Genomic DNA, 43,318 nt, shown 5'->3' with positions numbered 1-43,318 from the left:
CGGCCGTCAGTATGCCCGCCGACGCGCCGACCAGCCCGAGCGCCACCAGCCCATCGTCAGGCATCTACATAACGAACCTGGGCTGCCGTACTAGACGAGGCGTCAATCCAAAAGATCACCGTGTACTCGTCGCTACGGTCACTTGCCCAGGCGGCCGACAGGCTTGTTTTGCCGATTCCTGAAGGACCATGCAGTACGCATGTCGGGACCTGCGGGGTGGGGTTAGGTATAGTCAGCACGTCGGCGATTCGATCCAGTAGCTCTGGCCGGTCGACATCCGTCAGTCGCGGATGAGCGCCAACATTGATCGACCAATTACGGCCAGACACTGCCGCAGCAAGGGCCGCATTGTCCATCGCGAGCGCGGCGCGGATAGCGTCGAATGAAATCACTGGGACGCGTGCAGCGGCGGCTGTTGACAGGATGTCCCACAGAAGGTGGCTCAGCAGCAGTCCAGCTGCATCCCACCCCGCTTGGCCGGTGCGGTATCGATGGCGCAGGCGCCGAACTTCCTCGCGCATCTGCTGACGGATTGTAGAGGCAGGGCGTCCGTCGACGATGATTCGGCATCGACGGAGCCTGCCCCAGCCGCCTTCGTCGAGCTTCCCGAGGCGGGCTGTTACTCCTGCGGCGCGACCGGCGAAGACACCCAGCGATTCTTTGAACTGCTCGTCCGTGATGCCGTGGTCGTCCAACACCGCACACAAGCCCCCGAACGCGCCGGTCGCTGGCCTGGTCGCCAACAGCAGATAAGAGGAAGCCGGACCCGTGGTGAGACGCAGAAGCACGTTAATCGCATCCGAGGCCGTAAGCTGCGTGGCGGCACTCGTCTTCACCTGCGCTCTGACAAGACACTCCGACTCACGGTAGATGGCGAAGTCAACCGCCTCCGCGTCCTCGTCCGGCGTGGCAGCTGGCGGGCTTTCAACATAGATGCCCGTTGCCGACGATCCTGGGTCGGCAATGGCTTCGAACGCATACTCAAGCGTGCGCAGGAACTGGTATTCGAAGCCTCGTATCGCATCCTGCCCACCCAACGTCACTCCTCTCATCGACTTTGAACAATCTACCTAGCCGGAGGCCACATCAACTTGGTTGGTGAGGGTTCAGGTCGGCTGATTCGTCAGTTCGCCGCCCCGCTGGTGGCGAGGTGGACACGGCATCCGACCAACTCGTGCGCCCGATCGGTACGAGTCTCTGGACCTGCACGGCGGGTCGCGATGGGCGCGCCACAGGATGGTCGTCGGAGTCGCCGAGGGTAGGGAGTCGGTGCAGCGATTCGAGGGCATCGTTCCCGACCTTCGCCCGTGGACCAGGAATGCACCGATCATGACACCGGCGCCGGGCCCGCATGCACAAGGACTCGGCGCCGAGGGCGAGGAGTGTCAGGTCAGGCGGAAGACCTGCGCCGCGGAGGTGTTGCAGTCCCAGATGCGCAGGGCGGTGCCGTTGGCGGTGGCGCCGTTCGGGGAGTCCAGGCAGCGGCCCGACGCCGGGTTGCGCAGGGTGCCGTTCGGCTGCGGTGCCCACTGTTGGGCGCCGCCGCCGTTGCAGTCCCACAGCTGGACGGCCGCGCCGTTGGTGGTGGAGCCGCCGGTGACGTCGAGGCAGCGGCCCAGGGTCCGCAGTGCGCCGCCGGTGAGGGTCCAGTGCTGGTCGGCGGCGGACGGCAGGCAGTCCCACAGCTGGACGCGGGCGCCGTTGACGCCGATGTCGTCGCCGGAGACGTCGACGCATTTGCCGCCGGGGCCGGTGATCGTGCCCGTGGTCAGGCGGAACTGCTGGGCGGCGGCGGTGTTGCAGTCCCAGATGCGCAGGCGGGTGCCGTTGGCGGTGGCGCCGTTCGGGGAGTCCAGGCAGCGGCCCGACGCCGGGTTGCGCAGGGTGCCGTTCGGCTGCGGTGCCCACTGCTGGGCGCCGCCGCCGTTGCAGTCCCACAGCTGCACGAGCGCGCCGTTCGCGGTGGAGCCGCCGGTGACGTCGAGGCAGCGGCCCAGGGTCCGCAGTGCGCCGCCGGTGAGGGTCCAGTGCTGGTCGGCGGCGGACGCCAGGCAGTCCCACAGTTGCACGGCGGCGCCGTTGCCGCCGGAGTCGTCGCCCGTGACGTCGACGCATTTGCCGCCCGGCCCGGTGAGGAGGCCGCCTGCGGCCGGGGCGGGGCGGGCGTCGACGCCGGTGGAGGTCATCGTGACGCGCTGGATGGAGCCGTCGCCGTTGAAGTACATGCGGTCCAGGGCGGTGTACCGCTTGCTGTAGTCGGCGTTCTGGTAGCGGTGGTAGATCATGTACCAGTCGTCGGTGCCCGGGTACTGCAGCATGCCGTTGTGGCCGGGGCCGTTGTTGGTGCCGCTCGCCGAGAGGATCTGCCCGCCGTAGGTCCACGGTCCGAGCGGGCCGGGTCCGGTGGAGTACTGCACGTTGTAGGTGTTGTCGGCGTACGAGCCGTTGGAGTACTGCAGGTAGTAGCGCCCGGCGCGCTTGAACACGAACGGCGCCTCGGTGAAGTTCTGCGGGCGCTGCACGGTGACGGCGCCCGCGACGGAGGTCATGTCGGCGCCGAGCCGGAAGACGCCCATGTTGCCGCCGCCGGCGGAGCCGCCGAAGTACAGGTACGCCTGGCCGTCGTCGTCGACGAAGACCATCGGGTCGATGGCCTCGATGCCGTTGAAGATCTTGCCCTGGACGAGGGGTGAGCCCTTGTCGCGGCAGGGGCCGACGGGTGAGTCGCAGACGGCGACGGCGACGGACGTGGCGATCGCGGTGTAGAAGTAGTACTTGCCGTTGCGGTACACCATGTCCGGTGCCCAGGTGCGGGTGTCGGTGGACGCCCAGCTGACGGTGGCGCGGTCCAGGACGACGCCGGCGTCGACCCAGTTGGTGAGGTCGGTGGAGCGCCACGCGTGGAAGTAGCGGCCGGGTGCGTCGGTCGTGCCGCCGCTCGCGGTCGTGTACACGTAGTAGGCGCCGTTGAACAGCTCGATCGACGGGTCCGGGTGGTCCCCGGGCAGGATCGGGTTTCCTGAGGTGGCGGCGGCCGCGGGCACGGGGGTCAGCACCATCCCGGCCAGCAGCGCCAGCAGGGCGAGGGCTCGTCTCATGGCATCTCCAAGTGCGGAAAGACACGACACATGGCGGTGTGTCGATGCACGATTATGCGCAGCCGCGGCGGCTTCTGAAAGATCTTGTTGGAAAATGTTCGGCTTGACGCGCGGTACACCGGCAGCTTAAATAACCGATAGGTTAGATAACCAAGTGGTGAGGTAACTGATGGTCACGGATCAGCTCAGCACGACCTTCGCGGCGCTCGCCGACCCGACACGGCGGGCGATCCTCGCCCGGCTCACCCGCGGCGAGGCGACCGTGAAGGAGCTGTCCGCCCCGTTCGCGATGAGCGGCCCGGCGATCTCCAAGCACCTGCGGGTCCTGGAGCAGGCCGGTCTGATCAGCCGCGGCCGCGAGGCACAGTGGCGCCCCTGCCGGTTGGAGGCCGCACCCATGCGCGAGGTGACGGAGTTCGCCGAGGAGTACCGGCGGTTCTGGGACGAGAACTACGCACGACTCGACCGCTATCTGCAGACCCTGCAATCGAAGGAAGCCAACGATGATCGCGACGAATGAGCCCGGCGTCACCGCGTTCGAGCTGCCCAGCGACACCGAGATCCAGATCCGGCGGACCGTCGCCGCGCCCCGCGCCCTGGTCTTCGACTGCCACACGAAGCCCGAGCACCTGCCGCACTGGATGACGGGCCCGCCCGGCTGGACGATGCCGGTCTGCGAGATCGACCTGCGGCCCGGCGGCGCGTACCGCTACGTGCTGCGCGGCGAGGGCGACGCGGAGATGACGCTCACCGGCACGTTCCAGGAGGTCCAGCGGCCGCTGCGGCTCGTCGCCACCGAGTCGTGGGGGCCGGACTGGCCCGAGACCGTCAACACGCTGACCTTCACCGCCCTCGGCAGCCACACGACGATCACCACGCTGGTGCGGTACCCGTCGCAGGAGGCCCGCGACGCCGCCCTGCAGTCCGGGATGCGTGAGGGACTCGAGGCCGGCTTCGCCAGCCTGGAGGCGTACGCGGCGGGCCTGCCCCTGCCGCCGGTCCCGGACATGCGCCTCGAGCTGGTCCCGGTGCCCGTCGCCGACGTCGACCGGGCGATCGCGTTCTACGTCGACCTGCTCGGCTTCGGCCTCGACCACGACATCCAGCCGGGCAACGGCTCCCGCGTCACCCAGCTGACGCCGCCCGGGTCGGCGTGCTCGGTCGTGCTGTACCAGGACCTGCCGGGCCTGGACCTGCCCGCCGGCACGCTGCGCGGCCTGCACCTGGTCGTCGCCGACATCCACAGGGCGCGGGAGCTGCTGCTGGCCCGCGGGGTCGAGCTCGGCGGCGTCGACGACATGGGCGGCATCCTGTACTGCGCGTTCGCCGACCCCGACGGCAACACCTGGCTGCTGCAGCAGATCACGAGAATCTGACGCGAAGGCGGCAGGTCACGAGGAACCGGCGCCGGCCGGTACCGTCGGCGCATGCGGCGACTGGAGCAGCTCCTGCACGCCATGACGGGCGTGCGGGACTGCGCCGACCCGGTCGTCGAGGAGATCGAGGAGCTGATCGGCGAAGACCCGGCAGGCTGCCGGCAGGTGATCCTCGCGCACCGCGGGGACGAGCCGACCCGGCTGTGGGCGCTCGGTCTGGCCGGTCACCCCGACGACTTCGACACCCTGGTGGCGGCGCTGAGCGACCCGGACCTGCGGCACACGGCACTCGAGGCGCTCGGCGCCCAGCCCGACGCCGCCCGGGTCGACGCCGTGGCCCGCGGCCTGCTCGCCGACCCCGACCCGGTCATCCGGTCGAGGTCGGCGGGCATCGTCGCGTTCCTCGCCCGGGCCGGCGCCGGCGCGGCGCTGCTGCCGCTGACCGGCGACCCCGACGACGACGTCCGCGCGGATCTCGGCTGGCGGCTCGGCGGGCTGCCCGGCCCGGACGCACGGTCCGCGCTGGGGATCCTCCTGGCCGACCCGTCCCCGCGCGTGCGCGCCTGGGCCGCCCGCGGCCGCGACCGGCGCGAGCGGCGAGACCCGGACCGCTGACGGCGCCTAGAGGCGCGGGGCGTCGTCGGTGGGCTCGTCTGCGAGGGCGGCCGGGCCGATGATCAGCGGGTCGGGGTTGCGGACCAGGTCGACGTCCTTGCCGTCGTAGTCGAAGCGGCTCAGCACGTGCCGCATCGCCTCGATGCGGGCGCGTTTCTTGTCGTTGGACTTGACCACGGTCCAGGGGGCGTCGGCGGTGTCGGTGTAGAAGAACATCGCCTCCTTCGCCTCCGTGTACTCGTCCCATTTGTCCAGCGACGCGAGGTCCATCGGGGAGAGCTTCCACTGCCGGACCGGGTCGACCTGCCGGATCAGGAACCGGGTCTTCTGCTCGTTGCGGGACACCGAGAACCAGAACTTGACGAGGTGGATCCCGGACCGCACGAGCATCCGCTCCAGCTCCGGCGCCTCCCGCATGAACTCCAGGTATTCGGCGCGGCTGCAGAAGCCCATGACCCGTTCGACGCCGGCCCGGTTGTACCAGGACCGGTCGAACAGCACGAACTCCCCCGCCGCCGGCAGATGGCCGACGTACCGCTGGAAATACCACTGCGTCGACTCGCGTTCGCTGGGCTTCTCCAGCGCGACGACCCTGGCACCGCGCGGGTTGAGGTGCTCCATGAAGCGTTTGATGGTGCCGCCCTTGCCCGCGGCGTCGCGGCCCTCGAAGAGGATCACCAGACGCTCGCCGCGGGCCTTCAGCGTGTACTGCAGCTTCAGCAGCTCGATCTGCAGGAGGCGCTTGGTGCGGTCGTACTCGTCGCGGGTCATCCGCTCGTCGTAGGGATAGTCCTCCCGCCAGGTGTCGATCGGCTGCCCGTCCTTGCGCAGCAGCACGGGATCGTCGTCATCGTCGTCCTCGACCACGTAGTCGTCGAGCGAGAGGCCAGCCATCCCACTGATGTACCCTCTCGCCCGCCGTTTCACCACCACCGGCGTTTGAACACCGCGTTACCGATCTCCCCGGATCACTGGTAGCCGCGGATCTCCTTGAACGCGGCCGGGAGCGCGCCGGTGGCGCGGGCGTCGAAGGTGCGGCCGCCGGTGAGGGTCGCGACCTCGGTCATCTCGCCGGTGTTGCTCTCCCCGAACAGGACGGTGAAGACGGGCACCTTCGGCAGCTGCGGGACCTTCGCCCGGAACGCGGCGAGGTCGGCGCCGACGGTGCGTTCCCCGTCGGTGAGCAGCACGATCGACGTGACCCGGTCCGGGGAGGCTCCGGCGAGCCCGTACGCGGCGAGCAGCGCGTCGTAGATGGCGGTGTCGCCCTCGGCCTTCAGGTTCGTGACGTGGCCGCGGATCTGTGCGAGGACGGGGTCGAACCCGGCCTCGGGCAGTTCGAACGTGGTCGCGGCGCCTGGTCTGGTACTGAACGGCAGCAGCACCACCTGTTCGCGGCCGTTGAACCGGGTGAACTGCCCGGACAGGCTGGTGTCGGCGCCGGTGAGCCCGGTCAGGGCGGTCTTGAGCCCGGCGAGCCGGTCGCCCTTCATCGACCCGGACAGGTCCAGCACGTAGATGGTGCGGGCGGGGCGGCGCAGCGAGTCGCCGAACGCGCCGATGAGGGCGTCGGCGGCGTCGAGCTTGCCGGGGAACGGCAGCTCCGGCAGGTTCCCGGACCTCGGCCCGAACTCGGGTGCGAGGGTCAGCGCCGGGTCCGGCACCGCGGGGCGCCGCCACGTCTTCGCCATGATCTGCCGCTGGACCGACGGCCGGCGCAGGTAGTCGGCGACCGCCGCGTAGTTGGTCCGGGCCTGCTGCGACGCGGACGTCAGCAGGGTCAGCGGGTAGTCGGCGGTGACGACCCCGTCGGCGGGGTAGATCACGACCATGGGTTCGGTGAGCTTCCCGGACGCGTTCAGCGACAGGATCACCGACTCGTAGTTGACGAGGCCGTCGACGGGCCGGCCGTCGGCGGCGGCGCGCAGGTAGGCGTCCATGAGCCAGCCGGAGGAGCCGGCGGTGAGGCTCTGCCCGGCGAAGAACGCCCGCAGCCGCGGGGTGATCGGGCCGATCTGGTCGGCGGTGAGGGCGGCGCCGGTCCCGGCGATCGCCGCGGCGACCCCGACGAGGGCGGCGAAGCCCGAGTTGGACGCGGCGGGGTTGGTCATGCCGTAGGTGAAGCGGCGTTCGCCGGCGGCGACCGCGATCTCGCTCCACGTTGGCCGGGTCTCGAGCCAGCCGAGCTGCTGCGCGACGGACCGGCGCAGGCCGAGGACGACGGGCGACGTGGCGACCTTGGTCGCGGTGCCCGTCTGCGTGGCGGCGTCGGGGTGCAGCTGCAGGTAGCGGTTGCTGGCGAACCAGGTCGCGTCGTACTGCTTCGCGGCGCCGCCCTTGACGACGGACTCGATGCCGTCGAGGGTGCCGGTGGCGGTGAGCACGACCTTGACCCCGGTCGCGGCGGCCGCGTCGTCGAGGATCGGCTGCAGGTCGGCGAGCTCACTGCCGGCCAGGACCCGCAGCGTGCCGTCGCCCTTCAGGAACGGCGCCTCCCCCTTGGCCGCCTGCGGTGCCTCGGTACAGGCGGAGAGCAGGACGATCAGGGCGAGCGCTCCACACAGCTTTCTCATGCGAGTCTCTCTTCCAGCGCGGCGAGCAGCGCGTGCAGGGTGGGTTCGTCCGGGGACGGGATCGTGTCGGCGGCGCCGAGGGTGACCGCGCCGGGCTCGGCGGCGGTCCGGAAGCCGTGCGCGGCGGCGAGGCGCTGCAGCTGCGGGTCCGTGGCGAGGAGTTTCGCGAGGTCGGCGCCGGCGGTGGTGAACGGCACGACGGTGTGTTCGCTGACGACCGTCGGCTGCGGGTACAGCAGCACGTGGTCGCCGCCCTTCCCGCGGTCCAGGAACTGGGCCTCGTAGACCAGGACCAGGGGCGCGAAGTCCTTGCCGCGGCGCAGCCAGCTCTCGAACGGTTCCTCGGTGGTGGTGTCGACGGCGCCCTGGTCGGCGAAGACCTTGGTGACGGCGCCGAGGTCGCCGCCGGTGACCTGGTCCAGGACGTAGGCGAACAGCGCCGCGGAGTTGGAGTCGGCGGGGCGGGTCGTGGCGACGAGGACCGCCTGCCTGACGTTGAAGGTGGCGTTGCCGGGGATCTGGTCCCAGCGTTGCCCGCGCTGGTTCGCCGCGACGAACGCCTTCAGGTCCAGGGTCCAGTGCCCGCCGGCGGTGACGCGGCGGGCCAGGCCGGCGCTCTGCAGCAGGTCGACGATCGGGCCGGTGCCCGCCACGGCGAGGGGCGAGCGGAACACGGCCACCGGGGCGCCCGCAGCGGGGCGCCGCCGGGCGATCTCGGCGGCGGCGGGCGCGCTGCCGGGGAACGCGAAGTCGTAGCCGTCCAGCGGCAGGTCGGCCATGCGGCGGGACCCGGCGGGGTCCAGGCGCAGCCGGTACCCGTGCCCGGCGAGGGCGGCCCTGACGTCGGGGTCGGCGAAGAACTGCGCTTTCTCCGACCCGATCACGCCGGTCAGCTCGTGGGTGGCGGTGCGGCGGGCCAGGAGGTGCCCGACGGAGGCGCCGGCGACGACGAGCAGCACCACGAGGACGATCAGCCATCCGGTCCTTCTCACGCCTGAGATTGTCGCCGGTACGCGCAACTCCTGGCCGTCTATTCCCTGTTCAGACGCTGTTCACTTGGTCCACTGTGGATGATCGTTCGGCGGATGTTCACGCCACCGGTCCCGGCCGGACTCCATCGATGGTTATCGTGCTCCGCATGCGCTGGAAGCCATCGATCACCGTCACGCTCGTAGCGTGCGCCGCCGCACTGCTCGCCCCGTCCGCCGCCCAGGCCGCCGGGCCCACCGACGCCCTGAAGCTGTCCCGCACCACCGCCGTCGGCGTGCACAACACCTACGACAAGGCGAAGTTCGCCTACCTCGCCGACGCCCTCGACACCGGCGTCAACCTCATCGAGTTCGACATCTGGGCCGACAGCGCCACCCGGCGCTGGCGGGTCAACCACGAGCTGTTCGGCACCAGCAACAACTGCACCGCCGCGACCACCGCCGCCCAGCTGCGCACCGGCGCCCGCGACCAGCAGTTCGGCGTCTGCCTCGACGACATCCGCATCTGGAGCGACGCCCACCCCGGCCACCCCCCGCTGCACCTGAAGATCGAGCTCAAGGCCGGTTTCGACAGCCGGTACGGGCTCGGCCCCGCCGACTTCGACACCCTCGTCGCGGGCAAGCTCGGCGGCAAGGTCTTCAAACCCGCCGACCTCAAGGGCTCCCACGCCACCCTCGACGCGGCCGCGAAGGCCGACAACTGGCCGACCCGCGCCGCCCTCGCCGGCAAGGTCCTGCTCGAGATCATCCCCGGCACGTTCGAACGCGGCAACCCGTTCGACAACCTCGACACCGACGTCGAATACGGCCGCCACCTGCGCGACCTCAACGCCGCCGGGAACCTCGCCCGGGCCCAGTCGTTCCCTTCGGTGCTCGACGCCGCCGCCGGCGACCCGCGCACCCGCTACAGCGAGACGAACATCCGGCCCTGGTTCGTCGTCTTCGACGGCAGCGCCGCCACCTACCTCAACGGGTCCATCGACACCACCTGGTACAACACCAACCACTACCTGCTCGTCATGACCGACGCGTCGGCCGTCCCGCCGCCGATCGACCCCACCTCCCCCACCAATGCGCAGGCCCTCGCCCGGATCAACCTGCTCGCGAGCCGCGGCGCCACCGTCGTGTCCGCCGACTGGAACCCCGGCACCGGCGTCCTCGGCACCGTCGTGCCGCGCGGCTGACCGCCACCCCGCCGAGCGCCGCCTGAGCCGTTCAGCCCGTGTACCTGGCTGAACGGCTCAGGGTCACGGCCGGACGGCCGAGCGGGAACCGAATCATCCTTGCTCAATGGCATACTTTCCGCGTTCACGACCGCGTGAACCCCCTCTGACCTCGCGGATGGTTGCCAAAACGATGGGCAAGCACAAGGCCGGCACCCGCCTCATCGGCGCCGTGCTGCGCGGACTCGTCCTGCTCCTCGGCATCGGTCTCGTCGGCGGCGCCGGCTGGTACGTCGTGGCCAACAACGCCGCCAAGGGCGCCGAGGGCGGCTGCGAGACGACCCTGCACGTCGTCACCGCATCCTCGTTCGCCACCGTCGTCTCCGCCGCCGGCCGCACCCTGCGCGGCGGCGGCAACTGCGTCCTCGTCGACACCACCAGCGCCGACGGCCGGTCCGCCGGCGGGCAGCTCAGCCAGAGCCGCGCCGACCTGTGGATCCCCGACGACGCCGCCTGGGACGTCATCGCCCCGCCGCAGCTCCTGGCGAAGAAGGACACCCTCAACGCCTACGCGACCCTCGCGACCAGCCCCATCTACATGGTCACCGACCCCGCGACCGGCGACCGGATCAACGCCGGCGGCGGCAGCTGGCTCGCCCTCGCCGGGCTGCTCAACACCAAGAACTCCGGGGTCCGCATGGTCGTGCGCAACCCCGCCATGTCCGGCGACGGCATGGTCGCCGCCGGCGCCGTCGGCGAGGCCGTGTGGCTGGACAAGGGCATGGACGCCTCCTCGCTCGTGCTCACCAACGTCCTAGGCGTCACCCGCACCGTCAACCACGACCTCGCCGCCATCCCCGAGACGGCCGGCGAGGTCGGGCTCATCCCCGAGTACGCGCTGCTGGCCACCCTGCGCCTGGCGAAGTCCGACCGGCGGTACATCGTCGGCACCGACCACACCGCGACCCTGCGCTACACGTGGCTGCCGTCCGCGGCCGCCGCCGCCGACCCGAAGAAGGCCGCCGCGCTGCGCCGCCTCTACGCCGCGTTCACCAGCGCCGAAGGCAGCCGCGCCATCGCCGAGGCCGGCCTGCGCGGCCCCGACAACCTCCGGCCGATCTTCGACGGCGCCAACGTGCTGCCCGAGCCGACCGCGAAACCCTTCGAGGTCCTCCAGCCGCACCACGTGCAGCACATCTTCGCCACCTGGGACCCCGAGGACCGGCGCAGCAACCTGCTCATCATCGTCGACCTCGCCGCCAACGGCGCCGCCGGCACCCCCACCGGCGGCGCCTCACCACCGCCCGGCAAGGCCCAGATCCCGCCCCTGGACGTGCTGCGCAACGGCTGCGTCGTCCTCGCCGGGCTCATGCCCGTCGGGTCCCGGCTCGGCCTGTGGGAGGTCAGCCCCGGCACCCCCGGCTACCGCAAACTCATGCCGACCGACCGGCTCGACGACACCAGCCGCGCCGCGTTCGGCAAGCAGGTCGGCAAGCTCGCCGCCCACCGCAGCGGACCCGGCCTCTTCGACGCGATCGTCGCCGGCTACCAGTCCGTCCGCGACGACTACCGCGACGACATGTTCAACCAGGTCCTCGTCTTCACCGACGACCAGAACAAGGACAGCGCCGACACCGCCGCCGTCGACGAGCTGGTGCGCAAGCTCACCGAGCTGCAGGACCCGAACAAGCCCGTCAGCGTCAGCGTCGTCGTCCTCGGCAAGAAGGACTCCGCGGACCGGCTCAAGACCGCGCTCAAGCCGATCGACGCGTACGTCGACAACGCGCTGACCACCGACGACGTGCAGGCCGCGTTCATCCACGTCGTCGCCGGCGGGCTGCACGAATAACCGTCACGCCGGGGTCGTCGGCGAGTCCAGCCACGCGTCGATGAGCTTCGTGAAGTCGCGGCCCGTCTGCCGGTTCACGAACGCGGTGAACGCCGCCCGGTCCTGCGCCGTGCCCGCGTGCTGCGACACCCACGCCCTGGCGAGGGCGAAGAAGGCGGTGTCGCCGAGGGCGCGGTGCAGCTCATGCAGCATCAGCGCCGGGCACACGTACACGTTGCCCTCCGCGAAACTGTCCGCGCGCGGGTTGCCGGGCGGGCCGAGCCGCTGCCGCGCGTCCGCGTCGCTCTTGCGCGCCCGCTGCGCCCAGTCGTCGATGCTGTAACCGTCCCGCTCCGCCGTGTAGAGCGCCTCCGCGTAGGTCGCCCAGCCCTCGTTGAGCCACACGTCCTTCCACACCGCCGGGCTGACCGCGTCGCCGAACCACTGGTGCGCGTACTCGTGCAGCATGATCCCGTCCAGGCCCGCCACGTTGCCGGAGCTGCCGAGCACGTCGCCGCCGATCGTCACCATCTGCTGGGTCTCCATCGCCGAGCGCGACGGCACGATGACCGCCCCGGCGCTCGGGAACGGGTACCGGCCGAACCGCGCCTCCAGCCACCGGATGTGCTCCGGCGCCTTGCGCAGCACCGGCAGGAACTTGTCGTCCTTGCCGGGCCGCGTCCACAGGTACACCGGCACGTCGCCCTTCAGCTGCTCCAGGCGGTAGTCCTGGCCCACGGCGAGGGTCGTCAGGTAGGACGCGACCGGCTGCGTCGACGCGTAGGTGAACGTGCTGCCGGTGACCGGGCCCGGGGTGCCGCTCGCGACCGCCTCCCAGCCCTCCGGGACCGTGATCGAGATGTCGTACAGCGCCTTGTCCGACGGCTGGTCGTTCGCCGGGTACCAGGTCGACGCGCCGAACGGCTCCTGCATCGTCCACAGCTCACCGGCCGGGGTCACGGTCAGGCCGAGCGGCTCGGCGTCCCCGCGGTGCGAGGGCATCGGCACCGGCGCCGGCGTCCCCGAGTAGTCCACGACGAGGGTGACGGTGCTGCCGGCCGGCACCGCCCGGTCGACGACCAGCTTGCCGCCGGAGACCCGCCCGGTGGCCGCGGCCCCGTCGACCGTCGTGGCGCTCACCGTGTACGGGCTGGTGAAGTCCAGCGACAGCGCCGGCTCGGCGCGCAGCACCCGCAGCTTCACCGTCGCCTTCCCGGTGAGGGTCTTCGTCTGCGGCGCCCAGGTCAGGGCCAGGCCGTAGTGCAGGACGTCGACGGCCGGGTTGCCGTAGGCCGGGTAGAGCGGGTCGGCGACCGGCGTGGAGGTGCCGTCGAGGTTGCCGGCCGCCAGCCGCTCCGGCGCGGCCAGGGTCGTGCCCCGGCTCGCCGTGCAGCCGGCCAGCAGCACGAGCGCGGTCAAGGCGGCGAGGGGTCTCGATGGTCGGCGCACCCGGCCAAGGATATGACTCAGCCGCACCCGAGCGCTTCACGCAGGGCGGCGAGATTGCGCACCATGACCGACACGTAGTCGCTGCCCTCGTCGACGCCCTCGATCGGGTCGAGGACGGCCGTCTTCACCCCGATCTCCTTCGCCACCGTCTCCGACAGCTTCGGGCTGACCAGCGCCTCGAAGAAGATCGTCGTCACGCCCTTCTCCTTCGCCAGGGCGGCGACCTCCGACACCCGCTGCGGGCTCGGCTCCTCCTCCGGGTCCAGGCCCGAGATCGGCACCTGCGTCAGCCCGTACCGGGCGGCGAGGTACCCGAACGCCGCGTGGCTGGTCACGAACTCCCGCCGGGCGCAGGTGCGCAGGCCCGCCGCGTACTCCTCGTCGAGGCGCTTGAGCTCGTCCCGCAGCTGGCCGGCCCGGGTCCTGATCGCGTCGGCGTTCACCGGGTCGACGGTGGCGAGCCGGTCGGCCAGCTTCCCGGCGATCGCGGCGAAGCGGACCGGGTCGAGCCAGACGTGCGGGTCGTTGTCGTGCTCGAGGGGCTCGACCGCGGCGACGTCGAACGCCTTGTCCTTCGCCTGCAGCCGCACGGCCTCGTCGACCGACGGCTGGAAGCCCGACAGGTAGACGACCAGGGCCGCGTCGGTGATCCGGGCCAGCTGGCTCGGCTTGAGCTCCAGGTCGTGCGGCTCCGCCCCGGCCTGGGTGAGGTTGGTGACCGCGGCCTGCGCCTCGCCCAGCCGCTCCGACAGGTACTGCAACGGGTAGAACCCCGCCACGACCTTCAGCCGGCCGTCGGCCTGCCGCTGCGGGGTCTGCTCGTCGCCGCCGCAGGCGGTGGCGGTGAGCAACAGGGACCCGGCGGTGAGGCCGGCGAGGACGGCGCGTCGCAGCATGATCCCCATCCTGGCGACTGTTGACAATGATTGTCAAAAACGCATGGTTGCCGGTCGCCACATCGTGTTAAGCTTCCTAGGAGGCTAGTTTTATCTCGCCATGTCGATCCCGCGCCCCCCTGTCCGACCTGGTGGTGACATCGTTCTTCGAAGGGATCCGGCAATGCTGAGAGTGCACAACTTCTGCGTCTCCATCGACGGTTACGGCGCAGGACCGGACCAGCGCCTCGACGAGCCGCTCGGCACCGGGGGCGAGCGACTGCACGAGTGGTTCTTCCGGACCCGCACCGGCCGCCAGATGATCGGCGAGGAGGGCGGCTCCGAGGGCCTCGACGACGAGATGATCGCCGCCGGGCAGACCGGGCTCGGCGCCACCATCATGGGCCGCAACATGTTCGGTCCCGTCCGGGGACCGTGGGCCCCCGACGAGACGTGGCGCGGCTGGTGGGGCGAGGACCCGCCCTATCACCACCCGGTCTTCGTCCTGACGAAGCACGCGCGGCCCAGCGTGACGATGCTCGGCGGCACCGTCTTCCACTTCGTCACCGGCGGCATCGAGGACGCCCTCGAGCAGGCCACGAAGGCGGCCGGCGGGCTCGACGTGCGGCTCGGCGGCGGCGTCTCCACCATCCAGCAGTATCTGCGCGCCGGCCTCGTCGACCAGCTGCACCTGACGATCATCCCGATCGTCCTCGGCCGGGGCGAGCGGCTCTTCACCGACGGGCTGGCCGACGGCCTCACCTGCACCCGGATGGCCGCCTCCGACTCGGCGACCCACATGATCCTCAGCCGAGCATGACGGCGAACTGACGGGCGGTCGTGCCATACCAGCGGTCGGTCAGCCCCTCGTCGGTCATGCCGAGGCGTTTCGCGACCGCCTGCGACGCGAGGTTGTCCTGGTCCGTGAGGGCCAGGACACGGCCGCTGGTCCGGGACAGCAGCTCCCGGGCCGCCGTGGTGGCGAGGCCCTTGCCGTGCTGCGCGGGGTGCAGGTGCCAGCCGACCTCCACCTCGCCCGAGTCCCCGCCGGCGTCGTCGAGCGGCAGCAGCAGGACCGTGCCGACCGGCACCCCGTCCACGTCGATCGCCCAGTAACCTCTCGGACCGTCCTCACGGGACTGCATCCTGGCCAGCCTGGCGAGGGCCTCGTCCCGGTCCGCGACCACCCGCCGCGGGTGCGCGCCCAGATGCCGCATCACCTCCCACCGGGAGTAGATGTCGTAGAACGCTTCCACGTCGTCGCCCGCCCACCGCCGCAGCATCATGCCCGCCATGATGCCTCCCCCGCCCCGGTCCGCGGCGCACCACGGGATACCGGACGGAGATCACGTTCGATAGCATCGGCTCGATTTCCGCGACGTGTCGCCGAGACCACGGAGGGTCGACGCTCAATGACAGTCACCGAAACAGCCCCCGCCGCCGCGCGCCCGATCCCCGTGGCGAAAGGGCGGCCCGTCATCGGCAACGTCCTTGAGCTGGCCAAGGACCCGGCCGCGTTCTTCGCCCAGGCCTACCGCGACAACGGCCCCGTCTTCCGGATCCGGCTGTTCAACAAGACGCACACCGTCATCGCCGGCGCCGAGGCGGCCGAGTTCATGGGCTCCCGCGAAGGCCGCGAATGCCTGCGCTCGAAGGAGTTCTGGCAGGGCTTCCTCGACGAGTACGGCGGCACCCGCACGATCCTCGGCGAGGACGGCGACAGCCACAAGGAGCTGCGCGACATCATGCGCCGCGGCTACTCCCGCGACGCGATCAAGGGCCGCGGCAACGAGCTCGTCGAGATCACCGACCGGGTCCTGGAGCGCGACTGGACGCCCGGCCGGTCCGTGCCCGTCGTGCACGCCCTGCAGTACATGGTCACCGACCAGCTCGGCACGATCCTCACCGGCAACGCGCCCCTGCAGTACGTGCCGGACATCCGCACCATGACGCTGTACGTGCTCAACGTCCTGGTCACCAGGCAGCGGCCGAAGATCCTGCTCAGGCACCCGAAATACCGCAAGGCCAGGGCGCGGGTGTTCGAGCTCGGCGACACGATGATCGCGAGCCTTCGGGCGAGCGCCGGCAGCAGGCCCGAGGCGGAGCGCAACCTCGTCGAGGACCTCATGGACGTGCACCTCAACCGTGAGGGCGTCCTGCCGGTCAACGACCTCACGCTCGCGCTGACCGGGCCGTACGTCGCGGGCCTGGACACGGTGGCGAACACGACCGCGGCGTTCATCTACCGCGTCCTCAAGCACCCCGAGGTCCTCGCCCGCGTGCAGGAGGAGGCCGACGCGCTGTTCGCCGCGGGCCCCATCACCGACGACGACCTGCGCAAGATCCCGACGATCCGGTACGCGCTGATGGAGACGATGCGGCTCCACCCGATCGCGGTCGCGCTCAACCGGACCGCCACCCGGGACTTCGAGTTCGCCGGGCACACGATCAAGGAGGGCGAGATGGTGTACATCGGCACGACCGTCCCGCACTTCATGGAGGAGTACTTCCCGGACCCGGCGCGCTTCGACGTCGAGCGGTACGCCAAACCACGCTCGGAGCACCTGCGGCCCGGCGCGTACTCGCCGTACGGGCGGGGACCGCACACGTGCCTCGGCAAGAGCTTCGCCGACGTGCAGATGGCCCTGTCGATGGCGCGCGTGTTCCACCGCCTGGACCTGGAGCTCGACCCGCCGGGGTACACGCTCGTCACGAAGACCGCGCCGACGCCCGGGCCGTCGATGAACTTCAAGGTGAAGGTCCGCGGCCACCGGCACTGAAGCGTTTCTGTCACACCCGGGAGCTAGGTTCTTCGCATGGCAACGCTCTCGTACGGCAGCGCGACGGGCCGCTGGGTCCTGACCGCGACGATCCTCGGGTCCGGCATCGCGGCGATCGACGCGACGGTGGTCGGGATCGCGCTGCCGGCGATCGGCCGGTCGTTCGGCGCCGACCTCGAGACGCTGCAGTGGGTCGTCACCTCCTACACGCTCGCCCTCGCCGGGCTGCTGCTCATCGCGGGAGCACTCGGCGACCGGTATGGCCGGCGCCGGATCTTCCTCGTCGGCGTCGTCTGGTTCGCGGTCGCGTCCGTGCTGTGCGGCGCCGCGCCCGACGCACCGACCCTCATCGCCGCCCGCGCCCTGCAGGGCGTCGGCGCGGCCCTGCTCACCCCCGGCAGCCTCGCCATCCTGCAGGCGTCGTTCCGCCGGGAGGACCGCAGCCGCGCGATCGGCGCCTGGTCCGGCCTCGGCGGCGTCGCCACCGCCATCGGCCCGTTCCTCGGCGGCTGGCTCGTCGGCGCCGCCTCCTGGCGCCTCATCTTCGCCATCAACGTGCCGATCGCCGTCGTCGTCGTCCTGCTCACCTGGCGCCACGTCCCCGAGTCCCGCGACACCACCGCCACCGGCCCCGTCGACGTCCCCGGCGGCACCCTCGTCACCCTCGGCCTCGTCGGCCTCACATATGGGCTCATCGAGGGCCACTCCCTCGGCTGGACCAGCCCCGCCGTCCTCACGTCCCTGTGCGGCGGCGTGCTGCTGCTCGCCGCGTTCGTCTGGTGGGAGCGACGCACCGCCCACCCGATGCTGCCACTGGACCTCTTCACCTCACCGCAGTTCAGCGCCACCAACGTCGTCACGTTCGTCGTCTACGGCGCGATCGGCGGCGCCCTGTTCCTCCTGCCGATCCAGCTCCAGCAGGTCGCCGGCTACACGGCCCTGCAGGCCGGCGTCTCCCTCCTGCCGGTCACCGCCATCATGCTGGCCCTGTCCGCCCGCTCCGGCGCCCTCGCCGCCCGCATCGGCCCGCGCCTGCAGATGAGCGCCGGCCCTCTCGTCGTCGGCCTCGGGATGGCCCTGTTCGCACGGATCACGGCGTCCGGCTCGTATGTCACCGAGGTCCTCCCGGCCGTCACCGTCCTCGGCCTCGGCCTCGCCACGACAGTCGCCCCCCTCACGTCGACCGCCCTGTCCTCCGCCCGCTCCAGCCACGCCGGCATGGCCTCCGCGGTCAACAACGACGTCGCCCGCGCCGCCGGCCTCGTCGCCGTCGCCGTCCTCCCCGCCGCCGCGGGCATCACCGGCACCGCCTACCTGGACCCGTCCCGCCTCTCCACCGGCTTCCACACCGCGGTCCTGATCTGCGCCGCCCTCTGCCTGGTGGCGGGCGCCCTGGCCGCCGCCACGATCCGCAACCCACCACGCCCGCCGGCCGCTGCAGCCCCCACCCCTGCCACCCCTGAGAAGCCTTGGCTGCACTGTGCGGTCGACGCGCCCCCACCGGCCCCGGCACCGACCCCGGCCCGCCATCCCTGACCCCCGCACCCGTTTCGAGCCACGGGTTCCGCTCCCCCCAACTGCGGTCCACCTCGACGCCGCAAGGGTGGAGTCATGCGAAGGCGAGCCAGGGCCGTTCGGCACCTGTTGACCTGCGTCCGTGCGCGAGGACGGCGCCGAGCCGCGACCACGCCGCAGCCTCACGCGGTGCGGCGGCCACGCCGAAACCTGACGCCGGGCGGCGATGGCTGACTGATGTTGACCATCCACGGGACGCCGAACCGGTCGACGCAGCTGCCGCGGTGACCGATCCACGCCGGGCAGCCGCCCCTTCACCGAAACATCGCCATCTTCGACACCACCGGCGGCGACGTCGCACGGCAGCAAACGGGCCGATGCCAGGCTGCCCACCCATCGCCGAACCCCCTCCACAGCCGACAAGCCCTGGCTGCACTGCGCCGTAAGCGCTCCCCACCGCCCCGACCCCGGCCCGCCACCCTGACCCGCACCGCCACACCAACCTCCTGCCGCCGACTCCGCTCCCCCAGCCGCGGTCCCGCCGTCCACCTCGACCCCGCAAAGGCACAATCACGCGACCGGCGAGGGCCAGCGCCGGGCGGCATCTGTTGACCTGCGACCGTGCGCGAGGTTGGTGCCTAGCCAAGACCACGCCGCGGTCTCGCGCCGGGCGCCGGCCACGCCGAAGCCTGACGTCGGGCGCCGGCGACCGATTCACACTGGGCAGCCGGCTCCCGTCACCGAACAAACGCACGGCAGCAACAGGTCGACGCCAGGTCCCTGTCGCCGAAACCCGCCAGCCGCCACACCCGCCCCCGCCATCCCTGACAAGCCCCTGGCTGCGCTGCGCAGTCGACGCGCTCCCCCACCGGCCCGCCACCCCCTGGCCCCGCACCGCCACACCAACCTCCTGCCGCCGACTCCGCTCCCCGGCCGCGGTCCCGCCCGTCCACCTCGACGCCGCAAGGGCACGATCACACGACGGTGAGCCGACGCCGTGCGACACCTGTTGACCTGCCTCCGTGCGCGAGGATGATGCCGGGCCACGACCATGCCGCAGTGTCACGTCGAGGGCCGGCCACGCCGAAACCTGACGCCGGGCGGCGGTGACCGATCCACACCGGACAGCCACCCCGACACCGAAACATCGCCATCTTCGACACCGCCGGCGGCGACGTCGCACGGCAGCAAACGGGCCGACGCCAGGTTGCCCACCCGTCGCTGAATCCCCGCCACAGCCGAAAGGCCCTGGCTGCACTGCGCCGCAGGCGCTCCCCTACCGCCCCGACCCCGGCCCGCCACCGCCGCACCGCCGCACCGGCCTCGTGCCGCCGGCTCCGCTCCCCAGCCACGGTCCCGCCGCCCACCCCGGCGCCGCAAAGGCACGGTCACGCGACGGCGAGCCAGCGCCGGGCGGCATCTGTTGACCTGCGATCGTGCACGAGGATGGTGCCGGGCCGCGACCATGCCGCGGTGTCACGCCGGGCACCGGCCGCGCCGAAACCCGACGCCAGGCGGCGGTGACCGATCCACACCGGGCAGCCGACGCCCTGTCACCGAACAACGCACGGCAGCAACGGACCGACCTAGGCGGCCCGCCCATCACCGAACGCGCGACGGCAGGGCCCACGCCCGCTCTGCGGCAGTTCGGTCACCACGGCCGCCGCCCCGCCGCCCACCTCAACGTCGCAGCCCACGCCTGAAGGGCAGAACCGATGCCGTGCGAACTGTCGACCAGCAACCGCGCGAGGGTCGCGCCGAGCCGCAACCACGCCGCGCACTCCAGCAACGGGCTTGCACAAACAGCCACCCAACGGCCGACACCAGTTCGCAGCCGTCCGGTCCACGGCCGCCCGGTCACCACAGGACGGTCCCGCCGCCCACGTCCACGCGCAGCCCCCACCCGAGGCCAGAACCGATACCGTGCTGACCGTCGACCTGCGACCGTGCGCGAGGGGATGCCGAGCCGCGACCACACCGCAGTGTCACGTCGAGGGCCGGCCACGCCGAAACCTGACGCTGGGCGGTGGTGATCGATTCGCACCGGACAGCCGATGCCCCGTCAGCGAACAACACACAGCAGCAACGGGCCGACGCCAGGTTGCCCACCCGTCGCCGAACCCGACAAGCCCTGGCTGCACTTCGCCGTCGACGCTTCCGCACCGGCCCCGACCCCGACCCCGCACCGCCATGCCAACCTCACTCCGCCGACTTCGCCTCCAGCCGCCGTCCCGCCGTCCACCTCGACGCCACAAAGGCGCAATCGTGCGACGGCGAGTCGGCGCCGTGCGACATCTGTTTCCTGCGGCCGTGCGCGAGGATGGTGCCGGGCCGGGACCACGCCGACACCTGACCTGACAATGGCGCGCCACCCACCTCGGTGCGGCAGTTGGCCGGATGGATCTGCCGACGGCCCGGCTTCGCGGTCGAAACCGGAGCGGGGCTGCGGCGGACGCTGACGTTGCCCGGCACCGCTCCGGTCACACTTGGTGCAGCGGCGTAGCGAGAGACGGCTTGCATTCGGGCGGAGGTCGGGCAATGGCGGACGGACGACGCGGGCGAGCAAGTCGTGAGCTTGAGTATCACAGTCCTGATGAGCTGCGACCGCCGCCGTGGCCGTGGCAGGAAGACCTCGATCCTCCTGCCGATGAGGCCGGCACGCACGAACCTCGCGGGCCACGCCGCACGGTGACGGCCCCTCCGCGGGCGGAGAATCGCCGGCTTCCACGTAGAGCGGCATCGTCCAACATCCAGCGCCGACCGGTCCTCGGACGAGTTCCGCATCGGATGTCGTGCGCCCGCTGCGGCTTGCCGGGCGCTGCCCCGCTCGACGACGACGGACGCCGCCGGACCGACGTCTCGGCAACCAAGCACCCGTGACCGGGCTTCCAGCGATCAGAAAGGCAGGTCCGGCACATGCGTCCCGCTCTGTTCACCGTTGACCAGGCCGGGCCTGGCCGGCTCAGTACCATGGCCAAACCCCGGGGCGGGGACTGGCTCGACGACGAGATGGCCGCGCTGCGGGCCGCCGGCGTCGACATCCTCGTCTGCGCGCTGACGACGCCCGAGCTTCACGAGGTCGGGCTTGCCGAGGAGGCCGGTGCGGCCCGTGACGCGGGGCTGGAGTTCGTCTCCATCCCGATTCCCGACCGGGGCGTGCCCGACCCGGGCGTCGTCCTGCCCGACGTCCGGCGTCTCGCCGACCGGCTCCGCGGCGGCGCGCACGTCGTCACCCACTGCAGGATCGGGATCGGCCGTGCCTCGCTGCTCGCCGCCGGCATCCTGGTCCCCAACGGGGTGCCGGCGGACCAGGCATGGGATCGGATCGAGCGTGCCCGCGGGCTCGCCGTCCCGGACACCGCGCCGCAGCGTGGGTGGCCCGCCGAGCTGCTCGAACGGGCGCAGCGCCGGTCCGGCGCACCGTGGTGAGTCAGGGGTCCGGGGAGAGCAGGCCGCGCAGGAGGCTGCGGATGGTGCGTTCGAACAGGTCGGGGGTTGCCGGGGGCGCGGCCGGGGTGGTGAACGCGGCCGTCAGGTGCGGGTGGGACCGCGGGTCGATCAGGGAGAACAGGTGTGCGGCGGCGGCCTGCTTCTGCTCGGCGGCCTCAGGGTCGTCCGGCCGCGGGGTGGTGGGCGGCGGCACCGTGAACAGCGAGACGACGCCGGTGACGACGGCCATCGTCTCCATCTTCGTGCCCGGCGGGCAGGGCAGCGGGGCCATGACGGTCAGGCAGTGCTCGAAGTAGGCGACGGCGCGTGGACCGTAGGCGCCCGGGCGGCGGGCGGCCTCGGGGAGCCAGGGGTGGCGGCGGTACAGGACGAGCTGGTCGCGGGCGATCTCCACCAGGTCCTCGAGCCAGTCGCCGGTGAGCGGGCGGTCCAGCGGCAGCTCGGTGAGGACGGCGTCCGCCATGAGGTCGAGCAGGTCGTCGCGGGACGACAGGTAGCGGTACAGGGACCCGGCGCCCGTGTTCAACGCCGCGGCGACCGCCCGCATCGAGACAGCCGGCAGGCCGCCGGCGTCTGCCAGTACCACAGCGGCGGCGACGATCTCGGCGCGGGTGTGCTGCGGGACGGGGCCCCGGGACCCGCGGTCGGGGCGGGTCCAGATCGAATCCCGGGGCATGTGCCAAGCCTAGAGGGCGAGCCGTGCCCGGCGCCGGGCGAGCAGGACGGCACCGGCGTGCGCGGCGACGAGGTGCTGTAGCCGGTCGTCCACGCGAAGCCCGTCGTCATGGGCGTCACGACGAGGGCGGCGACCGGGATGAGCAGGAGCATCGCCTTTGCCGTGCTGCCGGTGTACGGCACGTCGCGCAGCCGCACGTACACGGCCGTGACGGCGCCGGCCATCGCGAGCGCCACGGCGCTGCCGTAGTAGAGGACGACGGCCAGCAGGACCGGTACATCGGCGGACCGGGGCAGGTCGACCAGCCGCACCATCATCAGCGGTCAGCTCCTCGGCTCTGTCGTGCGTCAGGGTGGCGGTCGGGAAAATGTGTCGGACCAACCCGGTAACATCCATGGCGTCCCGAAAAACTAGGCAAAGGTGCGCGGCAGACATGCTCGACATCGAGTTGATTCGCAAGGACCGGGCCTCCGTCGAGGCCGCACTGTCCAAGAGGCTCGACCCGTCCGAGGTGTCCCGCTCGCTGAGTGCGATCGCCGAGCTGGACAAGCAGCGCCGTGAGCTCATCGGCGACATCGACGCCGAGCGTGCCCGCCGCAAGGAGGAGGCCCGCGCCTTCGGCGCCGCGAAGGCGGCCGGCCAGGCGATCGAGCCGACCACCCGCGACGCGAAGGCGGCGCTGCAGGAGCTCGAGGAGCGCCTCGCGGCCGTGCAGGAGCAGCTCACCACCGCGATGAGCGAGCTGCCCAACCTGCCCGCCGACGACGTCGTGGCCGGCGGCAAGGAGGCCAACGTCGTCGTCAAGGTCTTCGGCGAGGCCCCGAAGATCGACAACATCCGCGACCACGTCACCCTGGCCAACGAGCTCGGCCTCGTCGACTTCGAGCGCGGCGTCAAGCTCGGCGGCTCCGGCTTCTGGATCTACACCGGCTGGGGCGCCCGGCTGGAGTGGGCCCTGGTCAACTGGTTCATCGACCGGCACTTCGCCGCCGGCTACCAGTTCATGCTGCCGCCGCACCTGCTGCTGGACTCGGCGGGCTATGCGGCGGGCCAGTTCCCGAAGTTCTACGACGACGTGTTCCACATCGCCACCGACGAGGACGAGCGCGGCCGCTTCCTGCTGCCCACCTCGGAGACGGCGATCCTCGGCGCCTACCAGAACGAGATCTTCGAGACCGCCGACCTGCCGCACAAGGCGTATGCGTACACGCCCTGCTACCGCAGCGAGAAGGCCGGCTCGCACTCCGACGAGCGCGGCACCGTGCGCGGCCACCAGTTCAACAAGGTCGAGATCTTCCAGTTCACCACCCCCGAGGACGGCGAGAAGACCCTCGAGGAGATGGTCGACTACGCCGAGGACCTGGTCAGCTCGCTCGGCCTGCACTTCCGCCGCTCCCTGCTCGCCGCCGGCGACTCCAGCGCCTCGATGCGCAAGACCATTGACATCGAGGTCTGGATGCCGAGCACCGGGAAGTACAAGGAGGTGTCGTCGGTCTCCTGGGCCGGCGACTACCAGGCCCGCCGCGCCGGCATCCGCTACCGCGTGCCCGGCTCGAAGAACAACCGCTTCGTCCACACCCTGAACGGCTCCGCCCTGGCGACCAGCCGCATCTTCCCGGCGATCCTCGAGCAGTTCCAGCAGGCCGACGGCTCGGTCCTCGTCCCCGAGGTGCTGCGCGAGAAGGTCGGCACGGACCGCATCGAGAAGCCCACGAAGCGCCGGTAACACTCCTTCGACCGTTTCGTCCTGCGCACGCAGCCGGGAAACCGCCCGGCGCCGCGTGCGCAGGGCATCCGGCCGGGTCGCGTGCGCGGGACACCCGGCCGGTTGCGCGCGACCGGGGTCGCGCCGTTCCGTGGGCCGCGGGCATCGGACCGGGTGGGCAGCTCGGACTCCGACCGGTCGCGGGCAGCCCGGATTCCGACGGGCCGCGGATAGCCGGCAGTCCAGTAGCCGCCCGCAAACCGGCGTCCAACCACACCCGTGCAGACGCTCGACGTACCAACCGCCGGGCGCACCACGACCCGACCGCTGGCCGCCGTGCGCCACGGGACGGTTCTGTTTGCGAGACCGGCAACCAGGTGCCGCCGAGTTCCGAGACCAGCGAGATCTCGCGGACTTCGATGTTCGCGAGCTCGGCTGCGAAGGGTTCGGCCGGTCAGTGAAGCAGGAATCTGATCGCGCACTCGACGGCCGGGTTCGATTCCGCGGCCGCTACAGGCGCGCGGTCAGAGTAGGTGCGTTTCGTCGCCTGATTCCGCTCCAACGAAGGCTTCGAACTTCCTTCTCCGTGGCACGCGTGACCAGCTTGTAGCACCAGTGATCCACCGATGAGCACATCAATGAGACCGATGAACGCATCCGTACATTGACGATGCCATCCAGCGACAACGTCCGGATTTCAGTCTGGCGGTCGATTGTGATGTGGTCGAGCCGGGCAGCGGTGGCGGCGGGCGCGTACAAGGGGCATCGTCGTGGTTATGCGATCTTCTCACCGCGTGCGGGTGACGGCGCTGCTGGTCGGCCTTGGTCTCGGGTTGACGGCGTGCGGCGGGAACTCCGCGCCGAAGGCATCGTGGTCAGGGGCTCCGTCGTCGGGCCAGCAGCCGGACGGGGCCGCGTCGCCATCGGTGTCGCCGGCGCCGAGCGGCAAGCCGGTGCACGTGCGGCTGTACGAGAAGGACGGGGCGACGTACGGCGTGGGCATGCCGATCATCGCGTACCTGTCGGCGTCGATCACCAGCGCCAAGGACTTCGACGCGGCGACCCAGGTCACCGTCAACGGTGCGCCGGTCCAGGGCGCGTGGTACTTCCAGAAGTCCACGATCTACGCGGGCTACCCGATCGAGGCACACTACCGCCCGGCCGAGTTCTGGCCGGCGCATGCCGAGGTCGCCATGCACCTCGACACGAAGGGCAAGTCGGGCGGGGCCGGGCTGGTGTACGACAACAGTCTGACCCTCGACATGAAGACCGGGCCGGCGAACATCGGCAAGGTCGACGGCAAGACCCTGCGGATAGTCGTGACCTCCGACGGCAAGCAGGTCTTCGACTTCCCGGTGTCGCTGGGCAAGGCGAGCACCCCCACGTTCAACGGCACCAAGGTCGTCATGGAGAAGAAAGCGGTCGAACACATGGCCGGCGACGGCTATGACGAGCAGGTGCCGTGGTCGGTACGGATCACCAACTCCGGCGAGTACGTCCACTCGGCCAGTTGGAACGGCGGCAACATCGGCCAGCGCAGCACCTCCCACGGCTGCACCAACCTGACCGAGGCGAACGCCAAGGCGTACTTCGACTTCGCCCAGGTCGGCGACCCGATCACCTACACCGGCACCGGCGGCCCGACGATGCCGACCTGGGACGGGTACGGCGACTGGAACGTGCCCTGGAACACCTGGCAGGCCGGCGGCGCGGTGCCGGCCAACTGACGCGTCACCGCGGCTCGCGAGACGCCGCCCCGCCCTGGTCACGGACCGACGGTCCGTCCTGCCACCGTTCCGAGCGGCGGCAGGACGGACGTACACGACGATGGGGGTTACACGAGTTCGCGGATGGCGTCGACCAGGAGCCAGATGCCGAAGAGGAAGAACAGGACGGCGGCGCCGTACTTGATGGCGCGTTCCGGGAGGCGCTTGCCGAGGGCGCGGCCGGCGACGATGGCGAGGGCGTCGGCGGCGACCATGCCGATCGTGGAGCCGAGCCAGGTGCCGAACCAGCCGTGCTGGGTGGCGAGCGTGATCGTGGCGAGCATGGTCTTGTCGCCGAGTTCGGCCAGGAAGAACGCGACGCCGACGACGATGATCGCGGAGCGGGTGGTGGGCTGGGCGGCCTTGTCGCGTTCGGCGTCGGTGAGGGAGTCGCCGCGCAGGGTCCAGGCGCCGAAGGCGAAGAACGCGATGGCCGCGACCAGGGCGATCCAGCCGGTCGGGAGGGCGGCGCCGAGACCGTACCCGACGGCGACGGAGACGAGATGGACGACCGCGGTGGCGATGGTGATGCCGATGAGGACCGGCACGGTCTTGAACCTGGTCGCGAACGTCAGTGCCATCAGCTGGGACTTGTCGCCGAGCTCGGCGACGAAGATGACGCCGAAGCTGATCGCGAGTGCAGCGAGGAAACCGCTCATGTGGCTTGAGAAACCTTCCCGGAGAGAACCGGGAGGAGGGCACGGACGACCTCGACCCGGCTTGTTCAGCCTGAGTCGAAGGTCTCGTCCGCCCTGTGGATCGCCGGCCAGAGGAACCGGCTACCCGAGGGCCGCGTGGCCGGGGACGCGAGCGCCCCAGTATGTCGACCACGCAGTTGGAGGACTACTCCCCTTCGCGCCCTGCCAGCGTACCGGATGAGCAGCCGAAATCAGCGTGCGCAGCGCCCGCACGTGCCGAAGATCTCAAGGGTGTGGCTGACGTCGGTGAAGCCGTGCTCCTCACCGATGCGGTCCGCCCAGCGCTCGACGGCGGGGCCGAGGACCTCGACGGTGCGGCCGCAGCCGCGGCAGACGAGGTGGTGATGGTGTCGGTCGCTGCAGCGCCGGTACCGCGTGTCGCTGCCCGGGACCTGCATGACGTCGATCTCGTTGGTCTCGGCGAGGAGCTGCAACGTGCGGTACACGGTCGTGAGGCCGACGTTGGCGCCCCGCTCGCGGAGCATGACGTGCAGCTCCTGGGCGCTGTGAAACCCGTCGACGTCGCTGAGCAGCGTCATCACGGCGTCACGCTGGCGGGTGTTGCGCCGGGCGGGGTGCTGCTCCACGTCGTTCACTCGAAAAAGCTTAGCGTGACCTCACCCGAGCACCCGCGTCCCGGGCGCGGAAAAACGTCGTACCCGCGCGGTACCTTTCCGTCGTGGACATTCGCCTTGAGGTCGACGACGAGGAGTCGCTGCGGCAGCTGTATCGGTGGCTGCGCGACGACGAGATCTACCGCACGGTCCGGGTGAGCCTGACCCCCGCGGCGCCGCGTCCGGGCGAGATGGGCGCCGCGCTCGAGGTCGTCAACGCCGTGGTCAGCAACGGGATCGCGCTCGGCGGCCTGCTGGTGGCGGTGGTGACCTGGCGCGGCACCCGCCCCCGGCCGCCACGGGTGCGCATCGTGCGCGGCGACGTGACCGTCGAGCTGGACGGCGCGGCATCCCCTGAGGAGATCCGCCGGCTCGTCGACACCCTCGACCCGCCGGCCGACGAGGCTCCGAGCCCAGCTCCGGCCCCGCGTCCCGCTTCGGACCCGAACCCGGCCCCGGCCTCGAACCCGGGCTCGGACCCGCTTCCCGTGCCGGATCCGGGTCCGGCATCGAGCCCGAGTCCGACCTCGGAATCAGATCCAGCCATGACCACGAACACGAACACAGCGCCGAGCGCGGGTCCGGCCCCGGCCCCGCGCCCCGCTTCGGGCTCGAACCCGGCCTTGAGCCCGGCTCCGGCCTCGAACTCGGGCCAGGCCTCGAACCCGGGCTCGAATCCGGGCTCAGGTTCGGTGGCGGAGGGCGACGGGCCGGAGCCGGGAGCGGTGTAGGGGGTGCGTGCGTCGCGGCTCATCTCGCTGGTGCTGCTGTTGCAGGCCGGGGGCACCGTCACCGCGGGCGAGCTGGCCGAGGCGCTGGAGGTGTCCGAGCGCACCATCTACCGGGACATCCTCGCGCTGTCCGCGGCGGGGGTGCCGGTCTACGCGGAGCAGGGGCGGGCCGGCGGGTATCGGCTCCTCGACGGGTATCGCACGAAGCTCAACGGCCTCAGCCGGGCCGAGGCGGAAGCGCTGTTCCTGTCGGGGCTGCCGGGGCCGGCCCGCGACATGGGCCTCGGGGACGTGCTCGCCGTCGCGGAGCTGAAGGTGGCCGCGGCGCTGCCGGCGCCGATCCGGGACGCGTCGAGCCGGGCACGGCAGCGGTTCCACCTCGACGTGCCGGGGTGGTTCGAGGACCAGGCGCAGCCGCCGCCGTGGCTGGCCGAGCTCGCGCGTGCGGTGTGGGACGACAGGGTGGTCCGGCTGACGTACGAACGACGGCCCGCCACGACCCGCCCACCTCACGAACAGCGCGACACCACCACCCACGCCGCTCACGACCACCGCGACGCCAAGACCGGCCCAGCTCAGAACCAGCGCGACACCACCGCACACATCGCCCAGGACCACCGGGACGTGGCCTTGTCCGGGCAACGGCGGGCCGACGCAGTCCGACCGGAACGCCACGGGCGGGGGCGGGAGGTGGTGACGCGGGTCGTCGAGCCGTACGGGCTCGTGCTCAAGAACGGGGCCTGGTACGTCGTCGGGCGGGTCGGCGGGGATCTGCGGGTGTACCGGGTCGACCGGATCGCCGATCTGACCGTCGACGAGGCGGCGTTCACCCGGGACCCAGGGTTCGACCTTGGCGGGTTCTGGGCGGTGCGGGCCGACGAGTTCGTCCGGCGGGTCCTCGCCGAGCGGGTCACGGTCCGCCTCACGCCCGCCGGGCTGCGGATGCTGCGGCACGCGGTGGAGTCGCTGGCGGTGCGGGAGGCGACGCACCACCCGCCCGACGAGCAGGGGCGGGTGGTGCTGGACCTGCCGGTGGAGTCGGTCGGTGTGGCGTACACGCAGCTGCTGCGGCTCGGGCCCGAGGTCGAGGTGCTCGCCCCCGAGGAACTGCGCGAGCTCATGCGCGCCGCCGCGCACCGGATGGGTGAGCTCTACCGGTAGCCGGTCGCGTCGGCGGGCTTGCCCGGCTCCTGGACCTCACGGTAGTACCGCCACCAGTCGGGGCGGCTGCCGTCGAGGTCGGTGAAGCCGTACACCTGCGACAGCTGCCCGCTCGACAGCGACTCCCCGGTCCAGCGGGCAACGTCCGGGTCGGCGGCCAGGGCGGCCACGGCACGGCCCAGGTAGGCGGGGGTCTCCGAGATGACGAAGTGCGGCTCCCTGGCGGTCGCGTCCAGCCAGTTGGACTCGGTGACGCCGAAGTGCTCGAGCATCACCTCCGAGCGCAGCCAGCCCGGGGTGACCGCCACGGCCGTCGCGCCGTGCGGTTTCAGCTCGTGGGCCTGCGAGAACGCGAGGCGCAGGACGGACATCTTCGCCAGGTCGTAGAAGAACGAGACGCGGTAGTTGTCCAGGTTGTACGCGAGCGTGCCGTCCGTCACCTCGACGACCAGGCCGCCGGGCCTGCGGATGAGCAGGGGCAGCGCGAAGTAGCTGGTGACGATGTGCGTGTCGATCGCCAGGCGCAGGATGTGCAGGCCGGTGTCGAGGGAGTCCTCCCACAGCGGCTTGTCCCAGGTGAACAGCCCCTCCGCGCCCCAGATGTCGTTGACGAGGACGTCGAGGCGGCCCTGCTCGGCGTCGATCCGGGCGACCAGGTCGCGCACCTGGTCGGGCACGAGGTGGTCGACCTGCACGGCGATGCCGGTGCCGCCCGCGGCCGTGACCAGTTCGGCGGTCTCCTCGATCGTCTCGGGCCGGCCCATCTCCGAGGGCTGCGCCCGGGTGGTGCGGCCCGTCGCGTACACGGTGGCACCGGCCGCGCCGAGCTGCACCGCGATCTGCCGGCCCGCACCCCTCGTCGCGCCCGCGACCAGGGCGACCTTGCCTTTCAGTGGTTGTTCCATACCGAGGACAGTGCCAGGAAAACCTGACAACCGATGTCCGACTTACTGCAGAAGCTTGCCGGCGACGCGGGGGCGGGGGACGCCGTCGACGGCGACGCAGATGCCGTACACCTTGGCGTGGCCCGTCCAGCCGTTGACCCGGCCGCGGTTGTTGCTGATCTGCACCCGGCCGGCGGCCGGGTCGACGGCGGAGACCAGGTGCAGGTAGACGGTGCCGGCGACCTTCGCCAGGACGATGTCGCCGACCTCGACCGCGGCCGGGTCGACCGGGCTGACGGTGACCAGCTGACGGCTTCGTACCAGCGGAACCATCGACGAACCGCTGGGCCGGAAACTGATCGTCGCGCCACCGGCGACCCGCCCGGCGATCATGTCGAGTGCCCCCATCGTCCCGCGAGCATGCTCTCCCGCACGACGCGTTGTCGAGCGAGAATTGCCCGGTGGATGTCGACGGATGCGCGACCGAGGCCGTGACGATGTGTCTGTCCGCGGCCGCGGACCTGGCCGAGGCGCGGACGGGCCGGCGCCCCGAGGTCACGCTCGACCCCGCCCACGCGGCGGCCGCCGTCCGCGCCGAGGCGCTGCTGCGCGACCCGGCCGGGCGGGGTGTCGACGGGTTCGCGCCGCTGTCGCGCCTGTGGCCGGCCGCGGACGGCTGGGTCCGCACCCACGCCAACTACCCGTGGCACCGCGCCGCGCTCCTGACCGCCCTCGGCACCGGCGAGGAGGGCGTGGCGGACGCGATCGCGGCGTTGCCGGCCTTGCAGGTCGAGCGGCTGGTGTACGACCAGGGCGGCCTCGCCGTCGCAGCCCGCAAGCCCGGCGACTGGCCCGGCCCACCCGCACGCGACACACCCGGCCCGGACACGCGCGACGCACCAGGCCCGGACGGCATGATCCCGCCCGCGCGCAGCACTCCGCACGGCGCGGACGCCGTGGCTGCGCTGGTGCGCGTCACGCCGTTCGGCGCCCTGGGCGGCGCGGCGCGCGGCCGGTCGGGATCCGGCGGGCGGGGCGGCGGGCAAGGGTCGCTGCCGGCGGACGGGATCCGGGTCCTGGACCTGACCCGGGTCATCGCCGGGCCGGTCGGCACCCGGATGCTCGCCGCGCTCGGCGCCGACGTCCTGCGGGTCGACCATCCGGGCAGGCCGGAGCTGCCGCTGCACGCCGTCGACGGGGTCGTCGGCAAGGCCAGCACGCTGCTGGACGCGGGCACCGCCGACGGCCTGCGGGCACTGCACCGCCTCCTCGCCGGCGCGGACGTGCTCGTCACCGGGTACCGGCCGGGAGCCCTGCGCCGGCTGGGTCTCGACCCGGACCAGGTCGCGGAGCGGCACCCCGGCACGGTCGTGGTGACCCTGTCAGCGTGGGGCACGACCGGGCCGTGGGGCGGGCGGCGCGGCTTCGACAGCCTGGTGCAGGTCGCGACCGGGATCGGCTGGCTGCTGCGGGACGCGGACGGGCGGCCCGGGGCGCTGCCGTGCCAGCTGCTCGACCACGCGACCGGGTACTTCGCCGCCGCCGGTGCCCTCACGGCCCTCGCCGAGCGGGAACGCACCGGCGTCGCCGCCCACGTCGAGGTGTCCCTGGCCCGGACCTCGGCCTGGCTGCTCTCGTCCGGCGACCCGCCGCAGAACGCAGCACCTCAGCACGGGGCACCGGTGGCGCCGTGGCTGGTGCCGCTCGGCAACGGCTGGACCGGCGTCGCCCCGCCCGGCGCGGTCGGCGGTGTCCCGCTCTCCTGGCCCCGGCTGCCACCGTCGTACGGCACGGCGCCCGCCGCCTGGACCGGCACCGGGACTACCCGTTGACCACTGCGCGCACCATGGGAAACGGGGAGGCACCGATGAGGAAGCTGGCAGTGCTCGCCGCCGCCGTGCTGCTGCTCGCGGCGTGCACGCAAGGCACGCCTGATACAAAGAGCACGCCCGGCAGCGAGGCGCCGGTCGAGGCGCACAGCGGGCACGCCGGCGGCGGTTCCGAGCCGCCCGCCGCGCCGCTGCGGGCCGGGGAACGGTTCCAGCACCTGTCGATGCCCGCGCCGTACACGCCGAAGGCACCGAACGGCGGCACCGACGAGTACCGCTGCTTCCTCGTCGACCCGGGGCTGACCAAGGAGGCGTACCTGACCGGCAGCCGGTTCCTGCCGCAGAACGCCGCCGTCGTGCACCACGCGATCTTCTTCCGGATCTCGCCCGGCTCGGCCGCCGAGGCCCGCGAGCTCGACGCCGGCGCGCCCGGGGACGGGTGGACGTGCTTCGGCGACTCGGGTGTACGCGGCGGCACATGGGTCGCGTCATGGGCGCCGGGTGCCGACGAGACCCTCCTCGACCCGAGGCTCGGCTACCCGATGCCGCCCGGCAGCCTCCTGGTGATGCAGATCCACTACAACCTGCTGGCGACCGGCGGGAAGGTCGGCGGGGCGGACCGGTCCGGGATCCGGCTGCGGCTCAACGACACCACGGCGGCGATGACACCGCTGCAGACGTCGCTGCTGCCCGCACCGGTCGAGCTGCCGTGCGCGCCGGGCGAGACGGGTCCGCTGTGCGACCGGGCGGCGGCCGTCGCCGACGTCGGGAAGCGCTTCGGTCCGGAGGTCGGCGGGCAGGAGGAGCAGCTCGTCCGGCTGTGCAGCGGCGGCCGGCCGGTCGCCGGCCCGACCCAGCGCTGCGACCGTCCCGTGCCGCGGGCCGCCACCGTGTACGCGACCGCCGGTCACATGCACCTGCTGGGCCGGTCCATCCGGATCGAGCTCAACCCCGGTACGCCGGGCGCGAGGACGTTGCTGGACGTCCCCCGGTACGACTTCGACGACCAGGCCATCCGTCCCCTGGCCGAGCCGGTCCCGCTGCGGCGGGGTGACACGCTGCGGGTGACCTGCACCCACGACGCGACGCTGCGCGCCCGGTTGCCGCAGCTGAAGGACACCGCGCCCCGCTACGTGGTGTGGGGCGACGGGACCAGCGACGAGATGTGCCTCGGCCTCGTCATCGTGGGAGCGTAGCCGCGGCGGCTCAGACGCTGCGGGTGACGAGGACCGGGCTCGCCGCGTGGTGGACGATGAGCTGGGTGCGCGGGTTGGGGCGGGGATGCTCGAACCATGCGACCCGGCGCGCGCCGAGGACGAGCAGCAGCGCCTCGTCGGACGCGCCCGTCAGCGCCTCCAGGACCGGCGCGTCCGACCCGGAGAACCGCGCGTCGACGTCATGGTGGCGGCGCAGCCACGGCGCCAGCTCGGCGTAGACGGCGGCGTGCGGCGTGGCCTGGCCGGCGTGCATCGCGACGAGCGGCACGTGCCGGGACAGCGCCTCGGCGTAGGCGAACTCGAGGGCGCGCCACGCCGACGGCGACCCGTCGACGCCGACCACCACCGGCGCCGATCCGGGCAGCGTCGTCAGCGGGTCCGCGCCCGGGCCCGCCACGTCCGCCGCCCCGCCGGCCGACGTCAGCCACCGCTCGCCGCGGTTGACCACGAGGACCGGGCAGTGCGCGTACGCGGCGAGGTGCGTGGCGACCGACGAGTTGAGCAGGCCGCCGTCGTGCGGCCTGCCGCCGATCGCCACCAGGCTCGCGGCCCGTGACTGCTCCTGCAGCACCCGGGCGGGCGTCCCGCCCAGGGTGACGGTCTCCACGGCGATGCCCGGCTGCCAGCCCCGCGCCTCGGCGGCCGCGTCGAGCACGACCCCCTGCCCGTCCGCGGGGCCCTCCCAGGACATCGCATGCACGATCCGCAGTGTCCGGTCATGCCGGGCGGCCTCGTCCGCGGCCCACCGCACGGCGCCGAGGCCGGCCGCGGACCCGTCGACGCCGACGACCACTGGTCTGTCCATGATTCCAACGTCCCTCGCGGGACGGGGAACGGCTAGTCCTCGGCCTTCTTACGGCGGCGCGGGCGGCTGGCGCGTTTGCGGGGCTTCGGGTTGCCGGACGCGAGCCTGGTGTACGTCAGCATGTTGGCCAGGCCGATGCCGATGGTGGAGAACAGGACCTGGATCGCGAGCTCCCACCAGCTCCACTCGATCTTCCAGACCTTGACCAGGGCTTTGTCGTCGAGGTTGACGAGCTCGGCGACCAGGGTGCCGAGCAGCGCCGCGCCCACGCCGATGAGGAACGTGATGAACAGGCCGATCGACTGGCGGCCCGGCAGGACCAGCCGGCCGAGGACCCCGACCAGCAGGCCGATCGGGATCGCGCTCAAAAAGTCGTTGATGTGCATGGCACCCGCGCTCCCCTCGCGTTCGGATCAATCGACCGGCACCGTACACGCCTCCGGCAAGATCCGCAGCGGAGGGCGCCGCTACCTGCGCCCGCCCATCTGCCAGGGGTGGACCTCGACCTCGTCGTACACGCCGGGCAGGACGACGCGGGCGTCCATGTGCGCCGCCTCGACCAGCACCGCGGTGCCGAGCCAGCCGCCGTCGTCGTGGGAGAACAGCTCGCCGCGGGCCAGCAGCCCGGGCGGCGGTGGCAGGGGCGCGGCCGGTCGGGTGCCGGGGGCGGCGTGGCCGATGAGGAGGAAGCCGTCGCCGCCGCGGCCGGACGCGCGTTGCCACATGGTGCCGCCGAGGGTGTCCTCGTACCGCATCAGCAGCAGCGGATCGTAGACCCCGCCGCGCTGGTTGGGCTCGTCGAACGCGAACGCCCGCGCGGCGGCGAGATCCGGCAGGTCGACGATGTGGATGCTGCCGGTCGCCTCGGTGCGGTCCTGCGTCAGTGTCGGGCCGCGGGCGGTCAGCTGCCTGGCGTAGCCGTCCATGTACGCCCAGTGCTTCTCCAGAAGCTCCATGCGCAGAGGCCCGGTGCCGGGGACGTCCACGCCCCACACGAAATGCAGCATGGTGGGGCAGTCTTCCATGCCTGTCAATCGGGCAGGTGCGCGGCCAGCACCGTCCCGCCGTCCGGGTCGGTGTCGGTGATCAGCCGGCCGCCGTGCCGCGCGACGATGGCCCGGCACAGCATCAGCGCCGTCGAGTCGTGCCGCACCCCGCCGCCGGTGACCGCGGAGGAGGTGAAGAGCCGGTCGCCGCCGCGCCCGCCGATCGGCACCGTGACCCGCCGGCCGCCGTCGGCCGGCGCGACGCAGACGGTGAGCAGCGCACCCGGCTCGGCCGCCGCGAGCCCGATGCCGACCATCGCGCCGACCAGCCGCCGCAGCAGCGCCGCCTCGCCCCGCACGGTGGCGCCGTCGCCGCCGCGGACGGTGAGGTGCACGGCCGCACCGTTCGCCGCGCCCGCCCAGCCCCGCAACGCGTCGTCGACGACCTTTCGCAGGTCGACCGGTTCGCCGGTACCGGCGGGAGCGGCGTTCTCGATGCGGGCCAGCTCCGTCACGTTGTCGATCAGGCCGAGCAGCCGCTGCGCGTTGCGGGCGACCGCCGCGACGGGCGCGGCGAGGGGGTCCGGCTCGGTCACCTCCTCACCGAGCAGCTCCGACATCGCCGCGATCGACGTGACCGGGGTGCGCAGCTCGTGGCTCACGGCGGCGGTGAACTCGGCCTTCATCGCCACCAGCTCCGCGAGGGCCCGGTTCTGCCGGCGGAGCCTGGCCCGGTCGGCGATGCGGTGCGACACGTCCCGCAGCACCAGGCAGCGTCCCTCCTGCGGGGTGCCGGGCAGCAGCGGGCTCCAGCTCCACTCGACGACCAGCCCCGGCCGCGGCGACCAGCGGCCGGAGTCCTGCGCGGTCATCGCCGCGGCGACGGTGTCGCCGACCTTCCGGCCGGTCGCCTCCTCGCCGAGGAGGTCATGGGTGGCCTGGTTGGCCGCGACGACGGTGCCGTCGGCGCTGGTCACCAGCAGCCCGGTGCCGAGCTGGTCGAGCGCCGCCTCCAGCAGCGCCGGATCGACCGTCATTCCTGACCCGCTTCTCGTCGGTTTGTCGCCGTTCGCCCCGATATGAGTCTAAGTGACGTCCACCCGACCGCGAGCGGCGATTGACACCCGCCGACGGGCACCCCTACGGTTCGATCCACCATGACGCATCTCGGCGGGTCGTCCAAGCTGCTCAGGGCCATGAACGACGCGGCCGCCCTGAGTCACATCCTCGAACGAGGCCCACTCACGCGCGGCGACCTGCGTGAGCTCACCGGCCTGTCCAAGCCCACCATCTCCGAGGCGCTGCGCCGGCTCACCGAGGCGAAACTCGTCACGGTCGTCGGCTACGTCAGCGCCGGCCCCGGCCCCAACGCCGAGGTCTACGCGGTGAACCCCGACGCGGCCTACTCGGTGGCGCTGTCGGTCCGGGACCGGGCCGCCTCCCCCGGCACGACCGGCTCCGACCTGCCGACCGTCACCGCCGCCGTCACCGACCTCGCGGGCAACGTGCGCGGCCGGCTGGACCTGGCGGTGGACTTCACGCGCACCGACCCTGTCTCCGCCGTCGTGGACGCCGTCCAGGACGTGTGCAAGGAGGCGCGGATCGCCCCCGACCCGGTCGCGCAGGTGCAGATCGCGGTCGCCGGTTCCTTCGACCCGCGCACCGACGTCCTGCACCACGTCGAGGTCCCCGGCTGGAGCCGCCCCGGCCTCCTCGACGACCTGCGCCGCCGCCTCGGCGTCCCCGTCGGCGTCGACAACGACGTCAACCTGGCCGCCGTCGCCGAACGCGCCCACGGCGCCGGCCGGGACGCGGAGAGCTTCACGCTCCTGTGGCTCGGCGAGGCCGGCCTGGGCCTCGCCATCGACCTCGGCGGCACCCTGCTGCGCGGCGCCCGCGGCGGCGCCGGCGAGATCGGCTACATGCCGATGATGCTGCCCGGCGTCACCGGCGGCCGCGGCTTCACCGGCCGCGTCGACTTCCAGGACCTCGTCGGTGGCGCCGCCGTGCTCGACCTCGCCGCCGAGTACGGCATCCAGGAGAGCACCGCGGCCGGCACCATGACCACCGCCGTCACCCGCGCCGACGCCCGCGACGACGCCGCCCGCAGCTTCGTCACCACGCTCGCCGGCCGGATCGCGATCGGCCTGTCCGCCGTCGTCGCCGTCCTCGACCCCCCGCTGGTCGTCATCGGCGGCGAGGTGGGCCAGGCCGGCGGCGACGTACTGAGCACGGCAGTCGCGACAGCCTTGGCCGAGGCGGCCCCGCTGGAGACGGCGATCGCCGCCAGCACCCTGCACGACGACGCCGCCCTGCTGGGCGCCCAGGAAGCGGGCCGCTCCGCCGTCCGCGACAGCATCCTCGCCACCCTCCGCCGCCCCTCCTGACCCTGCCCCATGATCCGGAAGACTTGTTGTCGCCCTGACGACCAAAAGTCTTCCGGATCATGGAAAAGGCGCGGCGGCGAGGCGCCGGGGATGGCACGCGGATGCGTAGGAAGCTGCCGCGCGCTCTGCGCGCTGGCAGTGCGTCGCGGAGCGACGCATTGGGGGGCTCCGGGGGTGAGAATCCCCCCGGCGGGACCCGCGGAGCGTGGGGCAGCGAGCCTATCGCCGGAGGCGAAACAGCGGGTAACAGCACCCGCGCGGAGCGTGGGGCAGCTAGCCCATCGCCGCAGGCGACAGAGCGGGGAAACAGTACAGCTAGCTGGCGCTGGACTCGCGGGATGACTGGAAGACGTCGGCGGCGGCCAGGTCGCTGATGACGGCGTTGAGCTCGTCGATCTGGTCGTCGGTGTTCGCCGCCGTCACCTGGACCCGGAAGCCGACCTGGTCGCGCGGCACCCCCGGGTACGGGGCGAGCGTCACGAACAGCCCCCGCCGCCACAGCAGCTCAGACACCTCCACGAGGTCCCGGTCCAGGGCGATCGGCAGCTCGATGATCGGGGTGTCGTCGACGTTGGGGGTGAAGATGCCGAGGCCGCGGACGTGCTGCAGGACCCGGGTCGACATGCGGTGCAGGTCGGCGCGGAGCTTGTCGCCGCGTTCGGCGTTGACGTCGAAGCCCGCCAGTACCGTCGCCAGCGAGGCGGTCGGGGAAGGGCCGGAGTACAGGTAGGGCGCCGCGGACGCCTTCAGGCGGTTCTTCAGCACGGTCGGCACGGCCAGGAACGCCAGGAGCGACGAGTACGCCTTGGAGAAGCCGCCCACGAGGATCATGTCGTCGTAGGTCTCGCCGTAGTGGCGCACGATGCTGTTGCCGCGGGTGCCGTACGGCGAGGTCTCGTCGGTCGTCCGCTCGCCGATGACGCCGAAGCCGTGGGCGTCGTCGACGTAGAGGATGGCGCCGTGCGCGCGGCACAGGTCCAGGTACGCCGGGATGCGCGGGATGTTGCCGGTCATGCTGTTGACGCCGTCCATGCAGACGATGACCGGGCCGGGCAGGTCGGTGGCCAGCAGCGACGCCAGCTCGTCGAGGGTCTTGAACCGTTTCAGCGTGGCGCCCAGACCACGGGCGTGCACGCAGCCGTCCCAGATCGTCTTGTGCGCCCGCGCGTCGACCAGCAGCGTGCCCTGCTGCGCCAGGACCGGGATCACCGACAGGTGGATCTGCGTGATCGTCGGCAGGACCAGGGCGTCGGGGGCGCCGAGCAGGTCGGCGAGGCGCTCCTCGATCTGCGGGTACAGCGCGGGGTTGCCCAGCATCCGCGACCAGCTCGGGTGGGTGCCCCAGCGGCGCAGCTGCCCCTCGACGGCGTCGATGATCTGCGGCTCGAGGTCGAAGCCGAGGTAGTTGCACGACGCCCAGTCGGTGAGCCAGTGATCGCCGACCCGGATCCGCCGGCCGTCGATCTCGTCGACGACCGCGTCGTAGAAGCGGGTGGTGGCGCGCAGGTGGGCGATGCCGCTGTACCGTGGGTCGTCGTCGACTGCAGCGGCGAGGTGTTCGAGCACAGGTCCTCCGAGGGCCGAGGTTCAGGCCGCCGTCCGACTTCCCCGTTGAAGCCCCGACGCTTCCTCCAACAACCATTGACTCGCGTCACCGTAGCTCAACGGCCGGGAGAACAAGTAACCCTGCCCGAGATGACAACCCATCGTCACGAGAAGATCACGTTCGGCTGGCGTCTCGATACCTTCAGCTACAATCTGCAACTGCAGAATCGCTGCGAGCTGCACAATCATGTCGACGACGGCGTGCTGCTCGGCGGACGAGGCGATGGTGTCGATGAAGCTCTTGTCGAGCTTCAGGACGTCGACCGGGAGCCGCCGCAGATAGGACAGCGACGAGAAGCCGGTGCCGAAGTCGTCGATGGCGATGCGGACGCCGGCGTCGCGCAGCGCGGCGAGCTCGGTGGTGACGTCGCCGTCGTCGTGCAGCAGGAGGCTCTCGGTCATCTCCAGCAGCAGGCTCGCCGGCGGCAGACCCATCCGGTCGATCTCCTGCAGCACCCAGCGGGCGAAGCCCTGCTCGCGGCCGCGGAACTGGCGGGCGGAGACGTTGACCGACACGTACACGTCCTCGCCGGGGTGCAGCAGGCGCCACTGCGCGGCGGCCTCGACGGCGTTGCGCAGCACCCACGCGCCGAGCGGCACGATCAGGCCGCTCTCCTCGGCGACGGAGATGAACTCGGCCGGCGACACCATGCCGCGGGTCGGATGGTTCCACCGCACGAGGGCCTCGAAGCCGTGGGTGCGGCCGTCGCCGATCGCCACGATCGGCTGGAAGTGCAGCAGGAACGCGCCGTCGGCGACGGCCCGGTCCAGGTCGGCGCGCAGCTTGTGCCGCTCGACGACGGCACTGTGCAGCGACGACTCGTACCGCCGCCAGCGGTCCTTGCCGGCGTCCTTGGCGACGTACACGGCGAGGTCGGCGTGGCGCAGCAGGTCCTGGGCGTCGGCGGCCTCGGCGGTGGTGGACACGCCGATGCTGGCGGTCGCGGTGACCTCGCCGTGCGGCAGCTCGAACGGGGCCGCGAAGCTCGCGAGGACCTTCTCGGCGACGCGTTCGACGTCGGCGGCGCTGCCGGCCCGGCGGACCAGCGCCGCGAACTCGTCGCCGCCGAGCCGGGCGACGGTGCCGGCGGCGCCGTAGGAGCCGTCGACGGCGCGCAGCGCCTCGGTGAGCCGGTTGCCGACGGCGACGAGCAGCGCGTCGCCGGCGCTGTGGCCGAGGGTGTCGTTGACGACCTTGAAGTCGTCGACCTCCACGATGAGCACGCCGACGGTCGCGCCGCTCTCGGCGCCGGAGCTGACCGCCTCCTGCACGCGGGCGAGGAACACCTCCCGGTTCGGCAGGCCGGTGAGCGCGTCGAAGGTGGCCCGCTGGTACAGCTCCGCCTGCAGCCGGCTGCGTTCGGTGACGTCCCGCAGCGTGACGACGACACCGCCGACGGTCGGCTCGCCGCGCAGGTCCCGGAACGTCGCCTCGACCAGGGCCGGGCGGCCGTCGGCACCGACCACGTGCAGGTCGTCGCCGGGCCGGTCGACGCCGCGGGTGCGCAGGTCGTGCAGGCGGCGGTCGACCTCGACGAGGCTCTCCTTCGCGAACGCCATCGGCAGCGGGGTGCCCTCGAGCTCGTCGCTGCCGAAGAGGGCCCGCGCGGACGGGCTCGCGTAGCGGATCTGGTCGTGGTCGCCGACGATGAGGATGACGTCGGCGGTGTTGAGCACGAGGGTCCGGAAGTAGGCCTCGCTGTTGCGCCGGCCGATCTCCTCGCCGAGCGCGATCCGCTCCAGCGCGAGGGCCGCCTGGGTGGCGAGGATCTGCGCGGCCTCCTGCACGCCGACGAGCGTGACCTCGTCGGCGGCGATGTACAGCGCCCGCCCCGACTCACGGCCCTCCACGGGCGCCAGCGGGCAGCACAGGGTGACCTCGAAGTCGCCGAGCTCGTCGGCGAGCGCCGGGGCGAGCCTGCGGGTGTACGGCATCGACACGGCCCGGTCGGTCGCGCCGCCCAGTGGCGCGAGGACGACCCGGTGCGCCCGGCCGAGCGGCAGCAGCTCGGCGATGGCGGTGCGCACGGTCGCGGTCACGCCGGGCTCGTCGGTCGCCATGAGCAGCGCCGCGCCGGCCCGCCGCAGCCGCCGCTCGCGTTGCGCGGCCCGCCGCTGGACGTTGATCGCGCGGGCGAGGCGGAGCAGGACCATCCCGGACAGCAGCGCCGAGGAGACGGCGATGACGGTGGCGTCGCGGACCTGGCCGCCGCGCATCTCGAAGTACAGCACGCACGGCGCGATGAACAGCGACAGCCCGAGCAGCAGGAGCCGGCCGAAGTGCTCCTCGCCCTCGCGGTGCACCTTCGGCTCGGTGAGCTCCCGCATCGAGGGGTGCAGCGCCGCGACGCCCCACAGCACGTAGAAGGCGACCCACCCGAGGTCGACCGGGCCGCCGGTGTCCCAGACGCCGTTGAGCTGTTTCAGCCCGTACCCGACGTCGGCGCTGAGCAGGCCGATGCCGCCGGCGGCCAGCAGCAGCAGCGCCGGGCCGCGCCGGACGGCGGTGATGAGCCGGGCGCCGACGGCGAGGACGAGGATGTCGGCGAGGGGGTAGGCGATCGAGATGCTCTTCTCGAGCACCGACAGCGCGGGATCCTCGACGTAGGGCCTGATGAGGAAGATGTACGACAGCAGCCCGAGCCCGGCGGTGACGGTGACGGCGTCGTAGAGCCCGTTCGGGTCGCGGCGGGCGACGCCGATGCGGATCAGCCCCACCAGCGCGGCGGCGATCAGCACGTAGACGGCGAGGTAGAAGCCGTCGGCGAGGGACGGGAAGCCCTGCCGGTCCAGGACGCGGGTGAGGACGTCGGCGATGAGGTCGCCGGTGATGAACGAGGCGACGGCGCCGGCGAGCAGGAACCAGGGCGCGCGGCGGCGGGGGCGGTTGAGGTGGACGCCGGTGAGGATCGCCGCGACGCTGGTGAGACCGATGGCGGACCACAGGACCAGGTGCAGCGCGGGCAGCGCGAAGTTGGCCACCACGAGGGCAGCCATGATCACGCAGTAGCCGGCCAGCACCCTACGCGGCGACACGCATCCCTCCCGACCGTCACGGTGGCGACCCGACGCTACCCAGTGACACCCGTAAACGCCCCATCGGCACGGGGCCCGTCCCATTTAGGCTTTTTGGCGAAGGGAGCCATCGGCCTGTCCTCACCGTAGATTGTTTGTTGCCGAATGAGGAATACCTTGCAGGGACATGCCATCAGGGGCTGAGCAGGCGCTTCGCGGCAATCGCGAGCTTTGCGGTTTTCGTCGCACCCGGCCCGGCACGCGGTGCGATCATGCCGTCTACGGTGCGCATCCGCTGCCGGATTCATTCACCTCATTCGGCAAAAGGTAACTTTCACGCCATCTACGCTGGTCGACCCACCGGGTCGCGGCGGCCGGTGGACCGGCCCCCGGCAGCGGCCTACCTTCGGCCTTCCCGCGACCGGAAGGACCCCTCCAGTGCTGAGATCCCCGCGAAGGTGGCAGACCGCCGTCGCCGCGCTCGCCGCCGTCACCGCCGGCACCGCCGGGCTGTGGCTGGCCGGCGGCGGCTCGGCGAGCGCCGGCACCATCACCGGCACGTTCTACCGCGACCCCGACTCGCAGGTCCTGCGCTGGCTCGCGGCCAACCCGGGCGACTCGCGGGCCACCCTGATCCGCGACCGGATCGGCGTGCAGCCGCAGGCGAAGTGGTTCACCACCCCGAACACCGCGCAGACCACGTCGGCGGTGCAGGGCTACGTCGGCGCCGCGAACGCCGCCGGGCAGATCCCGGTCCTCGTCGCGTACGCCATCCCGAACCGCGACTGCGGCGGCGCCTCCGCCGGCGGGACGACCACGCTGACCGAGTACGCCGCCTGGGTGCGCGCGTTCGCCGCCGGGCTGGGCAACCGGACCGCGGTGGTGCTGCTGGAGCCGGACTCCCTGGCGTTGCAGACCTGCCTGGACGGCGCCGGCGTCGCCGCCCGGGGCGCCGCCCTGGCCGACGCGGTCACGGTGATCAAGCAGGCGAACCCGTCCGCGAAGGTCTACCTCGACGCCGGGCACTCCGCGTGGAACTCGGCCGGCGACCAGGCGGCCCGGCTCGTCGCCGCCGGTGTGCGCGGCTCCGACGGCTTCTACAGCAACGTGTCCAACTTCCGCACCACCGCCGACGAGGTCGCCTACGGCCGGAGCATCATCAGCGCGATCGGCGCCGCGAACCTGCACCAGGTCGTCGACACCAGCCGCAACGGCCGCGGCCCGAACGGCAGCCAGTGGTGCGACCCGGCGGGCCGTGGGGTGGGCGTGGGCCCGACAACCGCCACCGGCGAGGCGAGCGTCGACGCGTTCGTGTGGGTGAAGCCGCCCGGCGAGGCCGACGGGTGCGCCGCGGGTGCCGGGCAGTTCGTGCCGGACCTGGCCTACCAGCTGGCGTTGAACGGTGTCGTACCGTCGGCGCCGCCGACCTCCGCGTCCGCGACCCCCTCGAGGTCGCCGTCGGCCTCCCCCACGCCGTCCCCCACACCGTCCAAGACGCCCTCGTCGTCCGCTCCCGCCGGGGTCGGCT

General features: G+C 72.1%; 37 protein-coding genes (1 of these 37 running past the window's edge). 17 read left to right on the top strand and 20 right to left on the bottom strand.

Going from position 1 to position 43,318, the window contains the following annotated elements; genetic code table 11:
- Nucleotides 1-56 precede the first annotated feature (56 nt).
- A complete protein-coding gene (locus ACZ6TV_RS46990) occupies nt 57-1,037 on the bottom strand; it encodes a hypothetical protein (RefSeq protein WP_465306687.1) in 981 nt (326 codons plus the stop codon).
- A gap of 348 nt (nt 1,038-1,385) precedes the next feature.
- A complete protein-coding gene (locus tag ACZ6TV_RS46985; RefSeq protein ID WP_465306685.1) occupies nt 1,386-3,098 on the bottom strand; it encodes a family 43 glycosylhydrolase in 1,713 nt (570 codons plus the stop codon).
- Between the two features lie 169 nt (nt 3,099-3,267).
- Here ACZ6TV_RS46985 and ACZ6TV_RS46980 point away from each other — a divergent pair, with 169 nt between their 5' ends.
- The 3 genes from ACZ6TV_RS46980 to ACZ6TV_RS46970 are packed head-to-tail and all read left to right on the top strand — an operon-like array spanning nt 3,268 to nt 5,089.
- Nucleotides 3,268-3,618, top strand: a complete 351-nt coding sequence (locus ACZ6TV_RS46980; protein ID WP_465306683.1) for an ArsR/SmtB family transcription factor — start codon at nt 3,268-3,270, stop codon at nt 3,616-3,618.
- Nucleotides 3,602-4,474, top strand: coding sequence for an SRPBCC domain-containing protein (locus ACZ6TV_RS46975; RefSeq protein WP_465306681.1), 873 nt, complete (start codon nt 3,602-3,604; stop codon nt 4,472-4,474). The genes ACZ6TV_RS46980 and ACZ6TV_RS46975 overlap by 17 nt, the downstream gene beginning before the upstream one ends.
- A gap of 51 nt (nt 4,475-4,525) precedes the next feature.
- On the top strand, nt 4,526-5,089 hold the full coding sequence (locus ACZ6TV_RS46970) for a HEAT repeat domain-containing protein (RefSeq protein ID WP_465306679.1): 564 nt from the start codon (nt 4,526-4,528) through the stop codon (nt 5,087-5,089).
- 6 nt (nt 5,090-5,095) lie between these two features.
- Here ACZ6TV_RS46970 and ppk2 read toward each other — a convergent pair whose 3' ends face one another.
- The 3 genes from ppk2 to ACZ6TV_RS46955 all read right to left on the bottom strand — a co-directional run bounded on the left by ppk2 (nt 5,096) and on the right by ACZ6TV_RS46955 (nt 8,654).
- The gene (gene ppk2, locus ACZ6TV_RS46965) at nt 5,096-5,983 is read right to left on the bottom strand and encodes a polyphosphate kinase 2 (protein ID WP_465306677.1); all 888 of its coding nucleotides are present in this window, start codon (nt 5,981-5,983) and stop codon (nt 5,096-5,098) included.
- A 74-nt stretch (nt 5,984-6,057) separates the two neighbouring features.
- Entirely contained in the window at nt 6,058-7,662 is a 1,605-nt protein-coding gene (locus ACZ6TV_RS46960; protein ID WP_465306675.1) for a vWA domain-containing protein, read from the bottom strand.
- On the bottom strand, nt 7,659-8,654 hold the full coding sequence (locus ACZ6TV_RS46955) for a hypothetical protein (RefSeq protein ID WP_465306673.1): 996 nt from the start codon (nt 8,652-8,654) through the stop codon (nt 7,659-7,661). The genes ACZ6TV_RS46960 and ACZ6TV_RS46955 overlap by 4 nt, the downstream gene beginning before the upstream one ends.
- 146 nt (nt 8,655-8,800) lie before the next feature.
- Between ACZ6TV_RS46955 and ACZ6TV_RS46950 the strand changes: the two genes are divergently transcribed.
- Both ACZ6TV_RS46950 and ACZ6TV_RS46945 read left to right on the top strand, forming a co-directional pair.
- Complete coding sequence (locus tag ACZ6TV_RS46950) at nt 8,801-9,835, top strand: phosphatidylinositol-specific phospholipase C domain-containing protein (protein WP_465306671.1); 1,035 nt, start codon at nt 8,801-8,803, stop codon at nt 9,833-9,835.
- 172 nt (nt 9,836-10,007) lie between these two features.
- On the top strand, nt 10,008-11,663 hold the full coding sequence (locus tag ACZ6TV_RS46945; protein ID WP_465306669.1) for a substrate-binding domain-containing protein: 1,656 nt from the start codon (nt 10,008-10,010) through the stop codon (nt 11,661-11,663).
- Nucleotides 11,664-11,666: 3 nt separating this feature from the next.
- Here ACZ6TV_RS46945 and ACZ6TV_RS46940 read toward each other — a convergent pair whose 3' ends face one another.
- A complete protein-coding gene (locus tag ACZ6TV_RS46940) occupies nt 11,667-13,091 on the bottom strand; it encodes a M1 family metallopeptidase (RefSeq protein WP_465306667.1) in 1,425 nt (474 codons plus the stop codon).
- A 17-nt stretch (nt 13,092-13,108) separates the two neighbouring features.
- A complete protein-coding gene (locus tag ACZ6TV_RS46935; RefSeq protein ID WP_465306665.1) occupies nt 13,109-13,987 on the bottom strand; it encodes a metal ABC transporter substrate-binding protein in 879 nt (292 codons plus the stop codon).
- A gap of 163 nt (nt 13,988-14,150) precedes the next feature.
- On the opposite strand from ACZ6TV_RS46935, the gene ACZ6TV_RS46930 reads away from it, so the two are divergent.
- The gene (locus ACZ6TV_RS46930) at nt 14,151-14,786 is read left to right on the top strand and encodes a dihydrofolate reductase family protein (protein ID WP_465306663.1); all 636 of its coding nucleotides are present in this window, start codon (nt 14,151-14,153) and stop codon (nt 14,784-14,786) included.
- Here the strand turns inward: ACZ6TV_RS46930 and ACZ6TV_RS46925 are convergent.
- Entirely contained in the window at nt 14,773-15,261 is a 489-nt protein-coding gene (locus tag ACZ6TV_RS46925) for a GNAT family N-acetyltransferase (protein WP_465306661.1), read from the bottom strand. The genes ACZ6TV_RS46930 and ACZ6TV_RS46925 overlap by 14 nt on opposite strands.
- A gap of 117 nt (nt 15,262-15,378) precedes the next feature.
- Between ACZ6TV_RS46925 and ACZ6TV_RS46920 the strand changes: the two genes are divergently transcribed.
- From ACZ6TV_RS46920 to ACZ6TV_RS46910, 3 genes are all read left to right on the top strand, one after another.
- Nucleotides 15,379-16,746: a cytochrome P450 gene (locus ACZ6TV_RS46920; RefSeq protein ID WP_465306659.1), complete on the top strand. Its 1,368-nt coding sequence runs from the start codon at nt 15,379-15,381 to the stop codon at nt 16,744-16,746.
- 36 nt (nt 16,747-16,782) lie between these two features.
- Entirely contained in the window at nt 16,783-18,282 is a 1,500-nt protein-coding gene (locus ACZ6TV_RS46915; RefSeq protein WP_465306657.1) for a DHA2 family efflux MFS transporter permease subunit, read from the top strand.
- A 2,895-nt stretch (nt 18,283-21,177) separates the two neighbouring features.
- Nucleotides 21,178-21,690: a protein-tyrosine phosphatase family protein gene (locus tag ACZ6TV_RS46910; RefSeq protein ID WP_465306655.1), complete on the top strand. Its 513-nt coding sequence runs from the start codon at nt 21,178-21,180 to the stop codon at nt 21,688-21,690.
- Between the two features lies 1 nt (nt 21,691).
- Here ACZ6TV_RS46910 and ACZ6TV_RS46905 read toward each other — a convergent pair whose 3' ends face one another.
- Both ACZ6TV_RS46905 and ACZ6TV_RS46900 read right to left on the bottom strand, forming a co-directional pair.
- The gene (locus ACZ6TV_RS46905; RefSeq protein WP_465306653.1) at nt 21,692-22,297 is read right to left on the bottom strand and encodes a TetR/AcrR family transcriptional regulator; all 606 of its coding nucleotides are present in this window, start codon (nt 22,295-22,297) and stop codon (nt 21,692-21,694) included.
- Nucleotides 22,234-22,704: a hypothetical protein gene (locus ACZ6TV_RS46900; RefSeq protein WP_465306651.1), complete on the bottom strand. Its 471-nt coding sequence runs from the start codon at nt 22,702-22,704 to the stop codon at nt 22,234-22,236. The genes ACZ6TV_RS46905 and ACZ6TV_RS46900 overlap by 64 nt, the downstream gene beginning before the upstream one ends.
- Before the next feature lie 116 nt (nt 22,705-22,820).
- On the opposite strand from ACZ6TV_RS46900, the gene serS reads away from it, so the two are divergent.
- Nucleotides 22,821-24,113, top strand: a complete 1,293-nt coding sequence (serS, locus tag ACZ6TV_RS46895; protein ID WP_465306649.1) for a serine--tRNA ligase — start codon at nt 22,821-22,823, stop codon at nt 24,111-24,113.
- A 755-nt stretch (nt 24,114-24,868) separates the two neighbouring features.
- A complete protein-coding gene (locus tag ACZ6TV_RS46890) occupies nt 24,869-25,819 on the top strand; it encodes a L,D-transpeptidase (RefSeq protein ID WP_465306647.1) in 951 nt (316 codons plus the stop codon).
- A 107-nt stretch (nt 25,820-25,926) separates the two neighbouring features.
- Here the strand turns inward: ACZ6TV_RS46890 and ACZ6TV_RS46885 are convergent, their stop codons facing one another.
- Together ACZ6TV_RS46885 and ACZ6TV_RS46880 are read right to left on the bottom strand one after the other, a co-directional pair.
- On the bottom strand, nt 25,927-26,517 hold the full coding sequence (locus tag ACZ6TV_RS46885) for a TMEM165/GDT1 family protein (protein WP_465306645.1): 591 nt from the start codon (nt 26,515-26,517) through the stop codon (nt 25,927-25,929).
- Between the two features lie 230 nt (nt 26,518-26,747).
- On the bottom strand, nt 26,748-27,152 hold the full coding sequence (locus ACZ6TV_RS46880; RefSeq protein WP_465306643.1) for a Fur family transcriptional regulator: 405 nt from the start codon (nt 27,150-27,152) through the stop codon (nt 26,748-26,750).
- An 83-nt stretch (nt 27,153-27,235) separates the two neighbouring features.
- On the opposite strand from ACZ6TV_RS46880, the gene ACZ6TV_RS46875 reads away from it, so the two are divergent.
- Nucleotides 27,236-27,901: an effector-associated constant component EACC1 gene (locus tag ACZ6TV_RS46875; RefSeq protein ID WP_465306641.1), complete on the top strand. Its 666-nt coding sequence runs from the start codon at nt 27,236-27,238 to the stop codon at nt 27,899-27,901.
- Between the two features lie 3 nt (nt 27,902-27,904).
- Nucleotides 27,905-29,062 carry a helix-turn-helix transcriptional regulator gene (locus ACZ6TV_RS46870; protein WP_465306639.1) on the top strand — a complete coding sequence of 386 codons (1,158 nt, stop codon included), beginning with the start codon at nt 27,905-27,907 and terminating at the stop codon, nt 29,060-29,062.
- On the opposite strand, the gene ACZ6TV_RS46865 is transcribed toward ACZ6TV_RS46870, so the two are convergent.
- Both ACZ6TV_RS46865 and ACZ6TV_RS46860 read right to left on the bottom strand, forming a co-directional pair.
- Nucleotides 29,053-29,967 (bottom strand): SDR family oxidoreductase, encoded by a 915-nt coding sequence (locus ACZ6TV_RS46865; protein ID WP_465306637.1) that lies wholly within the window; start codon nt 29,965-29,967, stop codon nt 29,053-29,055. The genes ACZ6TV_RS46870 and ACZ6TV_RS46865 overlap by 10 nt on opposite strands.
- A 42-nt stretch (nt 29,968-30,009) precedes the next feature.
- Complete coding sequence (locus ACZ6TV_RS46860; protein ID WP_465306635.1) at nt 30,010-30,354, bottom strand: hypothetical protein; 345 nt, start codon at nt 30,352-30,354, stop codon at nt 30,010-30,012.
- 53 nt (nt 30,355-30,407) lie between these two features.
- Between ACZ6TV_RS46860 and ACZ6TV_RS46855 the strand changes: the two genes are divergently transcribed.
- Both ACZ6TV_RS46855 and ACZ6TV_RS46850 read left to right on the top strand, forming a co-directional pair.
- On the top strand, nt 30,408-31,778 hold the full coding sequence (locus ACZ6TV_RS46855; RefSeq protein ID WP_465306633.1) for a CoA transferase: 1,371 nt from the start codon (nt 30,408-30,410) through the stop codon (nt 31,776-31,778).
- A 35-nt stretch (nt 31,779-31,813) separates the two neighbouring features.
- Nucleotides 31,814-32,971, top strand: a complete 1,158-nt coding sequence (locus tag ACZ6TV_RS46850; protein ID WP_465306631.1) for a monooxygenase — start codon at nt 31,814-31,816, stop codon at nt 32,969-32,971.
- Nucleotides 32,972-32,981: 10 nt separating this feature from the next.
- Here ACZ6TV_RS46850 and ACZ6TV_RS46845 read toward each other — a convergent pair whose 3' ends face one another.
- The 4 genes from ACZ6TV_RS46845 to ACZ6TV_RS46830 form a co-directional block, all read right to left on the bottom strand.
- Complete coding sequence (locus ACZ6TV_RS46845; RefSeq protein ID WP_465306629.1) at nt 32,982-33,797, bottom strand: universal stress protein; 816 nt, start codon at nt 33,795-33,797, stop codon at nt 32,982-32,984.
- 32 nt (nt 33,798-33,829) lie between these two features.
- A complete protein-coding gene (locus ACZ6TV_RS46840) occupies nt 33,830-34,183 on the bottom strand; it encodes a hypothetical protein (protein WP_465306627.1) in 354 nt (117 codons plus the stop codon).
- 81 nt (nt 34,184-34,264) lie between these two features.
- The gene (locus tag ACZ6TV_RS46835; protein WP_465306625.1) at nt 34,265-34,804 is read right to left on the bottom strand and encodes a YciI family protein; all 540 of its coding nucleotides are present in this window, start codon (nt 34,802-34,804) and stop codon (nt 34,265-34,267) included.
- Between the two features lie 23 nt (nt 34,805-34,827).
- Complete coding sequence (locus tag ACZ6TV_RS46830; RefSeq protein ID WP_465306623.1) at nt 34,828-35,820, bottom strand: sensor histidine kinase; 993 nt, start codon at nt 35,818-35,820, stop codon at nt 34,828-34,830.
- A 120-nt stretch (nt 35,821-35,940) separates the two neighbouring features.
- On the opposite strand from ACZ6TV_RS46830, the gene ACZ6TV_RS46825 reads away from it, so the two are divergent.
- Nucleotides 35,941-37,170 (top strand): ROK family transcriptional regulator, encoded by a 1,230-nt coding sequence (locus ACZ6TV_RS46825; RefSeq protein ID WP_465306621.1) that lies wholly within the window; start codon nt 35,941-35,943, stop codon nt 37,168-37,170.
- Nucleotides 37,171-37,485: 315 nt separating this feature from the next.
- On the opposite strand, the gene ACZ6TV_RS46820 is transcribed toward ACZ6TV_RS46825, so the two are convergent.
- Nucleotides 37,486-38,736, bottom strand: coding sequence for an aminotransferase class I/II-fold pyridoxal phosphate-dependent enzyme (locus ACZ6TV_RS46820; protein WP_465306619.1), 1,251 nt, complete (start codon nt 38,734-38,736; stop codon nt 37,486-37,488).
- 21 nt (nt 38,737-38,757) lie between these two features.
- Nucleotides 38,758-41,772, bottom strand: a complete 3,015-nt coding sequence (locus ACZ6TV_RS46815) for a putative bifunctional diguanylate cyclase/phosphodiesterase (RefSeq protein WP_465306617.1) — start codon at nt 41,770-41,772, stop codon at nt 38,758-38,760.
- Nucleotides 41,773-42,228: 456 nt separating this feature from the next.
- Here ACZ6TV_RS46815 and ACZ6TV_RS46810 point away from each other — a divergent pair, with 456 nt between their 5' ends.
- A protein-coding gene (locus ACZ6TV_RS46810; RefSeq protein ID WP_465306615.1) for a glycoside hydrolase family 6 protein crosses the window boundary here: on the top strand, nt 42,229-43,318 show its 5' portion. 308 nt of this gene lie beyond the right edge of the window; the window shows 1,090 of its 1,398 coding nt (coding positions 1-1,090); it begins with the start codon at nt 42,229-42,231; its stop codon lies off the right edge, out of view.

The organism is Dactylosporangium sp. NPDC051087 (assembly GCF_055586325.1).
Note: the sequence above shows the minus strand (reverse complement) of the source record. Positions and strands in the feature narration are given on the sequence as shown.

Excerpts from the sequence above, each read along its gene's own strand:
- ACZ6TV_RS46985 (WP_465306685.1), bottom strand. The coding sequence starts at position 3,098 with ATGAGACGAGCCCTCGCCCTGCTGGCGCTGCTGGCCGGGATGGTGCTG.
- ACZ6TV_RS46980 (WP_465306683.1), top strand. The coding sequence starts at position 3,268 with ATGGTCACGGATCAGCTCAGCACGACCTTCGCGGCGCTCGCCGACCCG.
- ACZ6TV_RS46975 (WP_465306681.1), top strand. The coding sequence starts at position 3,602 with ATGATCGCGACGAATGAGCCCGGCGTCACCGCGTTCGAGCTGCCCAGC.
- ACZ6TV_RS46970 (WP_465306679.1), top strand. The coding sequence starts at position 4,526 with ATGCGGCGACTGGAGCAGCTCCTGCACGCCATGACGGGCGTGCGGGAC.
- ppk2 (WP_465306677.1), bottom strand. The coding sequence starts at position 5,983 with ATGGCTGGCCTCTCGCTCGACGACTACGTGGTCGAGGACGACGATGAC.
- ACZ6TV_RS46960 (WP_465306675.1), bottom strand. The coding sequence starts at position 7,662 with ATGAGAAAGCTGTGTGGAGCGCTCGCCCTGATCGTCCTGCTCTCCGCC.
- ACZ6TV_RS46950 (WP_465306671.1), top strand. The coding sequence starts at position 8,801 with ATGCGCTGGAAGCCATCGATCACCGTCACGCTCGTAGCGTGCGCCGCC.
- ACZ6TV_RS46945 (WP_465306669.1), top strand. The coding sequence starts at position 10,008 with ATGGGCAAGCACAAGGCCGGCACCCGCCTCATCGGCGCCGTGCTGCGC.
- ACZ6TV_RS46935 (WP_465306665.1), bottom strand. The coding sequence starts at position 13,987 with ATGCTGCGACGCGCCGTCCTCGCCGGCCTCACCGCCGGGTCCCTGTTG.
- ACZ6TV_RS46930 (WP_465306663.1), top strand. The coding sequence starts at position 14,151 with ATGCTGAGAGTGCACAACTTCTGCGTCTCCATCGACGGTTACGGCGCA.
- ACZ6TV_RS46925 (WP_465306661.1), bottom strand. The coding sequence starts at position 15,261 with ATGGCGGGCATGATGCTGCGGCGGTGGGCGGGCGACGACGTGGAAGCG.
- ACZ6TV_RS46920 (WP_465306659.1), top strand. The coding sequence starts at position 15,379 with ATGACAGTCACCGAAACAGCCCCCGCCGCCGCGCGCCCGATCCCCGTG.
- ACZ6TV_RS46915 (WP_465306657.1), top strand. The coding sequence starts at position 16,783 with ATGGCAACGCTCTCGTACGGCAGCGCGACGGGCCGCTGGGTCCTGACC.
- ACZ6TV_RS46910 (WP_465306655.1), top strand. The coding sequence starts at position 21,178 with ATGCGTCCCGCTCTGTTCACCGTTGACCAGGCCGGGCCTGGCCGGCTC.
- ACZ6TV_RS46900 (WP_465306651.1), bottom strand. The coding sequence starts at position 22,704 with ATGATGGTGCGGCTGGTCGACCTGCCCCGGTCCGCCGATGTACCGGTC.
- serS (WP_465306649.1), top strand. The coding sequence starts at position 22,821 with ATGCTCGACATCGAGTTGATTCGCAAGGACCGGGCCTCCGTCGAGGCC.
- ACZ6TV_RS46890 (WP_465306647.1), top strand. The coding sequence starts at position 24,869 with ATGCGATCTTCTCACCGCGTGCGGGTGACGGCGCTGCTGGTCGGCCTT.
- ACZ6TV_RS46885 (WP_465306645.1), bottom strand. The coding sequence starts at position 26,517 with ATGAGCGGTTTCCTCGCTGCACTCGCGATCAGCTTCGGCGTCATCTTC.
- ACZ6TV_RS46865 (WP_465306637.1), bottom strand. The coding sequence starts at position 29,967 with ATGGAACAACCACTGAAAGGCAAGGTCGCCCTGGTCGCGGGCGCGACG.
- ACZ6TV_RS46860 (WP_465306635.1), bottom strand. The coding sequence starts at position 30,354 with ATGGGGGCACTCGACATGATCGCCGGGCGGGTCGCCGGTGGCGCGACG.
- ACZ6TV_RS46850 (WP_465306631.1), top strand. The coding sequence starts at position 31,814 with ATGAGGAAGCTGGCAGTGCTCGCCGCCGCCGTGCTGCTGCTCGCGGCG.
- ACZ6TV_RS46845 (WP_465306629.1), bottom strand. The coding sequence starts at position 33,797 with ATGGACAGACCAGTGGTCGTCGGCGTCGACGGGTCCGCGGCCGGCCTC.
- ACZ6TV_RS46840 (WP_465306627.1), bottom strand. The coding sequence starts at position 34,183 with ATGCACATCAACGACTTTTTGAGCGCGATCCCGATCGGCCTGCTGGTC.
- ACZ6TV_RS46835 (WP_465306625.1), bottom strand. The coding sequence starts at position 34,804 with ATGCTGCATTTCGTGTGGGGCGTGGACGTCCCCGGCACCGGGCCTCTG.
- ACZ6TV_RS46830 (WP_465306623.1), bottom strand. The coding sequence starts at position 35,820 with ATGACGGTCGATCCGGCGCTGCTGGAGGCGGCGCTCGACCAGCTCGGC.
- ACZ6TV_RS46825 (WP_465306621.1), top strand. The coding sequence starts at position 35,941 with ATGACGCATCTCGGCGGGTCGTCCAAGCTGCTCAGGGCCATGAACGAC.
- ACZ6TV_RS46815 (WP_465306617.1), bottom strand. The coding sequence starts at position 41,772 with ATGGCTGCCCTCGTGGTGGCCAACTTCGCGCTGCCCGCGCTGCACCTG.